Origin of the sequence: Methylobacter arcticus, from assembly GCF_050917435.1 — a bacterium.
Lineage (GTDB): Bacteria > Pseudomonadota > Gammaproteobacteria > Methylococcales > Methylomonadaceae > Methylobacter_A > Methylobacter_A titanis.
In genome coordinates, this window is record NZ_CP159583.1 from 2,411,728 (window position 1) to 2,469,398 (window position 57,671).

51 protein-coding genes, 1 pseudogene and 2 riboswitches (2 of these 54 only partly in view) are annotated in these 57,671 nt (G+C 49.7%); of the genes and pseudogenes, 26 read left to right on the plus strand and 26 right to left on the minus strand.

Going from position 1 to position 57,671, the window contains the following annotated elements; all coding sequences use genetic code 11:
- On the plus strand, positions 1–968 hold the 3' portion of the coding sequence (gene metE, locus ABXJ76_RS11460; RefSeq protein WP_432740622.1) for a 5-methyltetrahydropteroyltriglutamate--homocysteine S-methyltransferase. 1,300 nt of this gene lie to the left of the window's left edge; 968 of the gene's 2,268 nt are visible here — the last part of the coding sequence; its start codon lies off the left edge, out of view; the stop codon is at positions 966–968.
- A gap of 21 nt (positions 969–989) precedes the next feature.
- Here the strand turns inward: metE and ABXJ76_RS11465 are convergent, their stop codons facing one another.
- The gene (locus tag ABXJ76_RS11465) at positions 990–1,604 is read right to left on the minus strand and encodes a recombinase family protein (protein WP_432740623.1); all 615 of its coding nucleotides are present in this window, start codon (positions 1,602–1,604) and stop codon (positions 990–992) included.
- A 291-nt stretch (positions 1,605–1,895) separates the two neighbouring features.
- Between ABXJ76_RS11465 and ABXJ76_RS11470 the strand changes: the two genes are divergently transcribed.
- Positions 1,896–2,951 (plus strand): IS701 family transposase, encoded by a 1,056-nt coding sequence (locus ABXJ76_RS11470; RefSeq protein WP_432740624.1) that lies wholly within the window; start codon positions 1,896–1,898, stop codon positions 2,949–2,951.
- Between the two features lie 171 nt (positions 2,952–3,122).
- Here ABXJ76_RS11470 and ABXJ76_RS11475 read toward each other — a convergent pair whose 3' ends face one another.
- On the minus strand, positions 3,123–4,067 hold the full coding sequence (locus ABXJ76_RS11475) for an IS1595 family transposase (RefSeq protein ID WP_432740442.1): 945 nt from the start codon (positions 4,065–4,067) through the stop codon (positions 3,123–3,125).
- Between the two features lie 100 nt (positions 4,068–4,167).
- Here ABXJ76_RS11475 and ABXJ76_RS11480 point away from each other — a divergent pair.
- The 4 genes and pseudogenes from ABXJ76_RS11480 (at position 4,168) to ABXJ76_RS11495 (ending at position 6,826) form a co-directional block, all read left to right on the plus strand.
- Positions 4,168–5,728, plus strand: a pseudogene (locus ABXJ76_RS11480) (sigma 54-interacting transcriptional regulator).
- A gap of 81 nt (positions 5,729–5,809) precedes the next feature.
- The gene (locus ABXJ76_RS11485; RefSeq protein WP_432740625.1) at positions 5,810–6,019 is read left to right on the plus strand and encodes a hypothetical protein; all 210 of its coding nucleotides are present in this window, start codon (positions 5,810–5,812) and stop codon (positions 6,017–6,019) included.
- A gap of 8 nt (positions 6,020–6,027) precedes the next feature.
- Positions 6,028–6,588, plus strand: a complete 561-nt coding sequence (locus tag ABXJ76_RS11490) for a succinylglutamate desuccinylase/aspartoacylase family protein (RefSeq protein WP_432740626.1) — start codon at positions 6,028–6,030, stop codon at positions 6,586–6,588.
- Positions 6,575–6,826 carry a hypothetical protein gene (locus tag ABXJ76_RS11495; RefSeq protein WP_432740627.1) on the plus strand — a complete coding sequence of 84 codons (252 nt, stop codon included), beginning with the start codon at positions 6,575–6,577 and terminating at the stop codon, positions 6,824–6,826. Before ABXJ76_RS11490 ends, ABXJ76_RS11495 begins: the two co-directional genes overlap by 14 nt.
- 10 nt (positions 6,827–6,836) lie before the next feature.
- Here the strand turns inward: ABXJ76_RS11495 and ABXJ76_RS11500 are convergent, their stop codons facing one another.
- The 3 genes from ABXJ76_RS11500 to ABXJ76_RS11510 form a co-directional block, all read right to left on the minus strand.
- Positions 6,837–7,391, minus strand: coding sequence for a MarR family winged helix-turn-helix transcriptional regulator (locus ABXJ76_RS11500; RefSeq protein ID WP_432746506.1), 555 nt, complete (start codon positions 7,389–7,391; stop codon positions 6,837–6,839).
- Between the two features lie 98 nt (positions 7,392–7,489).
- Positions 7,490–8,536 carry a hydantoinase/oxoprolinase family protein gene (locus ABXJ76_RS11505; protein ID WP_432746507.1) on the minus strand — a complete coding sequence of 349 codons (1,047 nt, stop codon included), beginning with the start codon at positions 8,534–8,536 and terminating at the stop codon, positions 7,490–7,492.
- Entirely contained in the window at positions 8,526–9,500 is a 975-nt protein-coding gene (locus ABXJ76_RS11510) for an ATP-grasp domain-containing protein (protein WP_432746508.1), read from the minus strand. Before ABXJ76_RS11510 ends, ABXJ76_RS11505 begins: the two co-directional genes overlap by 11 nt.
- 126 nt (positions 9,501–9,626) lie before the next feature.
- Here ABXJ76_RS11510 and ABXJ76_RS11515 point away from each other — a divergent pair, with 126 nt between their 5' ends.
- Complete coding sequence (locus ABXJ76_RS11515; protein ID WP_432740628.1) at positions 9,627–10,370, plus strand: HisA/HisF-related TIM barrel protein; 744 nt, start codon at positions 9,627–9,629, stop codon at positions 10,368–10,370.
- Positions 10,371–10,497: 127 nt separating this feature from the next.
- On the opposite strand, the gene fae is transcribed toward ABXJ76_RS11515, so the two are convergent.
- The 9 genes from fae to ABXJ76_RS11560 all read right to left on the minus strand — a co-directional run bounded on the left by fae (position 10,498) and on the right by ABXJ76_RS11560 (position 20,095).
- Positions 10,498–11,007, minus strand: coding sequence for a formaldehyde-activating enzyme (gene fae / locus ABXJ76_RS11520; protein ID WP_432740629.1), 510 nt, complete (start codon positions 11,005–11,007; stop codon positions 10,498–10,500).
- Between the two features lie 119 nt (positions 11,008–11,126).
- Positions 11,127–11,975, minus strand: coding sequence for a triphosphoribosyl-dephospho-CoA synthase (locus ABXJ76_RS11525; RefSeq protein ID WP_432740630.1), 849 nt, complete (start codon positions 11,973–11,975; stop codon positions 11,127–11,129).
- Entirely contained in the window at positions 11,972–12,883 is a 912-nt protein-coding gene (locus ABXJ76_RS11530; RefSeq protein WP_432740631.1) for an ATP-grasp domain-containing protein, read from the minus strand. The genes ABXJ76_RS11525 and ABXJ76_RS11530 overlap by 4 nt, the downstream gene beginning before the upstream one ends.
- A gap of 9 nt (positions 12,884–12,892) precedes the next feature.
- Positions 12,893–13,876, minus strand: a complete 984-nt coding sequence (gene mch / locus ABXJ76_RS11535; protein ID WP_432740632.1) for a methenyltetrahydromethanopterin cyclohydrolase — start codon at positions 13,874–13,876, stop codon at positions 12,893–12,895.
- Positions 13,877–13,881: 5 nt separating this feature from the next.
- Entirely contained in the window at positions 13,882–15,009 is a 1,128-nt protein-coding gene (locus tag ABXJ76_RS11540) for an ATP-grasp domain-containing protein (RefSeq protein ID WP_432740633.1), read from the minus strand.
- Positions 15,010–15,019: 10 nt separating this feature from the next.
- On the minus strand, positions 15,020–15,982 hold the full coding sequence (locus tag ABXJ76_RS11545; protein WP_432740634.1) for a beta-ribofuranosylaminobenzene 5'-phosphate synthase family protein: 963 nt from the start codon (positions 15,980–15,982) through the stop codon (positions 15,020–15,022).
- A 68-nt stretch (positions 15,983–16,050) separates the two neighbouring features.
- Complete coding sequence (locus ABXJ76_RS11550; protein WP_432740635.1) at positions 16,051–16,713, minus strand: HAD family hydrolase; 663 nt, start codon at positions 16,711–16,713, stop codon at positions 16,051–16,053.
- Positions 16,701–17,636, minus strand: coding sequence for a hypothetical protein (locus ABXJ76_RS11555; protein WP_432740636.1), 936 nt, complete (start codon positions 17,634–17,636; stop codon positions 16,701–16,703). Before ABXJ76_RS11555 ends, ABXJ76_RS11550 begins: the two co-directional genes overlap by 13 nt.
- 212 nt (positions 17,637–17,848) lie before the next feature.
- Positions 17,849–20,095, minus strand: coding sequence for a TonB-dependent receptor (locus ABXJ76_RS11560; protein WP_432740637.1), 2,247 nt, complete (start codon positions 20,093–20,095; stop codon positions 17,849–17,851).
- A 119-nt stretch (positions 20,096–20,214) separates the two neighbouring features.
- A riboswitch (cobalamin riboswitch) is annotated at positions 20,215–20,425 on the minus strand.
- 154 nt (positions 20,426–20,579) lie between these two features.
- Positions 20,580–20,808: riboswitch (cobalamin riboswitch) on the plus strand.
- A gap of 133 nt (positions 20,809–20,941) precedes the next feature.
- On the opposite strand from ABXJ76_RS11560, the gene ABXJ76_RS11565 reads away from it, so the two are divergent.
- The 17 genes from ABXJ76_RS11565 to ABXJ76_RS11645 all read left to right on the plus strand — a co-directional run bounded on the left by ABXJ76_RS11565 (position 20,942) and on the right by ABXJ76_RS11645 (position 41,985).
- Entirely contained in the window at positions 20,942–21,139 is a 198-nt protein-coding gene (locus ABXJ76_RS11565; protein ID WP_432740638.1) for a CbtB domain-containing protein, read from the plus strand.
- Positions 21,130–21,819 carry a CbtA family protein gene (locus ABXJ76_RS11570; RefSeq protein ID WP_432740639.1) on the plus strand — a complete coding sequence of 230 codons (690 nt, stop codon included), beginning with the start codon at positions 21,130–21,132 and terminating at the stop codon, positions 21,817–21,819. The genes ABXJ76_RS11565 and ABXJ76_RS11570 overlap by 10 nt, the downstream gene beginning before the upstream one ends.
- The gene (locus tag ABXJ76_RS11575) at positions 21,816–22,118 is read left to right on the plus strand and encodes a (2Fe-2S) ferredoxin domain-containing protein (protein WP_432740640.1); all 303 of its coding nucleotides are present in this window, start codon (positions 21,816–21,818) and stop codon (positions 22,116–22,118) included. The genes ABXJ76_RS11570 and ABXJ76_RS11575 overlap by 4 nt, the downstream gene beginning before the upstream one ends.
- On the plus strand, positions 22,111–26,400 hold the full coding sequence (locus ABXJ76_RS11580) for a cobaltochelatase subunit CobN (RefSeq protein ID WP_432740642.1): 4,290 nt from the start codon (positions 22,111–22,113) through the stop codon (positions 26,398–26,400). The genes ABXJ76_RS11575 and ABXJ76_RS11580 overlap by 8 nt, the downstream gene beginning before the upstream one ends.
- A gap of 259 nt (positions 26,401–26,659) precedes the next feature.
- Positions 26,660–28,585, plus strand: coding sequence for a putative cobaltochelatase (locus ABXJ76_RS11585; RefSeq protein WP_432740643.1), 1,926 nt, complete (start codon positions 26,660–26,662; stop codon positions 28,583–28,585).
- Positions 28,586–28,906: 321 nt separating this feature from the next.
- Positions 28,907–29,722 (plus strand): cobalt-precorrin-7 (C(5))-methyltransferase, encoded by an 816-nt coding sequence (locus tag ABXJ76_RS11590; RefSeq protein WP_432740644.1) that lies wholly within the window; start codon positions 28,907–28,909, stop codon positions 29,720–29,722.
- A complete protein-coding gene (locus ABXJ76_RS11595; protein ID WP_432740645.1) occupies positions 29,712–31,298 on the plus strand; it encodes a precorrin-8X methylmutase in 1,587 nt (528 codons plus the stop codon). The genes ABXJ76_RS11590 and ABXJ76_RS11595 overlap by 11 nt, the downstream gene beginning before the upstream one ends.
- A gap of 91 nt (positions 31,299–31,389) precedes the next feature.
- Positions 31,390–32,523 (plus strand): cobalt-precorrin-5B (C(1))-methyltransferase CbiD, encoded by a 1,134-nt coding sequence (gene cbiD, locus ABXJ76_RS11600; RefSeq protein ID WP_432740646.1) that lies wholly within the window; start codon positions 31,390–31,392, stop codon positions 32,521–32,523.
- A 175-nt stretch (positions 32,524–32,698) separates the two neighbouring features.
- A complete protein-coding gene (gene cobI, locus ABXJ76_RS11605) occupies positions 32,699–33,433 on the plus strand; it encodes a precorrin-2 C(20)-methyltransferase (protein ID WP_432740647.1) in 735 nt (244 codons plus the stop codon).
- Positions 33,430–34,206, plus strand: a complete 777-nt coding sequence (cobM, locus tag ABXJ76_RS11610; RefSeq protein WP_432740648.1) for a precorrin-4 C(11)-methyltransferase — start codon at positions 33,430–33,432, stop codon at positions 34,204–34,206. Before cobI ends, cobM begins: the two co-directional genes overlap by 4 nt.
- A complete protein-coding gene (locus ABXJ76_RS11615; RefSeq protein ID WP_432740649.1) occupies positions 34,203–34,982 on the plus strand; it encodes a cobalamin biosynthesis protein in 780 nt (259 codons plus the stop codon). Before cobM ends, ABXJ76_RS11615 begins: the two co-directional genes overlap by 4 nt.
- A gap of 196 nt (positions 34,983–35,178) precedes the next feature.
- A complete protein-coding gene (cobJ, locus tag ABXJ76_RS11620; RefSeq protein WP_432740650.1) occupies positions 35,179–36,828 on the plus strand; it encodes a precorrin-3B C(17)-methyltransferase in 1,650 nt (549 codons plus the stop codon).
- Positions 36,810–37,943 (plus strand): CobW family GTP-binding protein, encoded by a 1,134-nt coding sequence (locus ABXJ76_RS11625; RefSeq protein ID WP_432740651.1) that lies wholly within the window; start codon positions 36,810–36,812, stop codon positions 37,941–37,943. Before cobJ ends, ABXJ76_RS11625 begins: the two co-directional genes overlap by 19 nt.
- A 58-nt stretch (positions 37,944–38,001) precedes the next feature.
- A complete protein-coding gene (locus ABXJ76_RS11630; protein ID WP_432740652.1) occupies positions 38,002–38,949 on the plus strand; it encodes a putative phage abortive infection protein in 948 nt (315 codons plus the stop codon).
- A 5-nt stretch (positions 38,950–38,954) separates the two neighbouring features.
- Positions 38,955–40,262, plus strand: a complete 1,308-nt coding sequence (locus ABXJ76_RS11635; protein ID WP_432740653.1) for a cobyrinate a,c-diamide synthase — start codon at positions 38,955–38,957, stop codon at positions 40,260–40,262.
- A gap of 295 nt (positions 40,263–40,557) precedes the next feature.
- A complete protein-coding gene (locus ABXJ76_RS11640; protein WP_432740654.1) occupies positions 40,558–41,397 on the plus strand; it encodes a hypothetical protein in 840 nt (279 codons plus the stop codon).
- Positions 41,398–41,601: 204 nt separating this feature from the next.
- Positions 41,602–41,985, plus strand: coding sequence for a hypothetical protein (locus tag ABXJ76_RS11645; protein WP_432740655.1), 384 nt, complete (start codon positions 41,602–41,604; stop codon positions 41,983–41,985).
- A 29-nt stretch (positions 41,986–42,014) separates the two neighbouring features.
- Here ABXJ76_RS11645 and ABXJ76_RS11650 read toward each other — a convergent pair whose 3' ends face one another.
- The 10 genes from ABXJ76_RS11650 to rpsB all read right to left on the minus strand — a co-directional run bounded on the left by ABXJ76_RS11650 (position 42,015) and on the right by rpsB (position 51,881).
- Positions 42,015–43,280: a restriction endonuclease gene (locus ABXJ76_RS11650; protein ID WP_432740656.1), complete on the minus strand. Its 1,266-nt coding sequence runs from the start codon at positions 43,278–43,280 to the stop codon at positions 42,015–42,017.
- 387 nt (positions 43,281–43,667) lie between these two features.
- Positions 43,668–44,390: a DsbC family protein gene (locus ABXJ76_RS11655; protein WP_432740657.1), complete on the minus strand. Its 723-nt coding sequence runs from the start codon at positions 44,388–44,390 to the stop codon at positions 43,668–43,670.
- Between the two features lie 81 nt (positions 44,391–44,471).
- The gene (gene rseP / locus ABXJ76_RS11660; RefSeq protein WP_432740658.1) at positions 44,472–45,830 is read right to left on the minus strand and encodes an RIP metalloprotease RseP; all 1,359 of its coding nucleotides are present in this window, start codon (positions 45,828–45,830) and stop codon (positions 44,472–44,474) included.
- Positions 45,830–47,014: a 1-deoxy-D-xylulose-5-phosphate reductoisomerase gene (gene ispC / locus ABXJ76_RS11665; RefSeq protein WP_432740659.1), complete on the minus strand. Its 1,185-nt coding sequence runs from the start codon at positions 47,012–47,014 to the stop codon at positions 45,830–45,832. The genes rseP and ispC overlap by 1 nt, the downstream gene beginning before the upstream one ends.
- The gene (locus ABXJ76_RS11670) at positions 47,011–47,892 is read right to left on the minus strand and encodes a phosphatidate cytidylyltransferase (RefSeq protein ID WP_432740660.1); all 882 of its coding nucleotides are present in this window, start codon (positions 47,890–47,892) and stop codon (positions 47,011–47,013) included. Before ABXJ76_RS11670 ends, ispC begins: the two co-directional genes overlap by 4 nt.
- An 86-nt stretch (positions 47,893–47,978) precedes the next feature.
- Positions 47,979–48,749: an isoprenyl transferase gene (locus ABXJ76_RS11675; RefSeq protein ID WP_432740661.1), complete on the minus strand. Its 771-nt coding sequence runs from the start codon at positions 48,747–48,749 to the stop codon at positions 47,979–47,981.
- A gap of 14 nt (positions 48,750–48,763) precedes the next feature.
- On the minus strand, positions 48,764–49,321 hold the full coding sequence (frr, locus tag ABXJ76_RS11680; RefSeq protein WP_432740663.1) for a ribosome recycling factor: 558 nt from the start codon (positions 49,319–49,321) through the stop codon (positions 48,764–48,766).
- Entirely contained in the window at positions 49,311–50,045 is a 735-nt protein-coding gene (pyrH, locus tag ABXJ76_RS11685) for a UMP kinase (RefSeq protein WP_432740664.1), read from the minus strand. The genes frr and pyrH overlap by 11 nt, the downstream gene beginning before the upstream one ends.
- 97 nt (positions 50,046–50,142) lie before the next feature.
- The gene (gene tsf / locus ABXJ76_RS11690; RefSeq protein WP_432746509.1) at positions 50,143–51,027 is read right to left on the minus strand and encodes a translation elongation factor Ts; all 885 of its coding nucleotides are present in this window, start codon (positions 51,025–51,027) and stop codon (positions 50,143–50,145) included.
- Between the two features lie 113 nt (positions 51,028–51,140).
- Positions 51,141–51,881, minus strand: a complete 741-nt coding sequence (gene rpsB, locus ABXJ76_RS11695) for a 30S ribosomal protein S2 (protein WP_432740665.1) — start codon at positions 51,879–51,881, stop codon at positions 51,141–51,143.
- Between the two features lie 305 nt (positions 51,882–52,186).
- Between rpsB and map the strand changes: the two genes are divergently transcribed.
- Positions 52,187–52,975 (plus strand): type I methionyl aminopeptidase, encoded by a 789-nt coding sequence (map, locus tag ABXJ76_RS11700; protein WP_432740666.1) that lies wholly within the window; start codon positions 52,187–52,189, stop codon positions 52,973–52,975.
- A 47-nt stretch (positions 52,976–53,022) separates the two neighbouring features.
- Entirely contained in the window at positions 53,023–55,647 is a 2,625-nt protein-coding gene (glnD, locus tag ABXJ76_RS11705) for a [protein-PII] uridylyltransferase (RefSeq protein ID WP_432740667.1), read from the plus strand.
- A gap of 158 nt (positions 55,648–55,805) precedes the next feature.
- Here the strand turns inward: glnD and rlmD are convergent, their stop codons facing one another.
- Both rlmD and ABXJ76_RS11715 read right to left on the minus strand, forming a co-directional pair.
- Positions 55,806–57,140: a 23S rRNA (uracil(1939)-C(5))-methyltransferase RlmD gene (gene rlmD, locus ABXJ76_RS11710; protein WP_432740669.1), complete on the minus strand. Its 1,335-nt coding sequence runs from the start codon at positions 57,138–57,140 to the stop codon at positions 55,806–55,808.
- Between the two features lie 2 nt (positions 57,141–57,142).
- Positions 57,143–57,671 carry the 3' portion of a YdbL family protein gene (locus ABXJ76_RS11715; protein ID WP_432740670.1) on the minus strand. Its footprint extends 53 nt past the window's final position, so 529 of the gene's 582 nt are visible here — the last part of the coding sequence; its start codon lies beyond the right edge, outside the window — the gene reads right to left on this strand; it ends in the stop codon at positions 57,143–57,145.

Below are 57,671 nucleotides of genomic sequence, written 5' to 3' on the forward strand. Positions count from 1 at the left end.
TCCCGCAAACGCCGGAAATCCGCAAAGCACGCGCTGACTTCAAACGTGGCTTGATCAGTGAGGCCGACTATGTTCGGCAAATGGAACAAACGATTGAGTTCTGCGTCAGGGAACAGGAAAAGCTAGGGCTGGACGTGTTGGTGCATGGCGAAGGAGAACGCAATGACATGGTGGAATATTTCGGTGAACAACTGGACGGTTTTTTATTCACCGTCAATGGCTGGGTGCAATCTTACGGTTCCCGTTGCGTCAAGCCGCCGATCATCTATGGCGATGTCAGCCGATCTAAACCGATGACCGTCCGCTGGAGCCAATATGCCCAGTCGCTGACCGACAAACCGATGAAAGGCATGTTAACTGGCCCCGTTACCATATTGAACTGGTCATTCGTCCGGGATGATCAGCCGCGCTCAACCACGGCGTATCAATTGGCATTAGCGTTGCGAGACGAAGTGACCGATTTGGAACGTGCCGGTATCCCGATAATTCAAATCGATGAAGCCGCTTTCAGGGAAGGCTTGCCGCCGCGTCAATCGCGCTGGCACGACTATCTGGATTGGGCGGTGCGGGCTTTCCGGATTTGTTCCAGCGGCGTAAAAGACAGCACGCAAATTCATACGCACATGTGCTATTCGGAGTTCAATGACATTATTACATCTATTGCCGACATGGATGCTGATGTGATTACCATTGAAACCTCCCGTTCCAATATGGAACTGTTGGATGCCTTCATCGACTTTAATTACCCGAATGAAATAGGACCCGGCGTCTACGACATCCACAGCCCGAATGTGCCAACCACTGACGATATGATTGTGTTGCTAAAAAAGGCTGGGGAAAGAATCGAACCTGACCAGTTATGGGTCAACCCAGATTGTGGACTGAAAACCCGGCAATGGCAGGATGTTAGAATTTCATTGGCCAATATGACCGAAGCGGCCAAGGTTTTGAGATTGGCAGCAGGGTAACTTCAAAATCCATAAACAAGGTTAAGTGTTTTTCAGTAACCTCTCTCCGTCCTCTCGCAACGATCCGTCGGGGGCGACATGACGGTAGAGAGTTTGGCGTGTGATGCCAAGTTCCTTACATAAATCGCCAATGTTGGTTTCTGGTTTGCCCATAGAGGCCATTGCCAGCCGCAATTTAGGTGGGGTCATTTTAAACGGTGCACCTCCTTTTCTGCCACGGGCACGGGCGGAAGCTAAACCCGCTTTGGTACGCTCAGAAATCAAATCACGCTCAAATTCAGCGAGAGCGGCAAAAATGCCAAACACTAATTTGCCTTGGGAGGTGGTGGTATCGATTTGCGCCCCTTGCCCAGTTAGCACTTTGAAACTGATCCCTCTACTGGATAAATCATGCACAGTATTGACCAAGTGACGAAGATTACGACCGAGACGATCTAGTTTCCAGACAATAAGGGTATCGCCTTTACGTAAAGCTTTGAGACAAGCCACTAATCCTTGTCGCTCGTCGCTTTTGCCGGATGCAAAATCTTCATAAAGGTGTTCGGGTAAAACATCAGCTTGCAATAAGGAATCACGTTGCAAATCCAAAACCTGCGAACCATCGGACTTGGAAACGCGCATGTAACCAATCAACATTGGTGTCACCTAAACGAACGTTTACGTGACATAAGGATTACTGTTTTTAAAATGGCCATTTTGTGTCATTTAACCCGTAATATAGACTACGTACTATTATATTCCTATTTTTTAATTAAGTGACAATCTTCTATGGCACGCCGATCTATTCTTTCCGCAACAGAGCGCGATAACCTAATTGCCTTGCCGAATGATGATTTAGTCATTCAGTACTATACCTTCAACGAATCTGACCTCGCTGTTATTAACTGATGTTACGCACCCACCCTTCAAAAAGCGTATTATTTCGGGATGGAAAAAATAAAACTAGAATTATACACAGACTACCTGATCTGCAATAACGGGTTTGCGACGGCGACCGGATTGTCGGCAATGATGGAAGGGGATATAAGCCATGACCAGATGACGCGTTTTCTGGCATCGAAAGCATTTACCTCCAAAGACCTGTGGGGGCAAGTTAAAGCGACAGTACGCCAGATAGAACAGGAAGATGGTTGCCTGATATTTGACGATACCATTCAGGAGAAGGCCTGGACGGATGAGAACGAAATCATGTGCTGGCACTTTGATCACTGCAAAGGGCGTTCGGTCAAAGGTATCAACTTGCTGAACGCCCTATACTATAGCGGGGAAGTTTCAATTCCCGTCGCCTTTGAAGTGGTGCGCAAGCCTTACCAGTTCAGTGATGTGAAGACCCGCAAGGTCAAGCGGGCCAGTGAGTTCACCAAAAATGAGCTGATGCGGGAGATGATAGCGACCAGTGTGGCGAATGCCATCAAGTTCCGCTATGTGTTGACAGACAGTTGGTTTGCCAGCAAGGAAAACTTTGCGTTCATCCTGAAAAAAGACAAGCACTTCATCAGCGCCCTAAAGGATAACCGCTTGGTGGCTTTAACAGAAGACGACAAGAAAGAAGGCCGTTTTGTACGGATCAGTCAGCTGGAATTGGCGGATCAGCAGGCGGTGCGCGGTTGGATGAAAGGTTTTCCTCATGAGGTGCTTTTCGTCCGTCGGGTCTTTACAAACAAAGACGGCAGCATCGGCCTATTGAATCTGGTATGCAGTGATTTAGCGTGCAATGGCGAACAAGCCGCCACGATCTACCAAAAACGGTGGAAAGTTGAGGAGTTCCACAAGTCATTAAAATCCAATGCGGGGTTGGCAAAGTCACCAACCCGTACGGTCACTACCCAGAACAACCCTGTCTTCATGTCGATCTATGCGGTGTTCAAGCTGGAATGTCTGAAGATAAAACACAAGGCCAATCATTTTGCGCTAAGAACTAAGCTGTTTATCAAAGCGAACCAGATAGCTTATGAAGAGTTGCAAAAATTACTGGCTGCGTAACATCAGTTATTAACTCCTGATAGTTAGTTATCACTTCAATAACAGCAACTGTCGTGCCAGCAATTACCAAGCATTTTTCTATTAAATTACAATAACTTGATTTTTAACATTGCCAGATAAATGAAGCCGTGCTTCAATTAGAGAAAATTGACTTCACAAAACACTACCTGATTACCCATAATCCTCAGCCATCTTCAGTAGCCGCATAGGCATAGGTGGCGTTCTGGCTGCAACGTAACATAGGCGGGGCAGCATATCCTCAAGGACAAATCGCCGATTGAAGCGATAACAAAACTCTGCCAAATAGCGTGGAAGGTGTTTGTGATTGATAGCGTGATACGCCCCGTCAATCGACCTTTTGACATTACCTATCATGGTGTTTACCCAAGTGAAAGACTCCAGTGAGACACATTCAGGGCCGCCACCGGTTACGATGTAGGTGTGCTGGCATCCTGTATCCTTAACAGCGGCGAAGCAGGCCAGTCCGTCCGAGACCACGTGACTGTCGGTGCTAAGGTGGCGCTTAGCCCAACGAGCGATTTCTTTGGAGCGGAACCCCTTGACCACAGTCATGCTCATGGCAATAGGATGCCCTTTTTCGTTGACCGACACCGCCGCCACAAAAGGTGTTTTGTTGGGGGAACCCCGTCCACGCTTGCCTCCCCGGTGTTCGCCGCCCCAATACACGTCATCCAGCTGGATGACGCCGGATAATAGCTTACTATCATCACGCTCCTTCATTACCTGCATCAGCTTCTGTTTGATGCTCCAGGCGGTATTGTATGAAACACCCAATTGGCGGCGCAGTGAAAGGGCAGAAACGCCAGTTTTTGCCTGTGTGGTCAAGTGGATCGCGAGAAACCAAATCGTTAACGGGAGTTTCGTCGCAGAAAAAATGGTACCACTAATGAGGGAATGTTGATGGTGGCAGCGATTGCACTGATAAACCGCTCGTGTTTTCAGGGTGCAGTAGCTTTGCCCGCCGCATTCAGGACAAACATAGCCTTGAGGCCAGCGCCACTGAAACAAGGCTTTTCGGCATTGATCTTCACTCCCATAATTTTTCATGAACTCGCCTAGGCTATAGCCTTTTTGAAATTGAACTTTGTTTTTCATGACGTTATCCCATTTATATGTAGATACTGCATATGTAGATACTGTCAGTATAGACATTTTTGTAACATTGGCTGTTCTTTATGGGTAATCAGGAAACACTATGAAAAACGACTGTCTTTCCGGCTTAACGCCGGTTTTTTTTCCTGCAAACTTTCATCCTTGAACTGATGCATGCCAGCGAACAACAGGGACAAAAACACTGCGAGCAATTGATCGAACACATTGCCCAAACAGCAGGGGGTTTCTTTGAACAAACCTATCGGGAAGAAACTCACAACAGCGAATTGCTCGACAAAGAATACTATACCGAACTGATCCTCGGCCTTAAAAACAATATTGGCGGTAAATTTTCCCTGGTTTCCAGTAATCCCGATTGCATTACCGTAACCAACAGCCGTTGCCCTTTCGGCGACCGGGTGACCAATTTTCCCGAATTGTGCAGAATGACGTCCAGTGTCTTTGGCGGCATTGCCGCCAGAAATTTCGGTTACGCCAAAGTGGAAATAAAACAAAGCATTGCCCGCCACGATGGCAAGTGTGAAGTTTGCGTATACACCAACCCGAATGCAGCAAAAGACCGTCCGGGAATGGAATACACCGACACCACACCGGTCAAAGCCATGGAGGATATTAACGAATTGCACTCCCGTATCGAACAGAGCATGCAACAGATTTGGCGTAAACAAAACAATCAACCCGCAAAAAAACACCAGCCTCCGGCAATTATTGCCAAATCGCCGACCATGCAGAAAATATTGCAAGCCATCGAAGTGATTGCACCTACGCTGGCAACCGTGCTGATTCAAGGGCAAACCGGTGTCGGCAAGGAATTGATTGCCCGAGCCATACATGCGATGAGCGATCGCTGCAACAAACCCTTTATCCCGATTAACTGCGGTGCAATTCCGGAAAGCTTAATCGAGAGCGCGCTGTTCGGGCATGAAAAAGGCGCATTCACCGGCGCGATCGAAGTGCATCAGGGTTATTTTGAAAGAGCGGAAGGCGGAACCTTGTTTCTGGATGAAGTCGATTCACTGTCCCCTGCCGCACAAACCCGGCTGCTTCGCGTACTACAGGAAGGCGAACTGGAAAGAGTCGGCGGCAAGCAAACCTTGTCGGTTGACCTAAGAATAATCTCCGCAACCAATCACAATCTGGAAGAACTGGTTAGGAAAAAGCTGTTCCGCAATGACTTGTATTACCGCATCAACGTGGTTCGCTTAAGCATTCCGCCGCTGGCCGAACGCCCGGAAGATTTGCCGTATCTGGTGCAGTTGATAGTGCAGCGCTTGAGCAAGAAATATAACAAAACGGTTGAATCGGTCAGCCGTGAAGTCATGCAGAAAATTCGTGCGTACCCCTGGCCGGGCAATGTCCGTGAGCTGGAAAACAGCCTTGAACGCAGTATTTTATTTGCCGTCGGCAAAGAAATAACCGAGTTGGATTTGCCGCTTCAGTCCGAAACAGAAAACAATGCAGAATGGAAAGTCATCAAAGAACGCGTTATTGCCGAAGCTGAACAGGCATTTCTTGACATCGCTCTAAAACAACATCAGGGCGACATCAAAAAAGCAGCAGCAGACATGGGAATCACATCACGTGCTGTTTACACCAAGTTGAAAAAGTATGACATTCATTTAGCGGACTATCGCCGACGTTAATCGCTAGGCAATGCTTCATTCCATAAAGCTTTTTCGTACCTTTCGTGGACAGTCAGCATCATCAGTTATAAGGATAAATTTATGCGACAAGACTTGATTATTAGCGGCCAAACTATCCGACCCGGAACGAATCTAGTCATAGACCTGCCGTTGCCGCCACTTTATACCCATACGCCGATGACCATGCCGGTGCACATTATCCATGGCAGAAAACCCGGTGCCCGATTATTTATCAGCGCAGCGATACATGGCGATGAGCTGAATGGTGTCGAAACATTCGCCGTCTATTAAAAGATCCCGTGTTAAAACGAATAACAGGGACCTTGATCGCCATACCCATCGTCAATGTCTACGGCATTATTCATCGCTCCCGCTATTTGCCCGATAGGCGCGATTTAAACCGCTCCTTTCCCGGCTCAAAAAAAGGCGCCCTGGCTTCAGACCTGTTTATGACGGAAATTGCGGCTAACAGCACCCATGGCATTGATTTGCATACGGGTGCGATACATCGCAGCAATTTGCCGCAAATACGCGCCAATCTGGATAACGAAGCGACCTTGTCCCTGGCTAAGGCTTTTAATGTTCCGGTGCTGATCAATGCCAACGTGCGCGATGGCTCGTTAAGAGAATCAGCTTCAGAGCGAGGCATTCCCATGCTGCTTTATGAGGCTGATGAAGCCTTACGCTTTGATGAAATAGCCATTCGTGCCGGTGTACGGGGAATTATCAATGTAATGCGTCACTTAGGCATGATTGCAAACCGAAAAAAACGCAGTGCCTCTTCCAGCGAACCCTATATCGCTCGCTACAGTGCCTGGATCAGATCGCCGGGCAGCGGTATTTTTCGTGGCAAAGCATGAATTGCTGGGCATGGTTAGCGACCCGGTTTCCAGCCTTGAAATTGAAGTCATATCGCCATTCAGCGGCATTATTATAGGCCGCAGTGAAATCCCCCTGGTGTATGAAGGTGAAGCGGTCTACCACATCGCAAGATTTGAAGACTCCAAGGAAGTTGCCGAATATCTGGGCAACTTTCACGTCGATATTTCGCCGGATATAGGCGACGATGCTAATGACGATGAACTCGCTATTGTTTAGCCGGAAACAATCAAATAACAGTATGCTCCTGGCATATTTTCTCACTATCGATTTGGCTAAGCGATTCTTTGGTTAAGCCGCAAACGAAGCCATCGGCCGTTGTGGTGAAATATTTACAGGTTTTGCAAAGCCCAAATGATTGGGATTTATTGGCTTTTTGCAGTGCGGTCAGCGCACTAACAAAAACATTTTCCTGGCTATCGTTTTCATTAAATATTGCCGAGGCCTGACTGTATAAATCTGTCGGGCGGGCTTTATTCAGGATAGCATCGCCTTCAGCCAAAAGGCAAAGATGCACCACACGCCGGTCATTGACATCGGCTGTTTTTTTAATATAGCCTTTTTTTTCCAGTAACAGCAAGGTTTGGGAAACCGTGCCGCGGGTCATGCCCAAATAATTAGTGAGTGCTGCCGGGGTATCGCTATAACGGTTACAGCGATACAAATAATCCATTACCTGCAAATGAACCGGTTGCAAGCCTAATTCTGTGCATTTTTTACGTTCTTCAGACCGGATCAGCGCGGACATCCGCTCGATCAGATCAAATACATCAACTTTTTCCATAGAGCCTGTAAACATTTATTAATGCTGATAAAAAACAATATCATACCACATTACATTAGTTGGTATTGAATCGATATTATTATTGCATGAGAGTTTTTTTAACGACCCGCTCTATTCGCTAAATAAGCTATTGCAGCAGCAGGCGCGCAGTCAGCCGTGGTCATATCGGACAAAATTGCAGCTACCGGGAATAGATCGGAAAAATCCAGATACGGACGCCCTAAATTTAATGCAATCTGTTTAACCAGAAAGCGCCCTACTCCGGCACCAATCAATGGGCTGTTTGGCAAAAGCTCATATTGAGCTAACCGAAGCTCACAACCGCGTTGTATTTGCTGTATTTGCAGGAGGCGAATATTTTCAGCAAATTGCTGCCAGCGCGGCAGTTCATCGGCATAAAAATCACAACCTATCATCCGCGATAAGCGTCTGGCACTGGCAAGGATTGTTTTTTCCGCACCATCTGCCGTGTCGGTTTGATCATGTATGTCATTGAGTTCGCCGGTGACGCGATAGACATCGGCCATGGTCGCAAAATACTCGGCCATCAAACCGATTTTTTTGCCTTGATCCAGCGCTGTCTGCGTAACGGCCATCACTGCGGTTCTGACGATACCGGTATAAACCAACTCTTCAGAGAGTAAACGCTGGTAATCGGTGTAGCCTTCTGCCAGAACTTGTCCCTCATTAAGCAGCAGTATGTCGGTGGTGGTGCTGCCGCAATCGACAAAAAGTCCGCTGCCGATTTTATGCGCGGCAAAGGTAGCGCTGGCCAGCCAGTTGGCCGAGGCAATGGATGGGTAATGCCGATCTTCAGTCTGCGAGGATTTGAGAAAGCCTTCTAGTCCTGCAAAAACCAGCAGTTCAGCTCCCGGCAACAGCTTGGTCATGGTTTGGATGATTTGCTGGACGCCATGCTCCCGATTATCAAACAAGTCGACCAACTCGCCGGTCATGGTAATCGCATGGCGGCAATTTGCACCGGCCAGTTCCTGCATAATGGCGTTTACAGCGCGTTGCAGTTGATCGAGTCCCTTCCATAACGGGCACGGTTGCTGATAAACGGCGATTATATTACCGGCGCTGATGACCGCAGCTTTGACATGAGCGCCGCCTATATCCCAGCCTATCATGTCAGTTTGCATAAGTTTGAACATTAATGGCTCTGTTGCAAGTCGGGTTGAGTATCGGCTCGCCATGCAGCAACTGCAAGACGGTTTCGGCAACGTTGATGCCTAAAGCATCGTGTATGCCGACAAATGAACTAGTCAGGCGCGGATTGATTTCAAGCACCCAGGCTTGGTCGGCAGTTTCTATCAGATCGATGCCGGCATAACCCCACAGCTCGGGCAATGCCTGGGCTATTTGATCTACCAGTCGCTGATACCGGCCAGGATCGGGATGATGGTTAATCACTATGTCTGTCAAGCGATATTGCCGGTTGGTCAGTTCAAAACGCTGCAAATTGACACATACTAACCAGCCTCGACCCTGCTTGAATAAACATGAAAGACTGGTTGTTGCGCCTTGAAGATGCGGCTGGATAATGTATTCACCTTTTCGTGCAGCCATCCGGTCAAAGTCTTGCCGGCTGGAGATCACATGACTGTCGGCACAACCTACGCCATCAACCGGTTTAACCATCCATTCACCAGGGCAGTAATTATCAAACATACGGGTAGGAACGACCGCTATATGATGCCGGTTGAGCAGTTCATACGTCCTGAATTTATTACCGGCAATGGCAACGGCTATTGCCGGCGATGTCAGCAATATTTTTCCTGATGATTCGACCCGTTGACATAGGTTTTGTAAAATACCGTCAAATTCCGGCGCTATCGGCCAGACCAGATCGCATTGCTGGACTAAGCGCGCAAATTCTTCATCAGTATCATGCTCCGGGCTGATGATGACGGTGTTTATGCCGGCCTTGCCGACCCAATCATTGAGTCGGCAATCGAGCATGACGGTGACGTCGAGATTGTTTAATCGAGCCAGGTTATCGAGCAACGCATTCCGCATCAGACTCCCTTCTCCAGCCAGGGAATCCGGCAACGCCTGTCTGTTAAAGCCGCCGCCGGTGATATACTCAAACACCAGAATTTTCACAATTTTCAATAAACAGTTATAAATTAGTATGTAATATTGTATCACCAGTTCAAAGCGAGCTTTGAACTCCGGTACGGTGATTTTTGGAGTCCCCCAACTGCGCTTTAGCCTCAAACCTTATTTTTTATGAAAATAATCCCGGTAATAGATTTAAAAGACGGCGTCGTCGTTCACGCCCGGCACGGCAATCGTGAGCTTTATCAACCCATTAGCACCGGCTTGTGCAAGTCGTCTGATATTTTTCAGGTTATCGATGCATTCCTGGGGGTTTATGAGTTTGGCACGCTCTATATTGCAGACCTGAATGCGATTACCGGTCAAGGCAGCCATAATCCTTTAATAGCCGACGTACTGACTCGTTTTCCGCACATCACCTTCTGGATAGACCAGGGTTGTCAGCCATATGCTCAGCGCGAGCACGGCAATACCCTGCCTGTTTTAGGCAGTGAATCGTATCGGGATGAATCTATTGCAGAAATTAAAGCCTATAAAAACAACTTTATTTTGTCTCTGGATTATGCAAATTCCAAGGCTTTGGGTGCGCCTAGCCTTTTTGCTGACTCGTCTTTTTGGCCGGAAAATATCATCATCATGACGTTGGAGCGCGTAGGCAGCAATCGCGGCCCGGATCTGAACAAGTTAACTGAGTTTTGCAGGCAAAATCCCGACAAAAACTTTATTGCCGCAGGCGGTATAAGACATAAACAGGATTTAATGGCTTTAAGTGAGGCAGGAATTCATCAGGCGCTAGTTGCCAGTGCATTGCATTCCGGCATTATTAACGCTGAAGATATTAAAATTTTAAGTAAAGCTTCCGCTCCCAGCTCACGCCCGAACCCTAGGAACGCGGCGAATGCAGATATAGCATAACGCCATGGATGGCGCGTAGTAGAGTAATCCAGGAGCAATTACCGAGTGCCTTGCCTACAATCCTATAGGCAAAAAAATACCCCGGTTTAACGGGGTATTTTTAACATTCTTGATAACTAAATAAAACTTAGTTAGCAGCGAATGGATGTACAGAAGTAGCTTTAGCAGCAACAACTTCAGCAGCAGTAGGTGAACCAGCAATAGCGCGTTTCAAAGCTTCTTTAGTTGCTTCGTAGTTGTATTGTTGGATTTTAGCATCGTCTTCTGCAGCCCAGTGAATAAACACACCAACTGATACGAATAAATCATCAGCTTCAGCAGCAGGGATTGTGCCGTCTTCTACACAATCAGCAACAGCCATAGCAACACCACGTTGTGCTGGGCCAAACATTTGAACAGCTTGTTTTGCGCCTTTGATGGTTACTTTGTTGAACATAACAGTTGCTGGTTTAACCATCAAGTTAGGTGCAACAACAGCCAATAAGCTAGAAAAGCCGTCTTTGTTGTTTGTTAAGCAGTTTGCAAATGCTGTTTCAGCAGCTGAACCACGTGGTCCAACCATTAAATCGATGTGAGCAACTTCGTTGCCTTCGCCAATTAAAGATTCGCCAACGCATAATTTATTGATTTTAGCCATGCTTAATGTCCCCTGTGAAGAAAAAAATGAAAAAATTGAATCTACTATCGACACTTTAAATGTCCCCTTATTTGTTTTAAACAAATACTTTTGAAGCCCTATTAGTAACAGTATTGTTACTAATTAAGATCCTCTAAAAATGCCGTTAATACTGTCGCCACGATCATGTCAGCTGTAGTACCCGGATTTATACCGTAAAATTTAAGCTCCTGATCCAAGCAAAAAAGCAACGGCTTTATTTGTTTAGGATTATCAGTTTTAGAAAACTCCTCACTAAGCTGAGCCATTTTCATAGCCACCATCTCAGTGTACTGATCTCCATATTTCCTTTCAATATGACTATCTGGAAATTGACTTAGCATATCAGCATATACTGCCGCCGCCGCCCAATTCCTGTCACGCCATTGATTAAAAAAAATATTATACCTCAAAACCGAGAAATTAAAAATATCGTTATAATCCGTTATGTATTGAAGCGCAATGCGGTCTTTTGCGCTGGCTAATTTCATCGCATCAAACAAGGTAACCGAGGCCTGTTCATTGACATCCTGCTGGTCAGAGCGACCCAAGCCACCCGGCGACGCTAACGTTATGGCTCTGAAAACCCAATCGGCATCTTCTATCGTTGCCTCGCTAATGACCTTAGCGACCGCCTGCCTTAAAGTTAAATCCGATTTTTTATAACTGCTTGCCTGAATCAGCGGCGCACAAAGCAAGATAATACCCAGATTGGTATTGCAACCCACCGCCTCACGCGTGGCCTTGACCGCATAATAGATTTTTTCACCCAGGGAATAATCAAGATTGCAAAGAGGCCCGGCGCTGACCTCGGCACTGATTCTAAAATCGGCCACGGTCATATCATGCCCATCCGCATAAACACTGACATTGCCGGGCTTAAAGGCCTGCACATCGACCTCGCAGGCCTGGCGATAAAGCTCACTGAGCTGCCGGGACGAAATCGTCATGCGACTGCAAACAACTCAGTTTTGCCTATCTTGCGGGTGATTAAATCATCGACCATCAGCTCGGCAACATTGACATCGCAAACGCTTTCCAGGCCTTTCCATGCCGGTATGCTATTAACTTCAATGACCGTAGAGCGCCCTTCCCTATCACGAATAATATCGACGCCGGCATAATCCATCGCCAATGCAGTCGTCGCCTTAACGGCCAAATTTACCATTTCCGGCTCTAAATCGATCAGCTCGCAGGTCGCGCCCCTGGCAACGTTATTCAGCCAGAATTTTCCGCGCCTGCGCATGGCGGCAACCGCCCGGCCGTTAATCACAAAAACGCGATTGTCGGAAAAACCGACGCCTTCGCATTGAACGAAACGTTGCAGATAATAAACGCCATGACTGCCGGTTAACCAGAACAGGTCGGTCGTTTTTTCAATGCGGCGTATGCCTTCGCCCTGCGAGCCGAACAGCGGTTTACTGATCAGCAGATTACCCTGCTTTAATTCAGCTGCCGCAATCCTTAACGCTTCTTCCCGGTCACGCAGCACCCAGGTCATCGGCGTGGGCAATCCCGCATTATGCAGCAGAAAACTGGTCATAGCCTTGTCGACACTACGCTCTACCGCGTGGCCGTCATTGTAGACAGGAATCCCCATGGCCTTTAGCGCATGCAGAACATCCAAATACAACACGACCTCTTCAAGCGAACCGCCGGGAACGCCGCGGACAAAAACCGCATCGGGAAGCGCGTGCTCGAAGCCTGGAATCAGGATCGGCAGTTGGCCGGGTTCGATGACAAACCGACATTGAGTCAACGAAACGTAGTCTGCGCTATAACCCCGACTGGCAAAGGCCAGGCTTAATTGCTTGCCATGCCAGCCGGGATCATCGGTAAAAATCGCTATACGACCCACGCTGATGCTCTACGCCCCAAACGATTGGTCCAGCAAGACATTGTCCAGCCTGCCCGCACGGAAACTTTTTCCGGATTCTACCGCAGTCACAATGACGCTGGCAGGACTGAACAGCATCGCATCGATTTTAAAGAAGTCGTATTCATATTGCTTGAAGATTTCCGCAAACGGTTTGCCGTAATCTTTAGAGGTTGAGCTGGGCAGTTCGTTAGCCAGCTTTTCAGCCGCTTCATCGCTGCCTTTGACAAAAATATGCACCTGTCCGGCGAACAAAATCGCGTCATTGGTACGCCCCATGGCTTTGACAAAGTTAGGGTGCGGAGGACAGATAGGCGCACTGCCGCTGCCGTCGATAATATTTTCCAACGGAAAATGCAGGGCATGAGCCTTGTGCATAGCCACTTCAAGCACCCGCGCCACCACTTGCACACCGCCAGCCAGACTGCTGGTCGGCGTCACGATGATAGTTAGCTTGGACGGATCGACCTTGCAGGCGGCAGCCACTTTTTCGACGATTTCAACCGGCGGCAGCGCATCATTTTCAATCACCAAAACCGTAGAATCATGGCTGTCCTGATAATCCAGCTCTTTGTACAAGTCTTCAACCGGCTCCTGTTTGCCGTTTTTTAACTTGGTTGCCATTGCACGAGCGGGGCCTGAGCCCAAGGCATAATATTTCTCATGCGACAAGCTCCAGCCCGCATATTGACTACCCAAACAGCCCAGAACCGGATTGCCGGTGTGCACATTCACCGACAACGGCCAGTTATCGGTATAAGTGCTGTGATTGATGGTGACGGTACCCATGCCGCCAAGGCAGATTTCAGCAATAATGCGTCCCGCCTCGATGCCGCCCGGCACGTTAATGCCCGCATCGATGATCGTGCAGCCATTGGCTAAGGTTTCCACACCCAAACGCAATTTGTCGGCATGATCGAGCAAATGCTGCACCAAGGGTTGGGTCAATTTATTAACGCTGGCTGTATATTCCATGAGAGTCAAAACCTTTCTAGTTTATTAAGGATAAGTTGTTGTTTAATCAGCAGCTGTACAGCTGCTGATCGTGAGTGTTTTTGGTGGGCAATAATACTGCAAATCGGCCGCCTTGTGGGAACAAATGCACCGAACGCAGGCAAATCCATACACCATTCGGGCCATTCGAATCGCTCTGGAATGATTAAATCACGTTCAGCATAAACGATTTGATAGCCGCTCTGCGGGGGCGATTGTAGGGGCGACTTCAGTCGCCCAGCTTCTGGTGACTTGGCGACTGAAGCCACCCCCACAAACGCTCCCTCACAGGATTGAATATGCCGAGCCAGCAAACCCTGATCATATAACTGCATACTGGCTGAGGGCCGTGGATTGATTTCCAGAACATAACTGCAATCATCCGCATGAATAAAATCCAGCGAATTCAATCCCTTTAGCGCAAACACCGGAACCATCTGCTTTAGCCAAGCCGTTATCACCGCTTTGTGCGCATCCGACAAATCACAGCTATTGCTCACGCCTGAAAAAACAAATTCCTGAGCCTTACTTAAACGCACAGACCACTGGCTATTAAAGCCGACGACTTGCACTTGCTGCCCGTCAGCCAGAAACAGTACCGAATGTAACGTACCTGCTTGAAATTTTTGCCAGTAAACCGAATTATCGACACTGTCATCAGCCTGATAACGCCTTATCCCGACACCACCCTGTCCTTGCATAGGTTTAAGCAACCAACCCTCTACGCAATCAGGCGCATCAAAAACAACCTCAGGGTACGGAATGTTTAACTGCTTCAGTGTCGAAAAAAACGCCTGCTTATCCAGCTGCCCGGAAAAAACATCGGGATCATTGCCCAGCAACACCAATCGGCTATTCAGATAATGCAAGCTTTGGGGGAAACATTCAAAACCGCTGCCGTAAATGACATCGGTGACAGCATAGCGCTCGATAAAATAATCTACGGCAGGAGCCAAGTCTCGCTCGGCCAATGACTTTACCTGACGGAAATCTTCCGCTAAAGCCTGCATGTCCAGATCGGCAAACAGGTCAATGACCAGGGGCTTCAAGCCAATAGTGGTCGCCGCCTGCGCCAGCATGCGTCCTGAACTGGCAACAATCAGTACCGTTTCCATAAGTCAGATGCTAGCCCACAAAAACATCCCCTCCACTGTTCCGCGCACTGGCAACAACAAAACTCAAGTTATCGAAATGCGCAAACTCCTGTCTGGCCTGATGGGTGATTGATTCCGCCAACTCGGCCCCGTCAATAGCGCAAAACCCGGTCGGCCCCCATGAGGTTTGACCGATAGCAACCGCACCTTGCCGTTCCAGCCATTGCATGGCCGCCGCAACTTCGGGGCTGGTAAAAACGCCGCCCTGAGCCGAGGAAAAATGTTCGCCAACCGAGCGTTGCAGCTGGCTGATCACATCGCCAAATTGAATAATATCGTTTTCGGCCACCGCAGGCAGACCCTGCATCAGCAATAGATAGCATAAGCGTGCCGCTTCCTGCTGGGGAAAAGGCGGCAGCTCTTTAAATGCCTGTATTTCCTGCTGACCGTGCAGACCCTGACCGCGCTGATCGAATACCAGAATAAACCGCCAGTCGTCCGGTACATCCATGTGCGCCAGCACCGGCGGGGTGATGGTTTTTTCGCCGCGTCCGCCATCGACAACCAGTCCGCCCTGTTCAAAAACGCCGATGCCGATGCCGGAGCGCAACCCCCGATCGGTCACAGCGGCGATTTCGCGCACGCTAAGCCCCAAGCCGTAAAATTCATTCAGCGCCTCGCCGATTGCCAGCGACATTTGCGTGCCTGAACCCAAGCCCACATGCTCCGGGATCGCGGCTTCAATGGTTATATTGAGCTTGTCGGATACGTGCAGCGCCTTACACAATAGGGACACACACTTTCTTGCCCGCTGTGCGGCAGGGCCGGTAATGGTCAGTTGCTCGGCGCCGGTTACCGACAGGCTGGTGCTGATTTCATTAAGCGCAACACCGATGCTGCCGAAATGTCGGCCTAATGATCCGCTTAAATCGATAAAGCCCATGTGCAATCTGGCAGGGGCAATGACTGAGACTTTAGAATGTTGGACTATCAAAGGTTATGGCTGTATTTATGCTGCAAAAAATTGCTCGAAGTATACATGATCGGCCTATCGGCTGCGAACTAAGCGCAGATCGCGTTCATCAATTGAACCAAATCGTCCATCATCAAATCGCACAGCTCAATGGTCTGCGGATCGACCGGCGCTGTCGACGGTATAAACGCCGAAACAGCTCCCGCTCTAAATGCCGCCAGAATACCGGCATGCGAGTCTTCAATCACCAGGCACCGACTGATATCCACTTGCAATACTGCTGCGGCTTTTAAAAAAATATCCGGCTCCGGCTTACCATGCTGAACGTGATCGCGGCTGATAATGACTGAAAAAACCTCTTTGATCCCGGCCAGTTCAAGGCATTCCAGCGCATTAACCGCCCGACTGTTAGTTGCCAAACAATAGGGTATTTTTTGCCGGATCAGCACGTCCAGCAATCCGCTAAAGCCGTACTTGATATTGATGCCGTGGACATTAACATGATCACGCCAGCAATCGCCGCTGAGCCGGTTAAAACTTTGCAGGTCAAATTCGGCCCCGCAATAGGCTATCAGTTTCAGCGCTATATCCTGATAATGCAGCCCTGACAACGACCGCCAGAAATCTTCGGAAAAATCGTAGCCCATTGCACTTGCAGCCTGTTTCCAAGCGACAATGTAAGTGCTCTCGGTATCCAAAACCAAACCGTCCATATCGAAAATAACCGCAGCAAAATCAGCTAACTTATGCACTGAATAACCTTGATATATTCCCCGTGCGCTTCACGGCTGGAGCCGACTACAATACGCTGAACGCCCTGTTCCGATTGTTCCAGAACGCCCGACACTTCGACCCTTTCGCCGCTGACGGCCTGCCCTGTATAGGTCGCCGTAAAGCTGACGATAGCACTGATCTGCTGATGATCTATTTTAAATTCAGCCGGATAATCGAATGAGTGACTATCGTCAATCACCCTGCACTGCAAGCTAACCGCACCGTATTTTTGATAACTGATAGTCCCAGAACTTGCGCTATCATCGATAAAATTCAAATCGAATTTCCGCCCGTCGATCACGGCCTTGTTGCATTTACGCCGTTCGTGCCAGACATAGTCATCGAAACTCAACTCGCATGACCGGCGCGCGTAAGATTGCTGCCAATCCTGCTCATTCAGTTCTTGCAACTTTCCCAATCCAATAAGCTTGCGGGTAATGGCCCTGCATTGGTGAAAAACCTCCCGGTCGTAACAAACCAGATCCATATCCGAAGCTTGGTTTTGAACGCCAACCAATATTGACCCCGTGATTCCGGTTTGCATTAAATCCAGCCCGTGCTGCCCAAATAACCCGCACAACCGGAACAAATCCCGCTCGACAGCATCATGCCGCATTGATTGCATCAGCTGCTGCAATCGGTGTTTGGGTTGATGATGCTTGACGACCCGGTCTACGGCGACCGCATGCAAATGCGCATCCAAGACCGGAGAATAATGCAGATAATCGGGGTGGTTGTGTTCGAGGAAGTCATTAGCCTCTACGGTCTGATATTTTTTCCAGCCGCAAGGTTCGCGCACATAACGTAAAAAACACAACACCTTGCCATCTTCCAGGCCCCGCTCTACCACAGCGAAAATAAGCCCTTCAGCGGTTTCAATGAAATCTTTGGCAAAAAACATGATTTGGAAATAAGTGGAAGGAAAGCGTAAATGTAAATTTTAACCGATGTTGCCTCATCTAAGGAATTTTTACCACGGCGGTCGACTGACCGCGTTCCGCTAAGTAAGTATGGCCTGTAAAGGCGCAATAGCAGCTTTATCGCGTATTGCGCCCTACAAATTGCGCCTCACCACGCTGTTGCTCTGTACGAAAGGTTTTGCGTGGTTAAGCCTTAAAAATTGACAGTAACAGTCGCTCGCACCATTCTCGGTTCGACAGGGTGTTTCATGATATCCGTCTGCGGTGTGGCTCCGGCGGGATAGGCATATTGATAAGCGTAGGCAATATCGTTGGCGGTCGAGTCGAAAATATTGAAAATATCAAAGTCCAGCTTATATTTTTTCTGTTTGTAACCCGCACCCAAATTGACGATGCTGGTAGAGCCGGCCCAATACGTACCCGACGAATCTAGCGGCATGTCGCCAAAATGGCGGAAGCGTACCGTGCCGAACAGACCGTTAGGGGCAACCACGGTAGCGCCGGTTGTAATGACCCTGCCCACCGAGTTGGGCACATAGTTGTTGACTTCACCGTCTGGAGTCGTCACATAACGCGTCGAAGTCAACGCAAAGTCGGCATCCAGCGTCAACCAATCGGTCGGCTTGTAGTAATTGGTCCATTCAACGCCGTAACGATGGGATTTTCCGCGCACCTCGGTTGTGCCGGCATCGCCGGAAAATACCAACTCCTGATTGCTCTCCAGCCACCATATTGCCAGGGTGCTATTCAAGCCTTTGATAAAGTTGCTGCGAATGCCGGTTTCAGCGCCGCGCGACTGGGCCATAGGCGAGATCTTGGCGGTACTGCTGTCTAGTGCGGCACCTGTAGCCGGATCAAATTGCAGCGTAGTGCCGCGCGCATCGTTGGAGTGGTAGCCGAAACCGCCATTGACAAAGTATTCGGTATTGAACCAGGGACCGATAATCAGGCTTAGCTTCGGACTGACTAGCGCTTGCCCTGCATTGCCTGAATTTGCCGCATTCACCTGAGGATCATGCATGGCCGTGTCGAGCACCGTGACATCGTTATGGATAAAATTCCCCCTTAAACCGGCGATGGTGCGCACTTTTTCATGCCAATAGGTCTGGTTTTTCAGATAAACGCCGGCAGTGGTCTCGCTGACATTGCTGTGGCTGACAACATCTACCAGCTGCCTAGCCTGAGTGCGATCCAAACCCAAGCCCATGATTTCATCGTGACGAAACTGAAAACCCACAGTATTGTCCATATCAAAACCGAACAGCTTGTTATAGCGGGTATGTTCGACATTGCCTCCGGTTTGCACCCGACGTTCAAACTGGTGTAACTGGTCGCCGTTAACCGGGTTGTCCGCATAACCGGTAGAATTGGAATAGAGGTTTACATCGTAATAAAGCGCATAGATATTGGCGTCATTTTTCCAGTTATCGCCTTTGTTCCAAAGATTGGTTGAAAAGCTGTAGCGGTTGGTTTTGCCGCCATCCGTAGGATCCATCGTGCCGTAAAGGCCGAGCGTGCCGCTACCGACCAAGGCTTGAGGGATCGGATTGGTTGCGGTCCAGTCGTTGGTATAGCCCTTCCCGTTAACCGACACCCCCCAGTCTTCCTTATCGAGCGTGTACCGCAGCATGCCGTTGAATTTTTTCGAAGCCTCCGGCTGCTGCCAGACGCCGTCGTAGAAATTAAATTCGCCGGCGTAAAGTAAGTCTCCGCTGCCGACTTTGTTGGAATTGGCTAGCAGGGTGCGGTAATAACCGAACTCGCCGCCGGTAAACTTCAAAATGCCTTCAGGCAATTTGTCCATCGAGAACATTTTCGAATAACCGGCTGATGAAAAGTCGCCGACTTCCGCATAATACGGTCCCTTGCCGTATTCAATCTTCTTGACCAGTTCGGGAATGACGCTATTGATGTCCATATAGCCCTGCCCGTGGGCATGCGTGGGCATGTTCATCGGAATGCCGTCGACGTAAGTCGTAAAGTCGGTGCCGTGGTCGAGATTAAATCCGCGCAGGAAATACTGATTAGCCTTGCCGGATCCGCTGTGCTGGGTAGCTACAGCGCCGGGAATAACTTCCAGCAGCTCGCCGTTACGGGAAAGCGGACGGTATTCAAATTGTGCCTGACTGACTTCGCCCTGAGATGCCGATCCGGTTATACCGATCAGGTCTTTTTCTCGCCCTGCTTCGACGACTATTTCATCAAGTTCCAAAGGTTGAGAGTCGGCGTTAACCATCGCGCAGTTAAGAGCCAGAAAAACACCGATACCAACGCAGATTGTAGCGTTTTGCTTTTGTTTGACATGCATGGCAGATCCTGTTCTAACTGCCAAGCTGGACATGATAACCCTCATATCGGGAAGATTTTTCGGGGTTTCCTGCGGATGTAACTGGGTATTAAAATCCGTAACTAATAATGGGTCGAAGATAAAATTTTGCATGTGTCCTCTCTGCGCCGCCCGCGCATAATGGTTGATTTACACAACAGAGGACAATAGAAAACGAGAGATGACGCAAACGCGAAGCTGCACTGTCACTTTCGCAGACAGCCCTCCGCTGTACCGAATTAAACTTTCGGGCCGGTCTCCGGGCTTATAAGTGGCGTTAGCCTGAATCATCACCTTCCCATGCGTGAACACAGTGGCATCCCGATGAAACTTTACTTATATACCGTTGCGGGGGCAGCGTCGGATTCGGTCAAAACCTTACCGACTTCCCGTTTAACCATTGGGTCTGAAAAACCCTCCGGAACCTGAAAGCAGAAATGATTATAAGATTTTGTTTTGATAAAGCAAATTTACGGCGTACTGCCTAACCCTGTAAAAAGTTACTCATTCGTCAGATAATCTCCCATTGCTGTTGAATTAAGCCTTCATTAGCAATGCCTCAACGCTTGCTAGTTTTTTATCGAGTGAATATACTAGCCCGGTAAAATTTGCTTTAGGTATTCATGGACTATCGTCCGCAGAATTGAAACGGGAAGTCGGTGAGTTTGCTTAAGATGCAAACAAAACCCACGCTGCCCCCGCAACGGTAAACAAGTAAAAGGTTGGCAAACGCCACTGTGCGATGCATCGGAAGGCGCTAACATAGGGCAACCGGCCGGTCGCCCCTACTTGTGAGTCCGGAAACCGGCCTGAAGTGATAATCGAATTTGTGCGCGGAGGGCGCTCAGATGGATTGCTCTCTTCGCGTCCGTCCTGCACTTTCTCCCTCGTACAGATTATTCCTGCCGGTAACGCGCTTGCGTTAGCGGCTTTGCTGTCTCTTTATCCAGGAGAAACCCCATGTCATCAACACCTGTTTTGCTTGATAACGCTCAAACTCAAGCCCGTTCCGAAGCTTTAAAAGACAAAATATTTCCTGCCATGCTGGTCGGCATGTTGGGCTTGGCACTGTTGTATGCCGCCGGTTTTTCTGACATTGCACCCTTACATAACACTGCACATGATGGACGACATTCCGCCAGTTTTCCGTGCCATTAATATTTAATCTGACTACCTTCAGAGAGCTGCTTACTGCGGCTCTCTGGACCGGCTTGCTGGCGGGTTTGTTGCTAACTGCCGTTCAGCAAATTCAAGTCATCCCGACCTTGCTCCAGGCCGAAGTGTACGAAGAACAGGCCGCAGTCGTTGCCACTACGGAAAATAGTCATAAATATGAAGCATGGCAGCCTGAAAACGGCTGGGAGCGGACATTTTTTACGGCGGTAGCCAATATCGCCTTGGGCGTTGGTTTTGCCTTGCTGATTGGCGCGATCATGTGTTTGCGCGGCCGTCCGGACAACTGGCGCATGGGGCTGCTATGGGGACTGGCGGGCTACACAACCTTTTTCGTCGCGCCGTCTTTAGGATTGCCGCCCGAAGTTCCCGGCACAACAGCTGCCGAACTGACAGATCGACAAAGTTGGTGGCTGATCACTGTACTCGATACCGGCTTCGGGCTGTCATTACTGGCTTTTGCCAAAACCAAAACGTACCGGTTTTTCGGTGCGGTGTTACTGGTATCACCCCATTTAATCGGTGCTCCGCAACCGGAAGTTCACGGCAGCGCCGCGCCTGCCGAATTAGCACAATCCTTTATCGCCGCTACCGTTTTTGCCAACGCTGTTTTTTGGCTGGCACTAGGCGGTTTGATGGGACAGTTTTACCAAAAAAGATCATGAGAACCCACGACAAACATGTCTTGATGTGTACCGGCTCGCGCTGCTCTGATGACAACACCCCACTGTTCCAACAGCTGGGTCAAAAAATCGATGCCCGCCCCCATCTTAAAATAAAACGCACCCGCTCAAACTGTTTTGCGGTCTGCAAAAACGGCCCTATCCTGGTCGTTTATCCTGAAGGCGTCTGGTATTCCTGTACCGACGAAGCAGTGCTGGAACGCATCGTCAGCGAACATCTGGAAAATGACATCGAAGTCAGCGAGCACGTTGTTCACCGCCTGGGTACCGGCGATGTCTGACGACTGCATGGATGCAGGAGGTACGACCCCATGGACGGGGAAGGTAGAGCAACGCATGGAGCGGTTGCCGAGAGCAATGCAGGGAGCAATTGCCGATATAAACCGACCTATTGCATTACTGACCCACGCACCCAACGATCTGATGGTGCTGCAAAGCGCCCTGGCGCAAATGCCGGAAGGTTTCCCGCAATGCACCGGTATTAACTTGCAGGCACTGGAAAGCGATGCGCAAATGGCCGAGCTGTTGGCGCATCAGCTTACTCCAGCCCGTATCGTCGTGCTGCGCGTGTTGGGGCGTCTCGGCAGCGTGCCCGGCTTTGCCGATCTACTGCGTCAGACTAAAAAGCAGGGGCAGCACTTGATCGCGATCAGCGGCACCGGCGAGCCTGACCCCGAATTGGCGGCGGCATCCACCGTATCATCCGATGTGCTGCATCAGGTACAGGCCTATTTTCAGGCCGGCGGCAGCGTCAATATGGCGCAACTGCTGCGCTACCTTTCCGATCATTTTTTGCTGACCGGCTTTGGCTTTGAACCGGCTGTCGATTTGCCCGAACACGGCATTTATCATCCTGATCTGTCCCAAGGCGCCAATATAGACGACTGGCTTGCGCTGCGAACTCCAGACAAGGCCAGCATCGGCATCGTGTTTTACCGCGCCCACTGGATGAGCGGCAACACGCGTTTTATCGATGCGCTGGTTGACGCTTTGGAAAAACGCGGCCTGAACGTATTGCCCGTATTCACCTCGTCATTACGCGCAGGTCATAGCGAGAATACGTTACCTAAAGCCTTGAGTTATTTCAGCGGCCATCAAGGCACACATATCGACGTGCTGATCAACACCACCGCGTTTGCGATGGGCGAAATCACCCCCGGCGGAGCCACACCCGCAGGCTGGTCGGTGTCGGTGCTGGAGCAACTCAATGTGCCGGTACTGCAAGCCATCACCAGCGGCATGATGCAGCACCAGTGGGAGCAATCGGCGCGCGGCCTCAACCCGCTGGATGCGGCAATGAACGTGGTATTGCCGGAATTCGACGGCCGCATCATCACCGTGCCGCTGTCGTTCAAGGCCAAAGCCTCCGGCCCGTCGAACGAACTGGTCGAATACGAACCTCTGCCGGATCGGGTCGCGCGTATTGCCGGTATCGCCTCGCGCTTTGCACGGCTTAAACATCTGAACAATGCCGACAAGCGCATCGCCTTTGTGTTCACCAACTCCAACAGCAAGGCCTCGCAAATCGGCAACGCGGTCGGACTGGATGCACCGGCGTCATTGATGCGGATACTGCAAGCCATGCAAACCGCCGGTTATAACATCGGCGAACTGCCGGACCAATGCGCCGGGAGCGCATTGGGATGCGAAAGCACCCGAAGGGTGAAGCACTTGGATGTGCTTCATCAAAGCGGCACCGCGCTGATACATGATCTGATCGACCGTTGCGCTTACGACAATACCTATCTGACTACCGAACAGCTAAGCCATGCCGTCGGCCGCGTATCGGCCGCCCAATATCAAGCATGGTTTGACGATCTGCCTATTGAGATGCAGGACAAAATGACCGCGCAATGGGGAGATGCGCCGGGCGAAGCCTATGTGCATGACGATCATATCGCGTTGGCAGGCCTGGAACTGGGCAACAGCTTCGTCGCATTGCAGCCGCCGCGCGGTTACGGCATGGATCCCGACGCGATCTACCACCAACCCGATTTGCCGCCCACCCACCATTACTATGCGCTGTATCGCTGGTTGCGCGACGAATGGAAGGCCGATGCGATTGTGCATGTCGGCAAGCACGGCACGCTCGAATGGCTGCCGGGCAAAGGCGTTGGCTTGTCGGAAAACTGTTTCCCCGACGCGCTGTTGGCCGACATGCCATTGTTTTACCCGTTCATCATCAACGATCCCGGCGAAGGCGCACAGGCCAAGCGCCGCGCCCATGCGGTCGTTGTCGATCACCTGACGCCGCCGATGACCACCGCCGACACTTACGGCGCATTGGCGCAACTGACCCAACTGGTCGATGAATATTATCAGGTGGAAGTGCTCGATCCGACGAAGTTACCGCTGTTGCAGCAGCAGATCTGGGACTTGGTCAAAGAAACCAACCTGGATGCCGACTTGCAAGCCCGGCTGTTGCACCATGACCATGACCATGACCATGACCATGATCACGATGACGACCATAACCATCATGGACATCATCACGACCATGACGATGATTCTCATGATCACGAGCATCACGGCCATGACCATCATGAGCATGAACACGATGATGATCACCATCATGACGATAGCGAGGGACACCGTGATCATCACAGTCACCATGATCATGCACATGACGAACATCATCACGATCATAACGATGAACATGCGGAGTGCCACCACGGGCACCATCATGACTACGATCCAGATCATCACCCTCAAGAAGACGGCCTGCCCGAACTGCTGACCAAAATGGCCGGTGCCGATGTCGCGCATTTGATCGAAGATCTGGACGGCTATCTGTGCGAACTGGGAGCGGCGCAAATCCGCGACGGTTTGCACATACTCGGACAAGCGCCGGAAAACGAGCAACGGGTAGATATGCTGGTCTCGCTGACCCGCTTGCCGAATCAGGACATCCCCGGACTGCCCATTGAAATTGCGCGGTTATTCGGCCTGAGCATGGACGCATTGCTAGAGCATCAGGGCCGCCGATTGGATCAAGCAAATGTCGAACTTGAAAAACTGGCTGGACGGCCTTTGCCTACCCACGCCGACGTACTGGAAACCATCGAATTATTAAGCAAACGCTTATTCACTGAATTACAGATACACGCTTACTCCGAATCAGCCATAGACCTAGCCATCAGCAAAACCTTCGGCAACAGCACTACCGATTGCAACCCGATAAAACAAGTGCTGAACTTTGCCTGCCAAGTACTGGTGCCCAATCTTACCCGCGCCACCGACGAAATCGATAATTTGCTGCGCGGCCTGTCCGGCGGTTACGTACCCGCAGGCCCCAGCGGGTCGCCGACTCGCGGCATGGCGCATATCCTGCCGACCGGACGCAATTTTTACTCGGTCGATCCGCGTAGCGTACCCTCTCAATCCGCCTGGCGTGTCGGCCAGCAACTCGCCCATGAAGTGCTATCGCGCTACGTCCGCGAAACCGGCGATTATCCCGAGAGCGTCGCGATCAGCATCTGGGGCACCAGCGCGATGCGCACCCATGGCGACGACGTGGCGCAGATTTTAGCGCTACTCGGCGTGCGCCCGGTGTGGCAGACTGAAAACCGCCGCGTGACCGGCGTCGAAGTCATCCCGCTGGATGAATTAAAACGCCCGCGTATCGATGTCACGACCCGCATCAGCGGTTTTTTCCGCGACGCTTTTCCGCAACTGATCGATTTGATTGACGACGCCGTTAATGCCGTGATTGCGCTGGACGAACCGCTGTCGCAGAACTTTGTGCGCAAGCACTATCTTGCCGAACTGGGCGACTGGATAGGCCAAGGCCTGTCTGAAGATGAAGCCTCGCAGCGCGCCGCTTTCCGCATCTTCGGCGCAAAACCCGGCAGTTACGGCGCGGGCATATTGCCGCTGATCCAGGAAAAAAACTGGCAGGCCGATACCGATTTTGCCGAAGCCTACGTCAACTGGGGCGGCTATGCCTATGGGCGCAGCCAGCAGGGCGATGATCAACGCGACGCGTTCCGTACTCGCCTGTCCGGCGTTCAGGTAGCACTGCATAACCAGGACAACCGCGAGCACGACATTTTCGACAGCGACGATTACCTGCAATTTCACGGCGGCATGATAGCCACCATCCGAGCCTTGACCGGATCGCAGCCGCGCAAGTATTTCGGCGACAGCCACGATCCGTCACGGGCGCAAGTGCGCGATTTGAAGGAAGAGACCTTGCGGGTGTTCCGCTCGCGCGTGGTCAACCCCAAGTGGCTGGACAGCATCCGTCGTCATGGTTACAAAGGCGGCTTGGAGTTGACCGCGACCGTCGATTATCTATTCGGGTACGATGCCACCGCGCAGGTCATGGACGACTGGATGTACGAGCAAGTCGCCGAAACTTACGCGATAGACCCGGAAATGCAGCGCTTCCTCGAACAAGCCAATCCGTGGGCGCAAAACGCGATAGCCGAACGCCTGCTGGAAGCCGCGACCCGCGGCATGTGGGCCGAGCCAAAGCAGCAAACGCTGGACGCGTTACAAGATTTATACCTGCATAGCGAAACCTTGCTGGAGGCGCGCGGCGAAACACCGCGCGGGGCATAATGATTTTTTGTCCACGAAATACACGAAAAGCACGAAAATATTCATATAGCTGTCAAGATTCCATTAACACCAAAATGACCTTGACGCTGGAGTGCAGGCTTCGCCTGCTTTGGCAAGCAAAGCTTGCACTCCGGTCAGTTCCTGCTAGCCAAGAACTCCAGGAGCTGGTTCCCAAGCTCCTGCTTGGGAACCCAGTACGGGAAGCTAGAGCTTCCAAGACTGCATTCCCAAGCAGGAGCTTGGGAACGAGCGTAACCAAATGAACCACGCCACCTTCCCTTTTTCCGCCATCGTCGAACAAACCCAGCTCAAGACTGCGTTGCTGCTGTGCGCGGTCGATCCGTCCTTGGGCGGCGTACTGATACGCGGCGACAAAGGCACCGCCAAAAGCACCGCGGCGCGGGCGCTGACCGGCATTCTGCCGCTGATCGAACGGGTTGATGGGTGCGCATTTAATTGCGCTCCCGGCGTGCCCTATCAGCACTGCGAAACATGTAATCCTGTGGGCGCGAATTCATTCGCGCTTTTAACGGCAGCGCGAATAAATTCGCGCCCACAGCCCGTGCCTTTCATTACCTTGCCGCTGGGCGCAACCGAAGACCGCGTTATCGGCACACTGGATTTGGAGCAGGCGCTTAAAGGCGGTCGGCGCGTTTTCAAGCCCGGCTTACTGGCTGCGGCGCACCGGGGCATACTCTATATCGACGAAGTCAACCTGCTCCCCGATCATCTGGTCGATGTGCTGCTGGATGCGGCGGCGATGGGCGTTAATGCGGTGCAGCGCGAAGGCCTCTCGGTCACCCACCCTGCCCGCTTTACGCTGATAGGCACGATGAATCTGGAAGAAGGCGATTTGCGTCCGCAATTGCTGGACCGCTTCGGGCTGATGGTTGAAGTGACAGCACCTCGCGACAAAACCTTGCGCTCCGAAGTCGTGCGAAGGCGCATCGCCTTCGAGGCCAATCCCACGGCTTACGCCGCCAACTGGATGCAGCAACAGCAGGAATTGCGGCACAGACTGACAACGGCGCAGCAGTTGCTGCCGGAAGTATTGCTGGATGATGCGCTGCTCGACCTGATCAGTCATTTGTGCTGCGAATTCGAGGTAGCCAGCCTTCGCGCCGACATCGTCATGCACAAAGCCGCGCGCGCACTGGCCGCGCTCGAAGGCCGCTCGCAGGTCACGCCGCAAGACGTGCGCGGCGCGGCAGAACTGGTGTTGCCGCATCGGCGCAGGCGCAAGCCGTTCGAGCAACCGGGGCTGGATAAAGACCAGCTCGATGAGCTGATGCAACAGGCGTTACAGCCGCCGGATCAAAGCGAATCCGGCGCTGAAGATACCGAGCAGGAAAACGATCAAGATAACGGCGAGTCGGAAGACCAACAACAAGTCTTCGCCGCCGCGTCTGCCGTTAATGTACGACGCATCGAAATCGATACGGTTGCCAATAGGTACGCCTCCGGCAAGCGCAGCACGGCACCAGATGCCCCGCGCGGCCGTGTCGTGCGAGTCGTGCAGGACCAAAATCCAAGCAGTCTCGCCGTCGGCGCGACCTTGCGTAGCGCGGCGCTTAGAGGCTCCGACAACTTTCAGGTGTTGAAAAACGATCTGCACCAACAAGTCCGGGCAGGCAAAAATGCCAACCTGATCTTGTTTGTCGTCGACGCCTCCGGCTCCATGGCTGCACAGCGACGCATGGAAGCGGTCAAAGGCGCAGTGCTATCGCTGCTGACCGATGCCTACCAGCAGCGCGATGAAGTCGCGGTGATCGGCTTTCGCGGCGAATCCGCCCAGTTATTGCTGTCGCCTACCCGCAGCGTCGATCTTGCCGAACAGAATCTGCGCGAACTGCCTACCGGCGGCCGCACGCCCTTGCCTCATGCGCTGTCTGTGGCACTGGAAACGCTGGAGAAAACCAGCATGCCGCCGTTGCTGGTGTTGCTTAGCGACGGCAAGGCCAATGTTGCGCTGACCGATGGCAACGATCCCTGGCAGGAGTCGCTAAGATTTGCAGAATTACTGGCCGAACGCGGCGTACCCGCCCTGGTGCTCGATACTGAAACCGGGTATTTGCGCTTGGGGAAAGCCCGGCAATTGGCGCAGGCCTTGGGTGCCGAATGCCTGACGCTGGAAGAATTATCGGCGGAAAACCTGGCGCTTACGGTGCGTGGGTGCATTAAATGATATTACATTTTTTCGACGTAGGGCGTGCCATGCGCGCCTTAGCTCCAAAAAGGCGCGCATGGCACGCCCTACGATGCTGAACATGAAGTATTTTATTATGCTGGTTCCCAAGCTCTGGCTTGGGAACCCAGTACGCGAAGCTCTCGGCAACCGCTCCTGCGTTGCTCTACCTCTTGTGCATCCATGCAAGTCGTAGCTTCGCGAGACAATCTTGGAAGCTGGAGCTTCCAAGACTGAGGAGCTTGGGAACGAGCGCGTAAAAATGAACAATATTTTAGTAAATATGGGCGACCTAGAAGTCGCTTCTACAAAGGAACAATTATGATTATCTGCATAGGCGCAGGCCCCGGCGACGTGGCTTACCTGACCCAACGCGGCGCGGAGCTGATCCGCAATAGCGATGTGGTAGCCGGATTCGATGCCGTTATTAACGTCGTGCAAAGCCTGATTCCCGCTACGGCGCAAACCGTGCTGATGAATTATCGCGACCAAACCGAACAATTGGCGCAGGTTGCAATTGAGCATCATGCGGGCAAGAACTGCGTCGTGGTGTTCATGGGCGACATCCATTTCAGCGGCTTCCAGTATCTGGAACGGGTCGAGCGCGCTTGCGGCCATCCGGTCGAAACCGTGCCGGGCATATCGTCGGCGCAAATACTCGCATCGCGTGCCAAGGTCTGTTTCGACGAAACGACGTTTATCACTTTCCACCGTCGCGGCGACCTGACCCCGTTTAAGCAACACCTGGTGCATGTGTTGCAAGACCAGCGCAATGCGATCGTCATCCCCTGCCCGTGGGACGAGGCGCGCTCATTCATGCCGCGCCATATCGCAACTTACCTGTTGGAGCAAGACATATCGCCCGACCACCCGACCGAGGTCTGGGAGAATTTGACCCGCTCAGACGACTGCATGGATGCAGGAGGTACGACTCCACGGATGGAGGAGGTAGAGCAATGCAGGGAGCAATTGCCGAGAGCAATGCAGGGAGCAATTGCCGAAGCGGAGTGGCACGGCACGCTCGCCGACTGCGCGAAACAGGAATTCAGCGACATGAGCATCATGTTAATCCGCACCCGCAGCCCTATGTCCAGCCAGATTGAACCCGCAATGGAGCCGTTACCGAATGCAGGCTGAAACAAACCAACAATTCGGCATCGTTATCGCAGGTCACGGCAGCCGCGATGCCGACGGCATCCGGGAATTCGAGCAACTGGTTGAACTGGTCAGAGCGCGCGCGCCGCAGCATGTGGTCAGTCACGGCTACCTGGAGTTTGCCGGCCCGACTATCGATCAGGCGATCGCAGCCCAATTGAGCGACGATGCCAAACAAATCGTCATGGTGCCCAGCATCTTACTGGCGGCAACTCATGCTAAAAATGACCTGCCCAGCGAACTGCTGACCTCGGCTCGCGAACATCCCGACGTCGATTTTCATTTCGGTGCGCCGATGGGCTTACATCCGTTGTTGCTGCAAGTCGTTCAGCAACGTATCGTCGAGGCCGAATCGGCATCCTCCAAGACTGTGCGCCGTGCCGACACCTGCTTGGTACTGGTCGGCCGCGGCACCACCGACCCCGACGCCAATGGCGACGTCGCCAAGTTCGCGCGCATGATCGAAGAAGGCATGGGCTTTGGCGCATCTTACGTGTGCTATTCAGGCACTGCTAAACCGCTGGTTGCCGACGGCCTGCGCGCCGTAGCTCAACTGGGGTATGCACGGTTGATGGTGGTGCCGTTTTTCCTGTTCGACGGCATCTTGGTCAAGCGTATTTATGAAGCTGCCGATGCCATGCAAGAGCGCGAGCCTGAGCTGGAAGTGCTCAAGGCAGGCTATCTCGGCGTGCATCCGAACGTGGCCGATGTGCTGATTTCCAGGGCGCAGGAAGCGGTAGAAGGCCGTGCGGAGATGAACTGCTCTCTGTGCAAATACCGGGTGCAAATCGTCGGCTTTGAGCAGCAGGTCGGCGAACCGCAACGCCCCCATCATCTTCAGGTGCGCGGCCTATCAGAAAAAGCCGCTATAGATCAAGCCGCGACAGAATTTGCCCCTTACGTGCCGCATCCGATAGAGGCCGAAAGTTTCCGCATCATCGCCGCCGGACGCGACTGGTCGGTCTTCCCCGAGGCGCATCTGACCGTGCTGCAACGCTTGGTGCATACCAGCGGCGACTTTAATGCGGTCGACGACATTTACTTTTCGGCGGGCGCGGTCGAAACCGGCATTCGTGCCTTGTTGCGTTGCAAGCGTGTAGTAACCGACGTGACCATGGTGCAGACCGGCCTAAAGCGCGCTCTGCTCGAACAGCTCAGCATCGAAACCTGGTGCGGGGTGCATGACCGCGAAACCGCGCTGATGGCGCAGGCGCAAGGCATCACCCGTTCCGCGGCCGGAATACGACGCGCGTTCGAAAAATTCGGTAACGATATAGTGCTGTCGATCGGCGATGCGCCGACCGCGATCAGGGAAGCGGTGCGCTTGATTCGCGAACACGGCTGGCGGCCGCAGCTGGTGATTGGTTTGCCGGTCGGCTTTGTCGGCACCTGCGAGTCGAAAGCGGAATTAAAACGCTGCCTGCAAGTGCCGCGCATCACCAACAGCGGCACGCGCGGCGGTTCGCCGTGGGCGGCAACCGTCGTCAACGGCTTGATGATCGACGCGGTGAATCAGCTTGCAGAGTATGGCTCAGCAATTGCGATGGAACGCAGATGACGCAGATAAATATGATGAACACAGATGATTCAATAAAAGCTTATTTAATCTTAATAATCTGCGTTCCATTTTTTTAGCTGCTGTACCGAGCATGATTCAACCGGAGCTTAAAGAATTCGATCTCAGCGTGCTCGCACCGAACGGCTTGCGACGCGGGCGCACCACCGGCAGCTGCGCCACGGCGGCGGTTAAAGCCGCGCTGTATCTGCTGCTGCACGGTGAGCGCCTCACGCAGGTGCAAATAACATTGGCTGACGATACGCATTACCTGACCGTACCGATTCAGGACTGCCGCTGCCTGAACGAACACACAGCACGGGCCGAAGTGCTAAAAGACGGCGGCGACGACCCGGACAACACGCACGGGGCCACCCTCTTCGCCGAAGTGCGAAGAAACAATGAAGGGCAAATACGCTTTTTCGCCGGAAGCGGCGTCGGCACTGCGACCCAGCCAGGCCTGCGCGTAGCGGTAGGTGAGCCTGCAATTAACCCAACGCCGCGCAAGATGATGCGGCAGGCGGTCGTCGAGGTGTCCGATAATAAAGACCAAGGCTTCGACCTGATCATAGGTTGTATCAACGGCGAAGCGATTGCCAAAAAGACTTTCAACCCGAGACTCGGCATAGTCGGCGGCATATCGATACTCGGCACTTCAGGCATAGTCGAGCCTTTGTCGCTGGCTTCCTGGATTGCCTCGATTGAGGTTTATGTACGCGTCGCGTTGGGGGGCGACGATATAAACAGCATCGCTTTGCTGCCCGGAAAAATCGGCCGCACTTATGCAAAAGAGGCGCTGGGATTACCCGAACAGCGCTCGGTGCAGATCGCCAATTTTCTTGGCGACGCGTTAGATTTTTTACAGCAAGCCTTGGCTGAACAACAACGCCATCTGGATGTATTGTGGTTATTGGGACACCCGGGCAAACTTGCCAAAGTGCTGGACAGCGTATGGGATACGCACTCCAACAGGAGCGACATGGCCATGAGCGTTGTCGCCCGGGTAGCGGGAGAACGAGGATTTGACAGCCGTCTGGTACAAGAACTGGAACAGGCAAACACAGTGGAAGCCGCAATGGAAAGATTAAAGAGCGAAACCGGCGCACAGGCGTTGTGGACAGACATCGAACAGCGCATCGCCGCACTTGTTCATCAACGCGTACCGGCAGTGAAACAGGTTGAAGTGCGGCTATTTAATTTACAAGGGGATAGCTTGGGTGAAGTATGAAGGAGTAGCCAAGTAGGGCGCGCCGCGCGCCGGAGAGAAGTAATCCCAAACTGCGGAAAGGCGTGCACGGCGCGCCCTACGCTAAGCAATATGCACTGCACCGTTTATTTATGTCTAATCAAATAACATTTTACAAAATACTGGTACTTTTTATCATAACCCTCGCGAGAGCAGCATGAGTCATTTAGGTACATTCTACGGCATAGGCGTAGGACCGGGGCCAGCGGGTTACATCCCGCTGGCTGCGGTTGAGGCATTGCAACAGGCCGACATCATTTACGCCCCCCGTGCGCATAGTTCGGAAACCTCGGTGGCCTTGCAATGCTTAACCGGCATAGTCATCGCTCAGGAACGGATACGTGAAATAGAATTCACCATGGACCCTGACCGTACGGTATTGAGCGAGCATTACGCACAACTGGCGGAAACCATCGCCGTCGATTTGCGCGCAGGTTTAAACGTGGCTTACCTGACCATAGGCGACAGCCTCACCTACTCCACTTACGGCTATATATTGGCCGCTTTGCGCGAGTATTTGCCGGATTTGCCGCAGCGCACCTTCCCCGGCATTACCAGCTATGCGGCTGCGGCCTCGGCGATGGGCTGGCCGCTGGGCGTCGGCAAGGAGCGCACTCTGATTTTGCCCTGCCCCGAAGATGCGGCGGCGCTCCGGCAGGACATCGAAAGCCATGACATCGTCGTGCTGATGAAGATCGGCGCGCGCCTGCCCTGGGTGCTGGCTCTGCTCCGTGACATGGGCATCGCCGAATACTGTGCGTTTGCCCGTCGCATCGGCTTGGCCGACGAAATGCTGGCCGATGATGTCAGCGATTTATGCGCCACCTCGGCGATGGGCTATCTCGCCACCTTATTAATACGCAAAACACCCAGAGAGAGAAGGCATTCATGAAAGTTTACTTTATCGGCGCAGGTCCCGGCGCTTCCGATCTGATCACATTGCGCGGCGCGAATATTCTCGGCCGGGTCAGCATGGTGCTGTATGCCGGATCATTGGTGCCTATCGACATGTTGCAGCATTGCCGGGCAGATGCCGAACTGATCGACACAGCCCAGCTTGACCTTGAACAGCAGGAAGCCTGCTACCGTCGAGCACAAGAGAATGATTGCGATGTAGCTCGTTTGCATTCCGGCGACCCGGCCATTTACGGCGCGACCGCCGAGCAAATGCGCAGGCTTGATGCCCTCGGTATCGACTACGAAATTGTACCGGGCGTGTCCTCGTTCACTTCGGCGGCGGCATCCATTAAGGCCGAGCTGACCAAGCCGGAAGTCTCGCAAACCGTGATCCTGACCCGCGTTTCAGGCCGCGCTTCGGCCGTGCCGGAACTGGAATCGATCGCACGATTGGCCGAGCACCAAGCGACGATGTGCATCTTCCTGTCCGGGCCGCATCTGAAAAAAATAGTCGCCGACCTGCGATTGCATTACCCGGACGACACGCCGGTGGCGCTGGTCTATAAAGCAACCTGGCCGGAAGAGCGCTCTTACCAGGGCACGTTGGGCGCTATCCTTAAAGAAACCAAAAAAAGCGAGTGGAATCTAACCACGATGTTATTGGTAGGCAAAGCTTTAGGACGCGGTGAACAAACCGAATCCAGTCTGTATTCCAAGGATTTCACGCATATCTTCCGCGTCGTGAAAAAGAAAAAGGCTGCAGTGTGACTGATTGCGGCATCTGGCTAGTAAGGCCTGAAAGCGAAGCCTTGGCTTTGATCTTACAAGAGCAGCTGGGTGGGATATTGTACCGGCCTTGGCTTACTGCAATAAAAGACGACCGGCCGGTCGCCCCTACAAGTAACGCCACCAGCCAGAAACAACAGTTTGCCGCAGTCTACCGAAAGCATAAGCAGTGGATCATGATAGCGGCCAGCGGCATCGCGGTGCGCTTTCTCGATGGTTTGGCGCTGGACAAACATAGCGACCCGGCCGTCGTGGTGCTGGACGAAGCGGGACGGTTCGCGGTGTCGCTGCTGGCAGGACATGAAGGCGGCGCCAACCGTTTGGCTTATCGCGTCGCCAATGCAATCGGCGCGGTACCGGTCATTACTACAGCAACAGAAGCCTTGAAGCCTTTAGTCGTCGGTATAGGTTGTCGCAAGGGTGTCACTGCCGGACAAATCGCCGCGGCCGTGCATCTGGCATTAGGCGAGAGGCCGTTAAGCGAAGTGCGCGAAATAGCGACTATAGACTTGAAGGCAAACGAACCGGGCTTGCTGGATTTTTGCGAACTGCACGATTTGCCGCTACGCGTATTGGCAAGCGCAACAGTGGCGGCAAGGCCCTGGGTAACTAAAGCCTCGGACTGGGTACAGCAGAATGTGGGCTTGCCGGGAGTTTGTGAGCCCTGCGCTTTGATTGCCGGCGCCCGCGGCAAATTGATCGTGCCTAAAACGGCTTTAAACGGCGTAGCCGTTGCCGTTGTTGAAGATAATATATAAAGAGCGCCATCCGCCAGATCGCTGGTTCCCAAGCTTGGAGCTTGGGAACCAGCGCGAAGACGCGCATGGCACGCCCTACTCTATGTTAAATGATTCAAAGCAAGCTTTGAACGGCATCCTATAGTTGGAGTCCAAAGCTTGCTTTGTCCGTTATAAGAAAACAAATATTACAGATTAATAATCAGTGGATAAAAGAATGAAAGGTGTTTTAAATTTGGTTTCGGTCGGGCCGGGATTTAGCGATTTGATCGTTCCCCGCGCCGAAGCGGCATTGCGGGACAGCGATGTGATTGTGGCTTATGACCTGTATTTGCGCTGGATTGAGCCGTGGATAACCGGCAAGGAAATCCACACGCCGCCGCTGACTCAGGAACGCGAGCGCGCTTTACTGGCAATCGAAAAAGCCCGTAGCGGCGCCAAAGTCGCGCTGATTTCCAGCGGCGATATCGGCATTTATGCGATGGCGGCACTGGCTTTCGATGAAATGCGCGAAGATGACGACTATGAGGTCAATGTAATCCCCGGTATCACTTCCGCCAATGCCTGCGCCTCGTTATTAGGTTCGCCGTTGTCGCACGACTTCGCCACGCTGAGCCTGTCCGACCTGTTGTGCCCATGGGATTGGATCAAGCAGCGCGGACGGCACATCGCCCAGGCTGACCTCGCCTGTGTTTTGTATAACGTGCAAAGCGCCGGTCGCCAGGAAGGCGTGTACCGCATCCTCAACATCATGCTGGAGTCGAAATCGCCGAAAACATTGTGCGGCGTCATACATAACGCCTATCGGCCCGGCCAGAAAGTCGGCATTCATCATCTGGAAGACTTGCTGTCCTTGCAATTCGACATGCTGACCACCATCGTGATCGGCAACCGTTTTACCCAGCGCAAGCGCGGCTTTATTTTTACGCCGCGCGGCTACAATAACTGGGATGCACCCGCCGAACAGCCGGTTGGTCGCATCGGTTCCCTACCGATTGCGACACTTCTGACCTCCATGGATGGAGGAAATGCCGAGAACTGCCGGGAGCAGTCTCGGCCACCATCCCTGGCAGTCGAAAATGAACTGCCCGAGCACGCGCTATGGGTGTTTTCCGGCACCAGCGACGGCAACGCATTGGCTAACGAGTTGGCAGGGCAAGGCTATCCGGTCGTGGTCTCCGCCGCAACGGAATACGGCGGCGAGGTTGCCGCCCAGCATTGCTCCGGCGTGTCGGTCTGGGCCGGGCATCAAGGCGTTGAAGCGCAAAGACAGGCGCTAAGCCAAAATCAGGCACGGGTAATTGTTGATGCAACGCATCCTTACGCCAGCCTGATCTCGGAACAATTGATGGGCTTGTCGCAAAGCTTGAATATTCCGTATCTGCGTTTTGAGCGCCCCAGTTCTTTTGCAGCAGATAGCGGTATTGAATGTACCTCCACAGAACAAGCGGCCGGACAGGCCATTGCCCTCGGTCGGCGCATTTTTCTGACCACCGGCTCCAAGGATTTGGCTGTCTTCCTACAAGCGCCGGGTGCCGCCGAACGCGAATGGTTTGTACGGGTAACGCCCGAGCCTGAATTCATTCAAAGGGCCATCGATCTGGGTGTGCCGCGCAGTCATATTTGCGCGATGCAAGGACCGTTTTCGCAAGCGTTCAATGAAGCCTTGTGGCGGGATTTGAAAATCGATTGCGTGATCACCAAGGATTCCGGCGATGCAGGCGGCTATCAAGCCAAAGTGGCGGCAACGCAGGCGCTGAATATCCCGTTGCTGGTGATCAAGCGCCCGAAACTTGAGTATCCGTTCGCCACCTCAAGTTTCGATGCGGTATTGCGGCAGTTACAAGCGTGGAATATCAACGCATGATTCCGGTCACCATCGTTACCGGTTTTCTCGGTTCCGGCAAAACCACATTGCTGGGCAGCCTGATCAAAAGCAGGCAAACCCGACGCCTTGCGTTACTGATCAATGAATTCGGCGAAGTTTCCATCGACGGTGCGCTGATTAACGACAGCGTTGGCGGCGATGAGCATGTGCGGATTCATGATTTCCCTTACGGCCTGATTGCCTACGGCGATGACGAACACTTTATCCCGACCCTGCAGGCAATCGCCAAGCGCCGGGCCAATGTCGACCATGTGCTGATAGAAACCTCGGGGCTTGCGTTGCCCACAGCGGTCATGGAGTTGTTGCAATCGCCCGAACTGGCCAAGGATTTTATCCTTGACGCGACACTGGCCGTGGTGGATACGCCGTTGCTGCTGTCCGACCAGTTTGATCGTGACTTGAGTGCCGACAGTCCGCAGGCCGCCGTTGCCGATTCGGTCGCAACCTTGTTTGAACAGCAACTCGAATATGCCGATGTCGTGGTGTTGAACAAAATCGACTCATTGGATGAGGATGCTTTGCTGCTCGCGGAACAACGCGTTCGCGAGCGTGCGCCGAACGTGCGCTTCTTGGAGCTCGCTTACAACGCCCAACTGGATATTCGGCTGGCTCTTGGCCTGCGCTTGCACCAGCCGACTTTTACCGCGCACAACCACCGGTTTACGCCGCTAGCCGCCGTGCCCGATTCCGGTACGCCGACATTAGGTAGTCATACAAAACTGAACGGTCATGTCCACTCTGGTTTGGCAGTCCACAGTCACGGACTGGCAACGCACAAACATTTTCATGAACAGGATCCGGGCTGGCTGTCGTTCGTGCTGCGCAGCCAGGAACCGCAACAACCGGAAACACTGAAACAGGCACTAATCGAAGTGGCTAAAGTTGAACCGTTGTTGCGTAGCAAAGGCTTTATACGGCTTGTTGATCCGGATCAATCCGTTCTTGTTCAGGCGGTGCGCACACGGGTGGCGATAAGCACAGATACAATCAAACAATCCGCAAAGGAATCGGAACTGGTTTTTATCGGTTACCACCTGAACCGTAACAAGGTGGCGGCGCTGTTATCCCGATTGACCGCAACGCAATGGCAATAAAACCGTTGTGAAAATGAAATAGTCCGCATCACGTACCTACTTGACCAATGTATCAACTATGAAATCCACATTATTAAAATGCAATACTTACCGTAAACAAAGTTGGTGGAAAAGATATTGCGTCGAAGCTATCACTGTCTTCTGCGGATTGGTATTTATCAACCTAATATTTATAGCCAAAGTATATCGCGAAACAGATACTATCAATCCACAAACGGCTGGACTACTCGGGGACTTTGTTGGTGGGTATATTGGAACGATATTTGCTTTGGTAAGTGTAGTTCTCTTATACGCTAATCTCAAAAACCAACGTGAAGCATCAGAGCAGCAGAATTTTGAAACAAAGTATTTTGAGCTAATCAAAATGCATCGTGACAATGTCGCCGAGCTAGAGGTCGGTGGGTCTTCTGGCAGAAAGATATTCGTCTTGTTGATCCGGGAGTTTAGAATCATTCTCGACGTAATTTCCAGAATAGCTAAGGAATATAAACAGGAGCTTACACTGCCCCAGCAACTCCATATTTCGTATTACGTCCTTTTCTTTGGCGTTGGGCCAAATTCTTCACGAATGCTTAAAAGTTCCCTCGCAGCTTTTAACTGTGTATTCGTCAATGCGCTCGAAAAAGAATTTAATAAACAAGAGTTAAAGGAACATCTAAAAAAAGAACGTAAACTGGGTTATCTTCCTTTTGAGGGACATCAGTCGCGTCTTGGCCATTATTACCGCCATCTTTATCAAACTGTGTGTTATGTAGACAAGCAAACTATTCACCTCGATAAGTACGATTTCGTTAAGACAATACGAGCTCAACTTACTACACATGAGCAAGCGCTGTTGCTCATCAATAGTCGTACTCCGATGGGACGCGACTGGTGGGATAAGAAACTAATGACAAGTTATGGGATGGTTCAGAATATTCCTCAAGATTTTTTCGAACGAGACAATGAATTAAACATTGATGAATTGTTCAATGAAAATTATTTTGAGTGGCAAGAAGTCGCTTAGTAGATATGAACTCTTCCTATACACAACCAAAGTCCTGCCCCGCTTTATTCATCACCGCGCCCGGCTCCAATCACGGCAAGACCACCATCACCGCCGCGCTTGCCCGTTATCATGTCGAGCAAGGCCGCAAAGTCCGGGTGTTTAAGTCCGGCCCCGATTTTCTCGACCCGATGATACTCGAACGCGCCTGCGGCCTGCCGGTGTACCAGCTCGATCTGTGGATGATGGGCGAAACTGAATGCAGGCGATTATTGTACGAAGCCGCGCTGGAAGCCGACTTGATACTGATTGAAGGCGTGATGGGTTTGTTTGATGGCGAACCTTGTAGTGCCGATGTGGTCGAACTGTTCTCGGTGCCGGTGCTGGCGGTGATTGACGCAACGGGGGCAGCCCAAACGCTGGGAGCCATTGCCTACGGACTTGCCAACTATCGGCCTAAACTGCTGTTCGCCGGTATTTTAGCCAATAACGTCGCCAGTCCCCGGCATAACGACATGATCCAGGAAGGCATGCCGTCTGATCTGCATTATTTTGGCGGGATACCGCGCGATAACCGGTTTGTATTGCCGGAACGGCATCTGGGTCTGGTTCAGGCGGAAGAAGTGCTTGATCTCGAATCGCGAATGTCAGCCGCAGCAACGGCAATAGCTTCAACCAGGCTGGCAAAATTGCCAGAGGCTGTCGAATTTACAGCGCCCGAACAGGAAACGCCGCCCCAACTGTTATCGGGTATCCGCATCGGCATTGCCCGCGATACCGCATTTTCATTTATTTACGCAGGCAATCTGGATGTGTTACAGGCAATGGGAGCCACGCTGGTTTTCTTCTCGCCGCTTGCGGATATTGCATTGCCTGATGTTGACAGTGTTTATCTGCCGGGCGGCTATCCCGAGCTGCATTTGCAAACGCTACAGGATAATCTGGCAATGAAGTCGGCATTGCAAACGCATTTCCAACAGGAAAAACCCATTTACGCTGAATGCGGGGGACTATTGTATTTGCTGGAAACGATCGTCGATAAAGCCGGTTTTCGCGGTGAAATGGTCGGCCTGTTGCCCGGACACGCGATCATGCAAAACAAGCTGAAAGGCTTGGGCTATCAATCAGCGCCCATGCCTGGCGGCGTCTTGCGCAGCCATACTTTTCACCATTCCCTGATAGAAACGCCGCTTACCCCTGTTGCCTTTGGCGAACGCGTGCATAACACCTCAGCAGGGGAAGCCATTTATCAGCTAAACCGGCTAACCGCCAGTTACCTGCACGGCTATTTTTCATCAAATCCGACGGCAACCGCACAATTGTTTTTGCCTTAAGCGAAAAAAGAAGAACAACTAACACTCTGATTTTAATTGTTTTATTTTTTCGGTAGTCGTATTAGACACTAACACGACTTAAACTGACTCTGCTCAGCAGCCAAAATATCAGGCAATCAAGCAGTTTAGGAAGTGTATTTTGATTTTGCATAAATCAGGTTGCTATCAATAATGTAATTACTATAGAATCCAGTCTAACAAGTTAAGTTGGCGGCATTATTCACCGGTAATTTAAATTTAATATACTCCTAAAAAGGTGTCTACTTAACGTTAGGCATAATCGTTCAAATTGATAATGATTAAACTAAATCTCAGACAAAACGCACTTCATAGTTTGTATCACGCAATCGAGCATTTAGGTATGGTAGAGGATTGTACTGAACCTACAGATCGACTCTTTGACCCAGATACGGACTCAATAGAGTGGAGAGGAAAAGACGGATCAATCATTTTTTACAGCGGTAATTTTGTTAGACCCCCGTCCACTTACAATTACAAGTTTGCGATTCTTCATCTTATACAAGGGCTTGAATTATTGACCAAAGCTTATATTCACTCTAAAGACCCTGATTCGATATATAAAGGTAAAAAAAAGAAGAACACCATCTCCTTACGAGAGGGCTTGCCAAAGCTTTTAAATTTAAAGCCTAACCTCTTAAATGATCAGCAAATTACGTTAATCCAGCAAGCAAATGATATTCGGGATGTAATTGAACATTATGAGTTTTCATATCAAACTAAAGAGGCGCGCAACATTGCCTTAGAATTTTTAAGCATCAGTAATTACTTGGCCTATAAACTTTTCAATATAAACCTTGCTGATGAATTTTCTTATGACCCCTGGACTGATGATTATGATCCAGTGGGAGGCATCCTCGAAGGTTTGTTTAATGAAATGGGCATTGCAGGGCGTAATGCGGCTGACAGTTTAGCCGCTCTTTGGAAACAACGAAACCATGATGATACTCTCTATCTATGTCTCCAATGTGGAGCGCGAGGTGCTTCAGTAGCAAAAGGATATTGTATAGTTTGCACATCACCCAATGAGGAAAATATTGGTAAATTATTAACTGAACTTGAAGATTTACGGGAAGAATTTATTCGATTAAATTCACTTCGTGAAAATAGTCAATGAGAATGGGGGCAGGTCTTGCAATCACGCAAGGTTAGCATCGGTGCCAAAATTTAGCTTCCTTGTATCCTGAGTATTGCTTACACACTGTAGCTAAGTGGTCACTTTGTTTGGTGGTAGTTTAGCTGTCCGGCCTAACAAGTCGGTCAAAGGGACGTTAGGCGCCCAGTTCCCCCAGATTTCCCCTATTTTCTCAAGGAGACTCACATGTCAGAAAACCTGCAAGAAACTATACCCGAACTACCGAGCACTGATGAAATTCAAGACGCACTAGAAAAAGCATCTATTCTTCGAGAAGAGGTTGATCATTATCGTAGTACAGCGCAAGAAATAGATGATGAATTTAGGCGGGCTAATGAAGATAGGCGTCTGACTTTAGACGATATGCCATATGGCGAAGAACTTATAAGAACAAGAGAGCTGCCCCATCGTTTAGATCAGGCTATTGGACTTCTCACTCAGATTGACGAAAAAAAACTTTCGTCAAAAGATGCGTCTGATGCTTTCGAGGAGGCTGAAACCATTATTGAAGATGCTCGGAGCACAATTGATGACTGTACAGCTCTTCCTCCTGAGGAAGAAGATGAATAAAACCGTTTAGTCCTTAACCCCAATTGATCTCATTCTAAAATTGATGAATTAAAATTCTCATCAATTTTTTCTTTTAGAATATGCCTGTCCCATAGAATGATTGAATTTGATTTTGCAAGTTGTTGTGCAGAATTGGTAAAGAAATTATTTGTGACAACTATTGCCTTATGCAAACGATAATGAACTTTACCGGCAACAACTTCCTGAATTGCGCTATTGCCTACTGTGCTTGAATAGCACTTTGCTTGAATACCGATTGTGTTTCCATTTTTTGAAGCTATAACATCAATTCCTTGATCACCGGATGCTTTAGTTATTTCGGACTCATAGCCCATCTTAGAAAATAATTCAGCTATGAATTTTTCAAACTCTAGCCCATCCATTAAATCGACATCGTTAATCGTGTATTTTATCTGGTTACTTGTATTTGATGTTTTCAACCTGCTGATAAAATTGCTAAATTTTTTATTTTCCAAAATATGATTAATTTTTGGAATAACAATTTCCCAGCAAGTAAAATAATTTCGGTCATTGTTAGTAAATTTATCGTGCTTTATCAGGTAATATATAAATTTACCTAGAGATACATTATCACGATGAACAATATCATCAATAGAACAATATCCTTCTATTGCTTCGTCTAAAGTCAGATCTATTATATTAAAAAAATATTCTTTATATTCATTATCCCATTCTTTCGCCAAGTGTTCAATGGCAACATTATAAATAAAAAGATAAGTTACAAAAAATCCATACTGGCTATCTATAGCTGTATTTTCTTTTATAACTCGAGTAAACATCGACAGGTTATTTTCTAAATAACATTGAATTTCTTTTCTGATTTTACCTTCAAAGTTATAAGCATAATCCATTTTTCTACGAATATTATCTCTTACTTGTTTAGTAGACATTAATAATAATTTATCTGGTAGAGAATACTCGCATTGGCAATCAAATATATCCTCAGTAACTGATAAATAATAAGCATCAACATACAGGGCAATATTCGAATTATCAATAAAGCTCCTCCCCATTTCTACAAGCTCTCTATTGCCTAAAAGCTGAGAAACTGTCGAATTGACATTTATTGTAAAATCCTTAATTTCTGCATCTAATTTTAATTTTTTCAAGTTTATGTTCATGTTGTTCAAGTGTATGTTCATGTTTGAAATAAACGCCTTTGATGGGATATTGGTATTGTTGGGTTCTACTTTTTTTAGATGCGTCAATTCTTCAACTTTGACTTCTTTTTGTTGCTTAAATTGTTCGGCCTCTCTGATTGCTCTTGGCTGCATTAGTCAGGTAGGGTACGCACCGCGTACCTTTTTGGGGCTTAATTTATCGGAACGCTTGATTAAAGGTACGCAATGCGTACCCTACGAAAGTTCAGGATACTCTTATCCAAACCCTAACGAATAAGGTTAGATTGTGTGAGCGATAGCGAACCACAATCTGAACCGGTTGTTGGACAAGCCCGGTGGTAGTCGTAAGGCCGACTTTTATGTAAGAAAATATCTTTTCGGATTTTGTTGGTTGCGGCTAGGAATCTATAACCGCACTAGTCAAGAACAAACCGAACGCGTTGCTTTGGTAACGCCTTTAGCAAGTGGTGATGATTTAAGGCGAATAACAGCCTTTTTTACACCCTCCCTAAAAGCGCCGACAGTCTTTAGATCATCGCTTTATTTAGGATTTCTTTCATCTTCCAAGGCTTCAACCAGCTGTTTTGCAGGCAGATAACCGGGAAAAATATTACCTTTTTCGGTAACGATCATCGGTGTGCCCTTCACTTCAAAATCTTCAGCCAATTGCATATGCTGATCGACCGGGTTGTCGCAGGTTTTAGCGTCGAGCTTATCGCCTTTTTTCGCTGCGGTTAAGGCGGCTTTGCGATCAGCGGCACACCAAACCGATACGGCTTTGCTGTATGAATCGGAACCTTTACCGGCTCTTGGGAAAAACAAATACTGGATAGTAATGCCTTCAGCCATGTATTGATCGATTTCAGAGTGCAATTTACGGCAATAACCGCAATCGATATCGGTAAAAACACTAACCGTATACTTACTTACTTTAGGTTTAAACACGATCATTTTATCCAAACCGAGTTTCTCGATAGCCTGTTTGCGAGTGCCGCTCAGCTTTTCTTCAGTAAGGTCCGTACGTGCAGCAACATCAACCAAGTGCCCCTGTATTAAATACTTACCATCGCCGGAAACATAAAATATGCTGCCACCGACGGTAACCTCAAAAAGACCGCTGATTTCAGAAGGCTTAACGGATTCCACCGTTACCGATGGCATGGATTTAGCCAGCGCTTGCCTGATAGCATTTTCATCAGCATGTGCCACCGATAAAGTCAGGCCGAGTAACGATAAAGCGGCGCTCATAATAATTTTTTTCATAATATTCCTGTGTTAATTTATAGGACGTAGAATCGTCAAATGACCGTAGGGGCGATCCTGGCAGGTCGCCCCTAGCAGCTATTAAAATAAACGCCCTACATCCAAAAACATAGCCAATGCCATTAATGACACCAATAATACAATGCCGATTTGCTGAAAGAAGATTTGCGCCCTTTCCGAAACGGGGCCGCCTTTAATGCCTTCTATGGCGAAGAACAGCAAATGTCCGCCATCCAATACCGGTATCGGCAATAAATTTAATACGCCTAAACTGATGCTAACCAAGGCCAAATATTTCAAAAAGGGCACCAAACCCATAGTGGCAGACTGCCCTGCATATTGGGCAATACTGATAGGACCGCTTAAGTTTTCTATCGAAGACTTGCCGATCAGCATCTTACCCATCATTTTCAGGGTAGTAACGGAATAAAAATAGGTGGTTTCCAGTGCAACCGGTATCGCGGCCAACGGCGACAATGCATATTCCACGCTTACCGACTTCATCAGTTCTTCGGGTATATAAACAGATGCACCGACTTTACCTTCGGTCTTCTGACCCATTGCCACACCTTTTGGCGTAATGGTGACGGGCAACTGCACACCATCACGTTCAATGACCAGTTTGATTGGGACTCCGGGGTGTTCTTTTACATACACCACCCACTGCATCCAATCGTTCATGGGGGTGTCATCGGCACTCACAATCAGGTCGCCTTGCTGCAAATCGGCGGCTAATGCGGCGCTATCGGGCAGGACTTGCCCTATGATGGCTTGTAATTTCGGGGACCAAGGCTTGAAGCCTAAGCGTTGATACAGTACATCAGGATTTTCACTGTCTTTATCAATCAGCTCAAGCGTTCTGATAGCTTGCTGATCATCAACGTTTTTTACCCCGACCTTAATGCTCTGCTCACCATCCAGTGCCGAGGATACCAAGACAGTCATGGCTTCCGTCCAGGTTGGCGTCAGCTTGTCGTTAACCGAGATAATCTGATCACCTTCGACAAAGCCTGCGGCTGCGGCTAATGTGCCCTGCTCCACCGCGCCGAGTATCGGCTTGATACCCGTCTCGCCAATCACCAGCACACTCCAGAACAACGCAACAGCAAGCACCAGATTAAACACGGGACCTGCGGCAACTATGGCCGTTCTGGCCAATAAAGACTGGCGATTAAACGCATACGGCAAGTCGGCTTCATTAACTTCGCCTTCGCGCTCATCGACCATTTTGACATAGCCGCCCAGCGGAATAGCCGAGACCACATACTCTGTCGCATCCGGGTTTTTCTGATACGACCATAAAACCTTGCCAAAGCCGATAGAAAACCGAAGTACTTTTACCCCGGCTTTACGAGCAACCCAAAAATGCCCGAATTCATGAAATGAAACCAGGACACTGATGGCGACTATGAAATAAAACAGCGTATGCAAGAAATCCATTAACCATTAAGCTCTTCAATAATATTGATAGACACTAGCCTAGCCTGTTGATCCGCATCTAAAATAATTTCCAGGGTATCGGCAGCCTTGGCCTCGAATTTTTTCATGCAACGTTCAATAATAAGCGGAATATCGGTAAATCTAATCTGTTCATTTAAAAAGGCCTCGACGGCAATTTCGTTGGCTGCATTTAAAATAGTCGGCATGGTGCCGCCTGTAGCAATAGCCTCATAGGCCAGACGCAAACAGGGAAACCGTTCCAGACTAGGCTCATGAAAATCCATGCGCCCGACATCAAAAATATTCAACGGTTCAACGCCTGAATCAAATCGCTCCGGCCAAGCCATTGAATAGGCGATAGGTATACGCATATCGGGATTGCCCATTTGTGCCAAAACCGTTCCATCCACATAATCCACCATCGAATGGATAACACTTTGCGGATGAATGACCACTTGAATCTGGTCTGGGGTCATATCGAATAAAATACAAGCCTCGATCATTTCCAGGCCTTTATTCATCATGGTTGCCGAATCCACTGATATTTTTCTGCCCATATCCCAGTTAGGGTGAGCTACAGCCTGAGCCGGCGTAACATTGATCAGTTGCTCAACGGGCATTTCCCGAAAAGGGCCGCCCGAAGCCGTCAATAAAATACGTCTGGCTTGCTTTTCCTGCATACCGGTTTTATATCCGGCAGGCATGCACTGGAATATCGCATTATGCTCGCTGTCAATCGGCAGCAATTGCGCCCCAGAATCGGCGACAGCTTGCATGAAAATGGCACCCGACATCACCAGGGCTTCTTTATTGGCGAGCAATACGGTTTTACCCGCTTTTGCGGCCGCAAGACTCGGCAAAAGCCCCGCCGCACCTACGATGGCCGCCATCACTGAATCGACGTTATCCAACGTTGCCACCTGCTCCAGCGCCTTTGCGCCTGACAGTACTTTTATATCGGCTATGGGCGTATTTTTCAGTCTTTCTTCAAAGGCTAAAGCCTTATGCTGATCCACGACAACAACAACCTCTGGATGGTGCTCCAGACATTGTTCGTAAAGAACGTCAATGTTGGTATTGGCCGTTAACGCGATGACCTTATACAGGCTGGAATGTCTTGCCACCACATCTAAGGTGCTAACGCCAATTGAGCCGGTCGCTCCGAGTATGCAAATGCCTTTCATGACATAAGCCCAATGACGACTATACCGGCATAAAAAAATGGAGTCGCGGCAATCAGGCTATCAATCCTATCCAGAATACCGCCGTGTCCAGGCAGTATTGATCCCGTGTCTTTGACGCCGCGTTGACGTTTGACCACACTAAAAAACAAATCGCCGTAAATAGAAATCAACACCGTGAGTACAGACAATAGTACAAAATCGGATACCCTCATCCAGATAAAACCATCACGATAGCTGTAATAGCCGATAAAAGCAGCAGCCCAGACGGCTCCGGCTACAAAAGCGCCGTACATACCTTGAACTGTCTTGCCCGGACTGATTTCGGGTGACAGCTTGGTTTTACCAAATTTCTTTCCGGCAAAATAGGCGGCAATATCGGCAGCCCAGATCAATACCAGAAAATATAAGGTCATTTCCGAACCATAAAAAGCTCTTAACCGGCTCAAAAACATCCACACTGCCAATAGAACAAGCCAGCCGATCAATGCCTTGTAGCGCATTTTTAGTTTAAGATTTAAAATGCCGGCAGGCGAATTTCTAATTAACATCATGACCAATATCCAGAACAATACCGGCACTATAACCAGCCACTCCAAAATGCCCGAATAGTCCCTGACATCAGGCCAATCTAACAGCTGAGCTGCCAACTCCAGAAATTGGGTCCAGAAATGCAGCCATAACATCGGCAAAATCAACGCAACCAAAAATAATCCGCGTTGAATCGGCGAATGAATACCGATCAAATTAGTCCATTCCCATGCGGCTAAAAGCGTGATTAACCCAATAAGTAATGAAAAATATTCCGAAGGCAGCTGAAAAACAGCAAGCACAATCAGGGGAACCAGAATTAAGGCGGTAATAATTCGCTGTAGTAACATTTTATTATTAGATGAAGTTGGAAATATTGTAGGGGCGACTGGTTGGTCGCCCTTATTTTATTATAGCGGCAACCGGCAAGTTGCCATTAAAGTACTTTATTAAGCAGCTGCTCTCCGGTATGACCAAAGCGCCTTTGTCGTTTTTTAAAGCTGTTGATAGCATCTTCAAGTGAGTTTTGGTCGAAATCCGGCCATAGTGTTTCGGTAAAATACAGCTCAGTATAGGCCAGTTGCCATAACAAAAAATTACTCACGCGTTGTTCGCCACCGGTTCTGATAAACAAGTCGGGCTCAGACAAGTCTGCGGTTGATAAATGCTGATTAATCAGTTGCTCACTGATATCCTGCTTTTCCAATTCTCCTGCAGCTATTTTTTCCGTCACGGTCCGGAACGCCTGACACATATCCCAGCGCCCACCATAATTAGCCGCGATAACTAAGGTTAAGGCATTATTATCTTTGGTTTGCGCCTCTCCTTCGGCCATTTTTGTCTGCAGTTTGTCAGAGAATGCCGATCTGTCGCCAATGAATCGTAAGCGGATATTGTTGCGATCGAGCTTGTTGATTTCGCTTTGCAGCGTTGCCATAAACAACCCCATCAACAATGATACTTCTTCTTCCGGGCGACGCCAGTTTTCACTGCTAAAAGCAAATAAGGTCAAAACATCAATCTGATGTTTAGCACAATACTCTACAATTTTTCGAACCGCTTTAACCCCGGCCTGGTGGCCGATCGCACGCGGCATAAATCGTTTCTGCGCCCAACGACCATTGCCATCCATGATAATAGCGATGTGACGCGGATTATTGCTATTTATGTTGGCTGATTCCGAACTGATACAGTCATCCGTAGGCATTATTGAAATCTCAATTACATTGATAGTAAGTCGGCTTCTTTGGCTTCCAGCAATTTCTCAACGTCTTTTACATACTGATCGGTCAATTTTTGAATTTTTTCTTCAGCGGCATGCGCATCATCTTCGGAAATCAGTTTTTCCTTTAAGGCTTCTTTTATGGCCGAATTTGCATCACGACGAATATTTCTGATCGCAACACGACCATTCTCTGCTTCATTCTTGACGATTTTAACCAGGCTGCGACGGCGCTCTTCGGTCAACGGCGGCAATGGAATACGAATAACCATGCCGTTGGTAGAGGGATTTAAACCTAGATCCGACTTCATAATGGCTTTTTCAATCGCCTGCACCATGCCCTTTTCCCAGGGAGTAATCGTTAGCGTACGCGCATCTTCAACAGCGATATTGGCAACCTGAGATAGCGCAGAATCGGTACCGTAGTACGATACGTTAATTTGATCCAATAAACTGGGATGGGCCCTGCCCGTTCTTATTTTCGAAAACTCATGTTTTAAGGCATCAATACTTTTACTCATGCGAGTTGAAGCGTCTTGTTGAATATCACTGATCATTATCTGTTCCTCGTTGAATAAGAGATCCTATCTCTTCGCCCATCATTAGTTTCATTACCGCACCTTGCTCAAAAATATTCATCACCCGCATCGGTACATTATTATCCCGACATAATACCAGTGCAGTAGTGTCCATGACATTCAGACGTTGATCCAACGCTTCATCATAGGTTAGTCGTGAATAGAACTTAGCGTTCTTGTCTTTTTTGGGATCGGCAGAATAGATGCCTTTAACTTTAGTGGCCTTAATCATCAACTCGGCATTGATTTCAATCGCTCTAAGACTGGCTGCAGAATCGGTGGTGAAAAACGGATTTCCGGTTCCCGCTGCAAAAATAACGACCCGGCCTTTTTCCAAATGTCTGACCGCCCTGCGGCGAATATAATCTTCACAGACCTGATTGATTTTCAGTGCAGACATCACCCTGACCTGTTGCCCGTGGGATTCGAGTGCATCCTGCATGGCCAGAGCATTGATTACCGTAGCCAACATACCCATTTGATCGCTGGTTACTCTATCTAAACCTTGCGAAGCTTTTTCAGCTCCACGCAATATATTACCGCCGCCGATAACCAAACCAACCTGAAGGCCAACATCGCATAACTCTTTAATTTCAGTTGCAAGACGATTAACAATATCTGCATCAATACTACCACCGGTCTCACTCATTAAAGCTTCACCGCTTAACTTAAGCAAAATTCTCTGGCAAATCAATTTAGTCATTTTAATTATCGGGGGCTAGTGTTTATTATTGTGGGAGCGAATTTATTCGCGTCTATAGCGGGGCAACACGAATAAATTCGCAGCCATAGCCAAAGAGTTAGTTTGTGCCTCTGACTTGTGCCATAACTTCTTCGGCAAAGTTTTCTTCTTTTTTCTCGATTCCTTCGCCCACTTCCAAACGGGCAAAACGAATAACGCTGTTACCTTTTGAGGCAAGCAGCTTTCCAACAGTCATTTTATCGTCTTTAATAAAAGGCTGACCCACCAAGGTGATTTCTGCCAAAAATTTACCAATACGCCCAATAACCATTTTCTCAATAATTTCCGCAGGTTTTCCGCTTTCTGCCGCTTGAGCCGAGAATATTTCCTTCTCTTTTTCAATCAACTCTGCAGATACTTGCTCTTCAGAAACACAAGCCGGTTTACTCGCTGCAATATGCATGGCGATGTCTTTGCCCAACTGCTCATCTGCTTTAGCTAATTCGACGATCACACCGATTTTATTACCGTGTAAGTAACAGGCTGTACCACCCGTAGCGGTCTGGTATTTCAAAAATCGTCTGACAGTAATGTTTTCGCCCAATCGGGCAATCAGACCGCGACGGACTTCATCAACAATAGAGCCGTCAGCCAACTTCATTGCCAACAGTTGCTCTTCTGTTTCAATATCTGAATTTAACAAAGCTACAGTGACATTATTGACAAAACTGACGAAATCATCCGCCTTGGCAACAAAGTCAGTCTCGCAATTAATATCAACAATCGCTACCGCTTTTCCGTCATCACTGACTTTAGCGCCGATGATGCCTTCAGCAGCAATACGGTCGGATTTTTTATCGGCTTTAGCTAGGCCGGATTTGCGCATATTTTCGATGGCCAATTCCATATCGCCGTTCGCTTCAACTAATGCTTTTTTGCACTCCATCATACCGGAGGCCGTTCTTTCACGCAGCTCCTTAACCATCGCTGCACTAATAGTCATACTCATTCTTTGTCTTTCCTTATTGTTCATCACTGTAAAAACGCCCCCGTGAGGAGGCGTTTTTTTGCCTAACGTTAAGCGTTCAGGAAACGCTTATAAAAATAATATTGCACTTATTCCGCTGCTGCTTCTTCAACAAAATCATCAGCTTTTGCTGACAATCCCAAACCGGCTGATTTAGCTTCCATGACTGCCGCAGAAACGCTTTCGCAATAGAGTTTAACTGCACGGATAGAGTCGTCATTACCAGGAATAATGTAATCAACTTGTTCAGGTGAATTATTAGAATCCACAATACCAACAACCGGGATACCTAATTTTCTAGCTTCGCTGATCGCATTTTTTTCATAACCGACATCCAATATAAAAATCACGTCAGGAACGCCTTTCATGTCTTTAATTCCACCCAGACTACGCTCCAGCTTTTCAAGCTCGCGTTCCATACCTAAGGCTTCTTTCTTCGCAAAACGTTGATAAAGCGTACCATCAGCTTTCATCGCTTCCAATTCTTTAAGACGATTGATTGATTTTTTGATGGTTTTAAAGTTGGTCAACATACCGCCTAACCAGCGATGGTTAACGTAAGGCATGCCGCAACGAGCAGCTTCTTCAGCAACTACTTTACGTGCTGATTTTTTGGTACCAACAAACAGGACAGTGCCTTTGTTTGCTGACATCTGGCCCAGATAGTTCATTGCGTCATTGAACATCGGAAGCGTTTTTTCCAAATCAATGATATGGATTTTGTTACGCGAACCGAACAGGTATGCAGCCATTTTCGGATTCCAGTAACGAGTTTGATGCCCAAAATGGACACCCGCTTCAAGCATTTGACGCATAGATACTGCTGACATGTATTCTCCTAAGATTTAAAATTCGGAACACCTGTTCCGAGTTGGGTTACGCCTCCACCTACCCCGCCTGAAAAACCAGCAACAACCATCAGTTAAAATTCAGGTTATGCCGGCACCCTTCCAAACGTGACGATAGGAGTGAGTATTAGTTCAAAATGAACTTCTCTTTATACCATAATTACTTTTTCACAACAAGCCGATCTCTGTTAAAATGCATCCATTACACGAGCGCAAAACGAGCGGCACAAAACCAAAAGCCTGCCACTTGCCGTGCCTTTCAACCTTTAGCCTTGTACCTGATTTTTATGAGTATACTTATTAAAACCGAAACTGAAATTGAAAAAATGCGTATTGCCGGAAAATTGGCAGCAGACGTTTTAGACATGATTGAACCTTACGTGGTTCCCGGCGTCACCACCGACGAACTTAATCAGATTTGCCACGATTACATGGTAGATGTGCAACAAGTCATACCTGCGCCGCTCAATTATCACGGCTTTCCAAAATCAATTTGCACTTCAGTTAACCAACAAATCTGCCATGGCATTCCCAGCGGGAAAAAACTTAAATCGGGCGATATTATCAATATCGACATTACTGTCATTAAAGACGATTACCATGGCGACACCAGTAAAATGTTTTGCGTCGGCGAAGTCAGTCCGCACGCCAAACGCCTGATTAAAATAACTCAGGAAGCCATGTTTTTAGGCATTGAACAGGTCAAGCCTGGCGCCACCTTAGGCGATGTAGGTCACGCCATCCAAAAACACGCAGAATCTAATCGTTACTCTGTCGTCAGAGAATTTTGCGGGCACGGTATCGGCAAAAAATTTCATGAAGAACCCCAAGTGCTGCATTACGGCAAAGCCGGTGACGGAGAAGTCCTTGAGGCGGGCATGATCTTAACCATCGAACCGATGATCAATCTCGGCAAACGACATATGAAAGTATTGGCCGATGGCTGGACTGCAGTAACCAAAGACCGGAGCCTCTCTGCGCAATTTGAGCATACCATTTTAGTCACTCACAGCGGCTACGAAATTCTGACCTTACGCCAGGAAGAAAAGCTCACGCCCCTTACCTACGTCCTGTAGGCAATGTGACCGTCTTGAGCAAACACCTTAAAAGTTCGGCAATTAGCATGCATCCATCGATTTTTGCCGAAAAGGACAGCCTGCAACAAGTCAAGCAGCTGCTAAAGCAAAAAGACACTGAACTTCGGCAAAAGTTTAACCCTCACAAATCGGTTTCTCATTTGCTTAAAGAGAAATCCGATTTTATTGATAACGTCTTAGGCTGTTGCTGGCAACATTTTCTCGGCGAACACGCCAGCCAACTTGCACTATGCGCCGTTGGCGGTTACGGCAGAAAAGAATTATTTCCCTATTCCGACATTGATATAGTTGTACTGCTGGATTCCGAAGACACCAGCCCCTATCAGGAAGCTTTATCAAATTTCTTTACCTTTCTCTGGGACATCGGCTTAAAACTGGGACAAAGCGTCCGTACCGTCAAACAATGTGTCGAAGCCGCTGTAGCCGACCAAACCATCATGACCAGTCTGATGGAAAGCCGCCTGATTACCGGCAATGCCACGCTGCGCAAAGCATTAAGACAACAAACTACCTCGGATAAAATCTGGCCGTCAGACCAGTTTTTTGCGGCCAAAATGCAAGAGCAGCGACAGCGTTACGCCAAATTTCATGACACCGCCTACAATCTCGAACCCAACATCAAAGAAGGGCCGGGAGGATTGCGCGACAGACAAGTCATCTCCTGGGTATTCAAGCGCCATTACAACGCCTCATCGATTAAAGAGCTGATTAAATACGGCTTCTTGCCTGAGTCCGAATATTTAGAGTTGGTTGCCGCGCTTGAAGTACTCTGGCGAATTCGCTACGCACTACATCTTTTAACCAGCCGCTGCGAAGACCGACTGATTTTCGACTACCAGCGCGATCTTGCTCAACAATTCGGCTTTAGCTCCGAACATCAGGAACACAATGAAGATGTCGAACAGTTTATGCAGTTTTATTTTAAAACGGTACTGGGACTCGAACGCCTCAATGAAATGCTGTTGCAATTATTTAATGAGCGCTTCGTTTCTGCAAAAACTGTTTACAAATCAATCCCGCTTAACGACAAATTTGCCATCATCAACGGCTACCTTGAAGCCATTGACGACACGCTTTTCGACCGACATCCACTAGCCTTACTAGAGCTTTTTCTAGTTCTGGAACAAAATTCATCAATCAAAGGCGTCAGGGCAACGACCATACGCTTGGTTCGTAAAAGCTTGCATTTAATCGACGATGCATTTCGGCATAACAAAGATGCCAACCGTCTCTTTATAGAAGCATTCCGCCAGCCACGAGGCATTACCGATCAACTAAGGCGCATGAATCGCTATGGAGTTTTAGCCGCCTATATTCCTGGCTTTGCCAATATTGTCGCCCGCATGCAATATGATTTGTTTCACATTTACACCGTAGACGAACACACTCTTTTTGTTATCCGCAATTTACGCCGCTTTGCTCTGGAAAAACACCTGGATGAACTGCCTTTCTGCAATGATATTTTTTTGCTGATTTCAAAACCGGAAATATTGTATCTTGCCGGTCTATTTCATGACATAGCCAAAGGCAAGAACGGCGACCATTCCGTTATTGGCGAACAAATTGCCAGAGAGTTTTGCATTCAGCACGATCTGTCTTCGCATGACACCAACTTAGTCTGCTGGCTGGTTCGCAATCACCTAGTCATGTCGATGACTGCTCAGCGAAAAGACATCAGCGACCCAGATATTATCCATCAATTCGCCCAGACCGTCGGCAGCACCGAATACCTGAATTACTTGTATCTGCTGACCGTGGCCGATATTCGCGCCACCAACCCTGAACTGTGGAATGCATGGAAAGATGCCCTATTAAAAGAGCTTTATTCGGTGACCTACAGCACCTTGCACAGAGGCCTGCAAAACCCCGTAACCTTGACTGACCGTCTACTCGAAAACAAAAAAGAAGCAAAAGACGAACTGATCAAACTCGGCATATTCGAACCCACCATGCTCAGATTTTGGCTACATGCCGGTGATGATTATTTTTTAAGGTATTCGGCCGATGAAATAGCCTGGCATACCATCGCCATAGTCTCATCCAAAGAAGATGAGCTACCACTGGTTCTGCTGCGCCCGCAAACCCAACGCGGCAGTGCGGAAGTCTTTGTTTACACAAAAAATGAAGAGGCTATTTTTTCGCTGAGCACAGCCACACTCGACCAACTGGGACTAACCATTCTCGATGCGAGAATCATGACCACGACCGATGACTACGTGCTTAACAGTTTTCTGGTTCTTGAACAATCGGGGGAACCCATCAATGAACTATTCAGGGAAGTGCATATTTGTACAGCGCTACGTCACAATCTGTTGCATCACGAAGTAAAAACACACAAAAACATTCATCGCCAATCAAGGCAAGCCAAACATTTTCCTATCCCTACCCGCATTCAATTTCATGCAGATCCTTTAAACAGGCATACGATTTTAGAACTTATCACTACGGATCATGCAGGGCTTTTATCGAAAATAGGTCGCGCATTCGTGCAACAAGACATTCATTTACACAGCGCAAAAATAACCACTATAGGCAGCCGGGCTGAAGACATGTTTTACATCACCGACAACCAATCACATCCCATCACAGACCCTGTCAGACAAGAACAAATAGGCGAAGAGATATTAAAAATACTGGACGCTACCGACTAATACCAAGCCTTGCTCGGCTAAACAGGCCAACTTTCCAGATGTTATGGCTGAATGCCGTGGGCGCGAATTTATTCGCGCCCACAATAGAGTAAACCCTTAATGGCAGTGGTGCGGCTGGTGGGAACGAGAAAATTACCAAGCCTTTAAACCCTACTTTTTTATTTTTCAAACAAAGCCATCGACTCCACATGCCCGGTCTGCGGAAACATATCCATTACCCCGGCTTTCACCAGTTTATAGCCCAGTTCATTAACCAATATCCCGGCGTCACGCGCCAACGTCGATGGGTTACAAGACACATAAACAATCTGCTCGGGCTGCCATTTTTTAAAATGATGCAACACATCGGAAGCCCCCGCTCTGGACGGGTCGAGCATAATTTTATTGTATTTCCGATTAGCCCAGGGCTGATCGGAAATATCCTTGCTTAAATCGGCCGCATAAAATTCGACGTTTTCGATGCCATTATGCCGGGCGTTTTCTTTGGCGTGATTGACCAAAGGCTGGTCGCCTTCCACACCGACCACGCTTCCTGCAAATTTTGCCATCGGCAAGGTAAAGTTGCCCAGACCGCAGAACAAATCCAGCACCGAGTCGTTTTCATTCAACGCCAAGGTCTCCAGCACCCGGTTGATCATTTGCTTGTTAATTTCATAATTAACCTGGGTAAACATGGCGGGTTTGAATGTAAACTCCAAGCCCTGATCCGGCAGCGCATAGGTCGGTATCAATTCCGGTTCGCCATCCAGCGGCACGATGGTATCCGGGCCTTTGGATTGCAGGCACAGCGATAGGTTATGTTCATGAGCAAAGCCGCGCATCCGTTCCTTATCGGCATCGGTCGGCGGCTCCAGCACCCGAAACGCCAGCACGCATTGGTCATCGCCGATAGCCACTTCGATCTGAGGAATTTTATCCTTGATGGTCAAACCGCCGATCATTTCCGACAAGTCCATCAGTTTGGTGCCGACGATAGGATGCATCACCACGCAGCTTTCGATTTCAGCTAAGTAAGGATGCCGTCTTTCCCTGAAACCCACCAGTACCCGGTTTTTTTTCTCGACGTATTTAACGCCCATCCGTGCTTTGCGACGATAACCCCAATGCGGGCCTTCCAGTGGCTGCCAAAGCTCGGGAATTGCAACCTTGCCGATGCGTTTAAACTGATCAATCAGCAATTCCTGCTTGATTCTGATTTGCGCAGATGATTCGACATGCTGAAAACTGCAACCGCCGCACACGCCGTAATGAGCGCACAGCGCATCAACCCGGTCGGCGGCGCGACTTAACAGCTTGACGACCTTGCCTTCCGCATAATCCTTGCGGCTTTCGGTATAAATAAACTCCACTTCTTCGCCCGGTAACGCCTCATCGATAAAGATCACCTTACCATCGACATGCGCCACCCCTCGCCCGTCATGGGCCAGGGATTCTATAGTCACGTTAACCGGCGTTTCCGGTAACTTCTTTTTTGCTCTTCTTCTATTTGCCATGTTTATTTTTGTTTCCAACTTCCTGAAGATTGATACCACCAGCCCGGTTGAGCATTGCTTATCCAGCGAGCGGCAAAGGTTGATTTGATTTGCGCCGCCCAATCGGGATGACCGTTGGCATTGGCAATCGCCTGATAAAGACCTTGCCGGTCGGCATTTTCTGCGGCGACCAGTTTATTGACCTGATTCCTGTCTTTAAGCGGTACGCTTGCAGCATCCCTGACCGCCAGCAGACCGTCCGCCTGTATGCCGATAAAGCCTGCAGCATACAATGGTTGCAGACTGGCAAAGCGGCTTTCCATAGTGGCGCGCAACTGCCTGATTTCAGCGCTATCGATGTTCAGGTCGGCTTCAGCGGCCTGAGCCGGGGACACCACCACATTGATCGCCGCATCAATCAACTGATACATACTCACCTGCCAATCCGACAAACTGGCCTTAGGTTCTGTTTTTTGCGGCGTGATACCTTGAATGTCTTTGATGATTTCATCTGCCGCTTTTTCTGCGGCGGCAGCCGGAAAATAAATGTTG

Bases quoted from the DNA above. Each gene is read 5' to 3' on its own strand.
- ABXJ76_RS11465 (WP_432740623.1), bottom strand. From the start codon at position 1,604: ATGTTGATTGGTTACATGCGCGTTTCCAAGTCCGATGGTTCGCAGGTT.
- ABXJ76_RS11470 (WP_432740624.1), top strand. From the start codon at position 1,896: ATGGAAAAAATAAAACTAGAATTATACACAGACTACCTGATCTGCAAT.
- ABXJ76_RS11475 (WP_432740442.1), bottom strand. From the start codon at position 4,067: ATGAAAAACAAAGTTCAATTTCAAAAAGGCTATAGCCTAGGCGAGTTC.
- ABXJ76_RS11485 (WP_432740625.1), top strand. From the start codon at position 5,810: ATGCGACAAGACTTGATTATTAGCGGCCAAACTATCCGACCCGGAACG.
- ABXJ76_RS11500 (WP_432746506.1), bottom strand. From the start codon at position 7,391: ATGGAAAAAGTTGATGTATTTGATCTGATCGAGCGGATGTCCGCGCTG.
- ABXJ76_RS11505 (WP_432746507.1), bottom strand. From the start codon at position 8,536: ATGCAAACTGACATGATAGGCTGGGATATAGGCGGCGCTCATGTCAAA.
- ABXJ76_RS11515 (WP_432740628.1), top strand. From the start codon at position 9,627: ATGAAAATAATCCCGGTAATAGATTTAAAAGACGGCGTCGTCGTTCAC.
- fae (WP_432740629.1), bottom strand. From the start codon at position 11,007: ATGGCTAAAATCAATAAATTATGCGTTGGCGAATCTTTAATTGGCGAA.
- ABXJ76_RS11525 (WP_432740630.1), bottom strand. From the start codon at position 11,975: ATGACGATTTCGTCCCGGCAGCTCAGTGAGCTTTATCGCCAGGCCTGC.
- mch (WP_432740632.1), bottom strand. From the start codon at position 13,876: ATGGAATATACAGCCAGCGTTAATAAATTGACCCAACCCTTGGTGCAG.
- ABXJ76_RS11540 (WP_432740633.1), bottom strand. From the start codon at position 15,009: ATGGAAACGGTACTGATTGTTGCCAGTTCAGGACGCATGCTGGCGCAG.
- ABXJ76_RS11555 (WP_432740636.1), bottom strand. From the start codon at position 17,636: ATGTTTTTTGCCAAAGATTTCATTGAAACCGCTGAAGGGCTTATTTTC.
- ABXJ76_RS11560 (WP_432740637.1), bottom strand. From the start codon at position 20,095: ATGCAAAATTTTATCTTCGACCCATTATTAGTTACGGATTTTAATACC.
- ABXJ76_RS11565 (WP_432740638.1), top strand. From the start codon at position 20,942: ATGTCATCAACACCTGTTTTGCTTGATAACGCTCAAACTCAAGCCCGT.
- ABXJ76_RS11575 (WP_432740640.1), top strand. From the start codon at position 21,816: ATGAGAACCCACGACAAACATGTCTTGATGTGTACCGGCTCGCGCTGC.
- ABXJ76_RS11580 (WP_432740642.1), top strand. From the start codon at position 22,111: ATGTCTGACGACTGCATGGATGCAGGAGGTACGACCCCATGGACGGGG.
- ABXJ76_RS11585 (WP_432740643.1), top strand. From the start codon at position 26,660: ATGAACCACGCCACCTTCCCTTTTTCCGCCATCGTCGAACAAACCCAG.
- ABXJ76_RS11590 (WP_432740644.1), top strand. From the start codon at position 28,907: ATGATTATCTGCATAGGCGCAGGCCCCGGCGACGTGGCTTACCTGACC.
- ABXJ76_RS11595 (WP_432740645.1), top strand. From the start codon at position 29,712: ATGCAGGCTGAAACAAACCAACAATTCGGCATCGTTATCGCAGGTCAC.
- cbiD (WP_432740646.1), top strand. From the start codon at position 31,390: ATGATTCAACCGGAGCTTAAAGAATTCGATCTCAGCGTGCTCGCACCG.
- cobI (WP_432740647.1), top strand. From the start codon at position 32,699: ATGAGTCATTTAGGTACATTCTACGGCATAGGCGTAGGACCGGGGCCA.
- cobM (WP_432740648.1), top strand. From the start codon at position 33,430: ATGAAAGTTTACTTTATCGGCGCAGGTCCCGGCGCTTCCGATCTGATC.
- cobJ (WP_432740650.1), top strand. From the start codon at position 35,179: ATGAAAGGTGTTTTAAATTTGGTTTCGGTCGGGCCGGGATTTAGCGAT.
- ABXJ76_RS11630 (WP_432740652.1), top strand. From the start codon at position 38,002: ATGAAATCCACATTATTAAAATGCAATACTTACCGTAAACAAAGTTGG.
- ABXJ76_RS11635 (WP_432740653.1), top strand. From the start codon at position 38,955: ATGAACTCTTCCTATACACAACCAAAGTCCTGCCCCGCTTTATTCATC.
- ABXJ76_RS11640 (WP_432740654.1), top strand. From the start codon at position 40,558: ATGATTAAACTAAATCTCAGACAAAACGCACTTCATAGTTTGTATCAC.
- ABXJ76_RS11645 (WP_432740655.1), top strand. From the start codon at position 41,602: ATGTCAGAAAACCTGCAAGAAACTATACCCGAACTACCGAGCACTGAT.
- ABXJ76_RS11650 (WP_432740656.1), bottom strand. From the start codon at position 43,280: ATGCAGCCAAGAGCAATCAGAGAGGCCGAACAATTTAAGCAACAAAAA.
- ABXJ76_RS11655 (WP_432740657.1), bottom strand. From the start codon at position 44,390: ATGAAAAAAATTATTATGAGCGCCGCTTTATCGTTACTCGGCCTGACT.
- rseP (WP_432740658.1), bottom strand. From the start codon at position 45,830: ATGGATTTCTTGCATACGCTGTTTTATTTCATAGTCGCCATCAGTGTC.
- ispC (WP_432740659.1), bottom strand. From the start codon at position 47,014: ATGAAAGGCATTTGCATACTCGGAGCGACCGGCTCAATTGGCGTTAGC.
- ABXJ76_RS11670 (WP_432740660.1), bottom strand. From the start codon at position 47,892: ATGTTACTACAGCGAATTATTACCGCCTTAATTCTGGTTCCCCTGATT.
- ABXJ76_RS11675 (WP_432740661.1), bottom strand. From the start codon at position 48,749: ATGCCTACGGATGACTGTATCAGTTCGGAATCAGCCAACATAAATAGC.
- frr (WP_432740663.1), bottom strand. From the start codon at position 49,321: ATGATCAGTGATATTCAACAAGACGCTTCAACTCGCATGAGTAAAAGT.
- pyrH (WP_432740664.1), bottom strand. From the start codon at position 50,045: ATGACTAAATTGATTTGCCAGAGAATTTTGCTTAAGTTAAGCGGTGAA.
- tsf (WP_432746509.1), bottom strand. From the start codon at position 51,027: ATGACTATTAGTGCAGCGATGGTTAAGGAGCTGCGTGAAAGAACGGCC.
- rpsB (WP_432740665.1), bottom strand. From the start codon at position 51,881: ATGTCAGCAGTATCTATGCGTCAAATGCTTGAAGCGGGTGTCCATTTT.
- map (WP_432740666.1), top strand. From the start codon at position 52,187: ATGAGTATACTTATTAAAACCGAAACTGAAATTGAAAAAATGCGTATT.
- glnD (WP_432740667.1), top strand. From the start codon at position 53,023: ATGCATCCATCGATTTTTGCCGAAAAGGACAGCCTGCAACAAGTCAAG.
- rlmD (WP_432740669.1), bottom strand. From the start codon at position 57,140: ATGGCAAATAGAAGAAGAGCAAAAAAGAAGTTACCGGAAACGCCGGTT.